The organism is Bacillus sp. FSL K6-1005, from assembly GCF_038000225.1.
Taxonomy (GTDB): domain Bacteria; phylum Bacillota; class Bacilli; order Bacillales; family Bacillaceae; genus Bacillus; species Bacillus mojavensis.
The window spans coordinates 3,783,358-3,841,028 of the sequence record NZ_JBBOBP010000001.1; the positions used below are offsets into that span (position 1 = coordinate 3,783,358).

57 protein-coding genes and 2 pseudogenes (2 of these 59 only partly in view) are annotated in these 57,671 nt (G+C 45.5%); 45 read left to right on the forward strand and 14 right to left on the reverse strand.

Features of this window, described 5'->3' with window-relative positions:
• The 3 genes from NST16_RS19540 to NST16_RS19550 all read right to left on the reverse strand — a co-directional run.
• Positions 1 to 820, reverse strand: partial view of an MFS transporter gene (locus NST16_RS19540; RefSeq protein WP_340888145.1) — the 5' portion only. 383 nt of this gene lie to the left of the window's left edge; the window shows 820 of its 1,203 coding nt (coding positions 1-820); the start codon lies at positions 818 to 820; its stop codon lies beyond the left edge, outside the window.
• A gap of 105 nt (positions 821 to 925) precedes the next feature.
• Positions 926 to 1,603: a CidB/LrgB family autolysis modulator gene (locus NST16_RS19545; protein WP_010332371.1), complete on the reverse strand. Its 678-nt coding sequence runs from the start codon at positions 1,601 to 1,603 to the stop codon at positions 926 to 928.
• The gene (locus NST16_RS19550; protein ID WP_003227375.1) at positions 1,585 to 1,971 is read right to left on the reverse strand and encodes a CidA/LrgA family holin-like protein; all 387 of its coding nucleotides are present in this window, start codon (positions 1,969 to 1,971) and stop codon (positions 1,585 to 1,587) included. The genes NST16_RS19545 and NST16_RS19550 overlap by 19 nt, the downstream gene beginning before the upstream one ends.
• Positions 1,972 to 2,076: 105 nt before the next feature.
• On the opposite strand from NST16_RS19550, the gene cidR reads away from it, so the two are divergent.
• The 7 genes from cidR (at position 2,077) to NST16_RS19585 (ending at position 9,191) form a co-directional block, all read left to right on the forward strand.
• Entirely contained in the window at positions 2,077 to 2,985 is a 909-nt protein-coding gene (gene cidR / locus NST16_RS19555; RefSeq protein WP_340888147.1) for a cidABC operon transcriptional activator CidR, read from the forward strand.
• 7 nt (positions 2,986 to 2,992) lie between these two features.
• Complete coding sequence (thiM, locus tag NST16_RS19560; protein ID WP_168749061.1) at positions 2,993 to 3,811, forward strand: hydroxyethylthiazole kinase; 819 nt, start codon at positions 2,993 to 2,995, stop codon at positions 3,809 to 3,811.
• On the forward strand, positions 3,808 to 4,476 hold the full coding sequence (gene thiE, locus NST16_RS19565) for a thiamine phosphate synthase (RefSeq protein ID WP_168749060.1): 669 nt from the start codon (positions 3,808 to 3,810) through the stop codon (positions 4,474 to 4,476). Before thiM ends, thiE begins: the two co-directional genes overlap by 4 nt.
• Positions 4,477 to 4,631: 155 nt before the next feature.
• A complete protein-coding gene (locus NST16_RS19570; protein ID WP_340888149.1) occupies positions 4,632 to 6,077 on the forward strand; it encodes an FTR1 family protein in 1,446 nt (481 codons plus the stop codon).
• On the forward strand, positions 6,074 to 7,231 hold the full coding sequence (gene efeO, locus NST16_RS19575; RefSeq protein ID WP_326191443.1) for an iron uptake system protein EfeO: 1,158 nt from the start codon (positions 6,074 to 6,076) through the stop codon (positions 7,229 to 7,231). Before NST16_RS19570 ends, efeO begins: the two co-directional genes overlap by 4 nt.
• Positions 7,232 to 7,249: 18 nt before the next feature.
• Positions 7,250 to 8,500: an iron uptake transporter deferrochelatase/peroxidase subunit gene (gene efeB, locus NST16_RS19580; protein WP_340888153.1), complete on the forward strand. Its 1,251-nt coding sequence runs from the start codon at positions 7,250 to 7,252 to the stop codon at positions 8,498 to 8,500.
• Positions 8,501 to 8,588: 88 nt separating this feature from the next.
• A complete protein-coding gene (locus NST16_RS19585; protein ID WP_340888155.1) occupies positions 8,589 to 9,191 on the forward strand; it encodes a DsbA family oxidoreductase in 603 nt (200 codons plus the stop codon).
• A gap of 44 nt (positions 9,192 to 9,235) precedes the next feature.
• Here NST16_RS19585 and NST16_RS19590 read toward each other — a convergent pair whose 3' ends face one another.
• The 3 genes from NST16_RS19590 to slrA form a co-directional block, all read right to left on the reverse strand.
• Entirely contained in the window at positions 9,236 to 10,777 is a 1,542-nt protein-coding gene (locus tag NST16_RS19590; RefSeq protein WP_059335200.1) for a solute symporter family protein, read from the reverse strand.
• Positions 10,774 to 11,088, reverse strand: a complete 315-nt coding sequence (locus NST16_RS19595; RefSeq protein ID WP_268444667.1) for a DUF485 domain-containing protein — start codon at positions 11,086 to 11,088, stop codon at positions 10,774 to 10,776. The genes NST16_RS19590 and NST16_RS19595 overlap by 4 nt, the downstream gene beginning before the upstream one ends.
• Positions 11,089 to 11,509: 421 nt before the next feature.
• Positions 11,510 to 11,668, reverse strand: a complete 159-nt coding sequence (slrA, locus tag NST16_RS19600; protein WP_010332361.1) for a transcriptional regulator SlrA — start codon at positions 11,666 to 11,668, stop codon at positions 11,510 to 11,512.
• Positions 11,669 to 12,020: 352 nt separating this feature from the next.
• On the opposite strand from slrA, the gene NST16_RS19605 reads away from it, so the two are divergent.
• The 4 genes from NST16_RS19605 (at position 12,021) to galT (ending at position 15,893) form a co-directional block, all read left to right on the forward strand.
• Positions 12,021 to 12,692: a TetR/AcrR family transcriptional regulator gene (locus NST16_RS19605; protein WP_340888162.1), complete on the forward strand. Its 672-nt coding sequence runs from the start codon at positions 12,021 to 12,023 to the stop codon at positions 12,690 to 12,692.
• A gap of 17 nt (positions 12,693 to 12,709) precedes the next feature.
• Positions 12,710 to 13,093 (forward strand): GtrA family protein, encoded by a 384-nt coding sequence (locus tag NST16_RS19610; protein ID WP_340888438.1) that lies wholly within the window; start codon positions 12,710 to 12,712, stop codon positions 13,091 to 13,093.
• Between the two features lie 82 nt (positions 13,094 to 13,175).
• Positions 13,176 to 14,348 carry a galactokinase gene (locus NST16_RS19615; RefSeq protein WP_268504342.1) on the forward strand — a complete coding sequence of 391 codons (1,173 nt, stop codon included), beginning with the start codon at positions 13,176 to 13,178 and terminating at the stop codon, positions 14,346 to 14,348.
• 3 nt (positions 14,349 to 14,351) lie between these two features.
• Positions 14,352 to 15,893, forward strand: a complete 1,542-nt coding sequence (galT, locus tag NST16_RS19620) for a UDP-glucose--hexose-1-phosphate uridylyltransferase (RefSeq protein WP_340888165.1) — start codon at positions 14,352 to 14,354, stop codon at positions 15,891 to 15,893.
• A 62-nt stretch (positions 15,894 to 15,955) separates the two neighbouring features.
• On the opposite strand, the gene NST16_RS19625 is transcribed toward galT, so the two are convergent.
• Positions 15,956 to 16,201, reverse strand: coding sequence for a GlsB/YeaQ/YmgE family stress response membrane protein (locus NST16_RS19625; RefSeq protein ID WP_010332356.1), 246 nt, complete (start codon positions 16,199 to 16,201; stop codon positions 15,956 to 15,958).
• A gap of 514 nt (positions 16,202 to 16,715) precedes the next feature.
• On the opposite strand from NST16_RS19625, the gene qoxA reads away from it, so the two are divergent.
• The 4 genes from qoxA to qoxD are packed head-to-tail and all read left to right on the forward strand — an operon-like array spanning position 16,716 to position 20,662.
• The gene (gene qoxA / locus NST16_RS19630; RefSeq protein WP_081720819.1) at positions 16,716 to 17,681 is read left to right on the forward strand and encodes a cytochrome aa3 quinol oxidase subunit II; all 966 of its coding nucleotides are present in this window, start codon (positions 16,716 to 16,718) and stop codon (positions 17,679 to 17,681) included.
• Positions 17,682 to 17,708: 27 nt separating this feature from the next.
• On the forward strand, positions 17,709 to 19,658 hold the full coding sequence (qoxB, locus tag NST16_RS19635; RefSeq protein ID WP_010332354.1) for a cytochrome aa3 quinol oxidase subunit I: 1,950 nt from the start codon (positions 17,709 to 17,711) through the stop codon (positions 19,656 to 19,658).
• 13 nt (positions 19,659 to 19,671) lie between these two features.
• The gene (gene qoxC, locus NST16_RS19640) at positions 19,672 to 20,286 is read left to right on the forward strand and encodes a cytochrome aa3 quinol oxidase subunit III (RefSeq protein WP_010332353.1); all 615 of its coding nucleotides are present in this window, start codon (positions 19,672 to 19,674) and stop codon (positions 20,284 to 20,286) included.
• Between the two features lies 1 nt (position 20,287).
• Complete coding sequence (gene qoxD / locus NST16_RS19645; RefSeq protein ID WP_003222169.1) at positions 20,288 to 20,662, forward strand: cytochrome aa3 quinol oxidase subunit IV; 375 nt, start codon at positions 20,288 to 20,290, stop codon at positions 20,660 to 20,662.
• Between the two features lie 42 nt (positions 20,663 to 20,704).
• Here qoxD and ywcE read toward each other — a convergent pair whose 3' ends face one another.
• The gene (gene ywcE / locus NST16_RS19650) at positions 20,705 to 20,971 is read right to left on the reverse strand and encodes a spore morphogenesis/germination protein YwcE (RefSeq protein ID WP_081638379.1); all 267 of its coding nucleotides are present in this window, start codon (positions 20,969 to 20,971) and stop codon (positions 20,705 to 20,707) included.
• Positions 20,972 to 21,490: 519 nt separating this feature from the next.
• Between ywcE and NST16_RS19655 the strand changes: the two genes are divergently transcribed.
• The 3 genes from NST16_RS19655 (at position 21,491) to NST16_RS19665 (ending at position 24,711) form a co-directional block, all read left to right on the forward strand.
• Positions 21,491 to 22,675: an FtsW/RodA/SpoVE family cell cycle protein gene (locus NST16_RS19655; protein WP_010332351.1), complete on the forward strand. Its 1,185-nt coding sequence runs from the start codon at positions 21,491 to 21,493 to the stop codon at positions 22,673 to 22,675.
• Between the two features lie 103 nt (positions 22,676 to 22,778).
• Positions 22,779 to 23,528, forward strand: coding sequence for an oxygen-insensitive NADPH nitroreductase (gene nfsA / locus NST16_RS19660; protein ID WP_340888169.1), 750 nt, complete (start codon positions 22,779 to 22,781; stop codon positions 23,526 to 23,528).
• A 178-nt stretch (positions 23,529 to 23,706) separates the two neighbouring features.
• Entirely contained in the window at positions 23,707 to 24,711 is a 1,005-nt protein-coding gene (locus tag NST16_RS19665; protein WP_010332349.1) for an LLM class flavin-dependent oxidoreductase, read from the forward strand.
• Positions 24,712 to 24,768: 57 nt separating this feature from the next.
• On the opposite strand, the gene vpr is transcribed toward NST16_RS19665, so the two are convergent.
• Entirely contained in the window at positions 24,769 to 27,189 is a 2,421-nt protein-coding gene (gene vpr, locus NST16_RS19670; protein ID WP_340888171.1) for a serine protease Vpr, read from the reverse strand.
• A 529-nt stretch (positions 27,190 to 27,718) separates the two neighbouring features.
• Between vpr and NST16_RS19675 the strand changes: the two genes are divergently transcribed.
• Both NST16_RS19675 and sacT read left to right on the forward strand, forming a co-directional pair.
• Positions 27,719 to 28,021: a hypothetical protein gene (locus NST16_RS19675; RefSeq protein WP_010332348.1), complete on the forward strand. Its 303-nt coding sequence runs from the start codon at positions 27,719 to 27,721 to the stop codon at positions 28,019 to 28,021.
• A gap of 41 nt (positions 28,022 to 28,062) precedes the next feature.
• Positions 28,063 to 28,893 (forward strand): sac operon transcriptional antiterminator SacT, encoded by an 831-nt coding sequence (sacT, locus tag NST16_RS19680; RefSeq protein ID WP_340888174.1) that lies wholly within the window; start codon positions 28,063 to 28,065, stop codon positions 28,891 to 28,893.
• A gap of 38 nt (positions 28,894 to 28,931) precedes the next feature.
• Here sacT and NST16_RS19685 read toward each other — a convergent pair whose 3' ends face one another.
• Positions 28,932 to 29,699, reverse strand: coding sequence for a formate/nitrite transporter family protein (locus NST16_RS19685; protein ID WP_340888176.1), 768 nt, complete (start codon positions 29,697 to 29,699; stop codon positions 28,932 to 28,934).
• Positions 29,700 to 29,997: 298 nt separating this feature from the next.
• Between NST16_RS19685 and scrA the strand changes: the two genes are divergently transcribed.
• The 3 genes from scrA (at position 29,998) to NST16_RS19700 (ending at position 33,160) form a co-directional block, all read left to right on the forward strand.
• Positions 29,998 to 31,383, forward strand: coding sequence for a PTS system sucrose transporter subunit IIBC (gene scrA, locus NST16_RS19690; RefSeq protein WP_326330029.1), 1,386 nt, complete (start codon positions 29,998 to 30,000; stop codon positions 31,381 to 31,383).
• On the forward strand, positions 31,380 to 32,819 hold the full coding sequence (gene sacA / locus NST16_RS19695; RefSeq protein ID WP_340888178.1) for a sucrose-6-phosphate hydrolase: 1,440 nt from the start codon (positions 31,380 to 31,382) through the stop codon (positions 32,817 to 32,819). Before scrA ends, sacA begins: the two co-directional genes overlap by 4 nt.
• Positions 32,820 to 32,911: 92 nt before the next feature.
• Positions 32,912 to 33,160 carry a hypothetical protein gene (locus NST16_RS19700; RefSeq protein WP_010332343.1) on the forward strand — a complete coding sequence of 83 codons (249 nt, stop codon included), beginning with the start codon at positions 32,912 to 32,914 and terminating at the stop codon, positions 33,158 to 33,160.
• 91 nt (positions 33,161 to 33,251) lie between these two features.
• On the opposite strand, the gene NST16_RS19705 is transcribed toward NST16_RS19700, so the two are convergent.
• The gene (locus NST16_RS19705) at positions 33,252 to 34,067 is read right to left on the reverse strand and encodes a bifunctional hydroxymethylpyrimidine kinase/phosphomethylpyrimidine kinase (RefSeq protein WP_010332342.1); all 816 of its coding nucleotides are present in this window, start codon (positions 34,065 to 34,067) and stop codon (positions 33,252 to 33,254) included.
• Between the two features lie 144 nt (positions 34,068 to 34,211).
• Here NST16_RS19705 and NST16_RS19710 point away from each other — a divergent pair, with 144 nt between their 5' ends.
• The 5 genes from NST16_RS19710 (at position 34,212) to NST16_RS19730 (ending at position 37,347) form a co-directional block, all read left to right on the forward strand.
• Positions 34,212 to 34,550 (forward strand): PadR family transcriptional regulator, encoded by a 339-nt coding sequence (locus NST16_RS19710; protein ID WP_010332341.1) that lies wholly within the window; start codon positions 34,212 to 34,214, stop codon positions 34,548 to 34,550.
• Entirely contained in the window at positions 34,543 to 35,178 is a 636-nt protein-coding gene (locus tag NST16_RS19715; RefSeq protein WP_229148558.1) for a permease prefix domain 1-containing protein, read from the forward strand. The genes NST16_RS19710 and NST16_RS19715 overlap by 8 nt, the downstream gene beginning before the upstream one ends.
• A 48-nt stretch (positions 35,179 to 35,226) precedes the next feature.
• Positions 35,227 to 35,754, forward strand: coding sequence for a hypothetical protein (locus NST16_RS19720; RefSeq protein ID WP_268448045.1), 528 nt, complete (start codon positions 35,227 to 35,229; stop codon positions 35,752 to 35,754).
• Between the two features lie 95 nt (positions 35,755 to 35,849).
• The gene (locus tag NST16_RS19725) at positions 35,850 to 36,656 is read left to right on the forward strand and encodes a glycosyltransferase family 2 protein (protein WP_326334177.1); all 807 of its coding nucleotides are present in this window, start codon (positions 35,850 to 35,852) and stop codon (positions 36,654 to 36,656) included.
• 13 nt (positions 36,657 to 36,669) lie between these two features.
• The gene (locus NST16_RS19730; RefSeq protein WP_340888183.1) at positions 36,670 to 37,347 is read left to right on the forward strand and encodes a uracil-DNA glycosylase; all 678 of its coding nucleotides are present in this window, start codon (positions 36,670 to 36,672) and stop codon (positions 37,345 to 37,347) included.
• 24 nt (positions 37,348 to 37,371) lie between these two features.
• Here the strand turns inward: NST16_RS19730 and NST16_RS19735 are convergent, their stop codons facing one another.
• Positions 37,372 to 38,742 carry an aldehyde dehydrogenase gene (locus NST16_RS19735; protein ID WP_268471589.1) on the reverse strand — a complete coding sequence of 457 codons (1,371 nt, stop codon included), beginning with the start codon at positions 38,740 to 38,742 and terminating at the stop codon, positions 37,372 to 37,374.
• A 166-nt stretch (positions 38,743 to 38,908) separates the two neighbouring features.
• Here NST16_RS19735 and NST16_RS19740 point away from each other — a divergent pair, with 166 nt between their 5' ends.
• The 3 genes from NST16_RS19740 (at position 38,909) to NST16_RS19750 (ending at position 41,002) form a co-directional block, all read left to right on the forward strand.
• Positions 38,909 to 39,226 carry a YwdI family protein gene (locus NST16_RS19740; RefSeq protein ID WP_340888184.1) on the forward strand — a complete coding sequence of 106 codons (318 nt, stop codon included), beginning with the start codon at positions 38,909 to 38,911 and terminating at the stop codon, positions 39,224 to 39,226.
• A gap of 19 nt (positions 39,227 to 39,245) precedes the next feature.
• Positions 39,246 to 40,568 (forward strand): purine/pyrimidine permease, encoded by a 1,323-nt coding sequence (locus NST16_RS19745; protein ID WP_340888186.1) that lies wholly within the window; start codon positions 39,246 to 39,248, stop codon positions 40,566 to 40,568.
• 62 nt (positions 40,569 to 40,630) lie between these two features.
• Positions 40,631 to 41,002 (forward strand): DUF423 domain-containing protein, encoded by a 372-nt coding sequence (locus NST16_RS19750; protein ID WP_168749038.1) that lies wholly within the window; start codon positions 40,631 to 40,633, stop codon positions 41,000 to 41,002.
• Between the two features lie 46 nt (positions 41,003 to 41,048).
• Here the strand turns inward: NST16_RS19750 and gerQ are convergent, their stop codons facing one another.
• A complete protein-coding gene (gerQ, locus tag NST16_RS19755; RefSeq protein WP_010332331.1) occupies positions 41,049 to 41,606 on the reverse strand; it encodes a spore coat protein GerQ in 558 nt (185 codons plus the stop codon).
• Between the two features lie 320 nt (positions 41,607 to 41,926).
• Between gerQ and spsA the strand changes: the two genes are divergently transcribed.
• The 13 genes and pseudogenes from spsA (at position 41,927) to NST16_RS19825 (ending at position 55,889) form a co-directional block, all read left to right on the forward strand.
• A complete protein-coding gene (gene spsA / locus NST16_RS19760) occupies positions 41,927 to 42,697 on the forward strand; it encodes a spore coat dTDP-glycosyltransferase SpsA (RefSeq protein WP_010332330.1) in 771 nt (256 codons plus the stop codon).
• A 4-nt stretch (positions 42,698 to 42,701) separates the two neighbouring features.
• The gene (locus NST16_RS19765; protein WP_340888187.1) at positions 42,702 to 44,126 is read left to right on the forward strand and encodes a CDP-glycerol glycerophosphotransferase family protein; all 1,425 of its coding nucleotides are present in this window, start codon (positions 42,702 to 42,704) and stop codon (positions 44,124 to 44,126) included.
• Positions 44,127 to 44,146: 20 nt separating this feature from the next.
• Positions 44,147 to 44,474: pseudogene (locus NST16_RS19770) on the forward strand (DegT/DnrJ/EryC1/StrS family aminotransferase); the annotation flags it as partial.
• Entirely contained in the window at positions 44,475 to 45,344 is an 870-nt protein-coding gene (locus tag NST16_RS19775) for a GNAT family N-acetyltransferase (RefSeq protein WP_168749035.1), read from the forward strand.
• Between the two features lie 371 nt (positions 45,345 to 45,715).
• Positions 45,716 to 46,453 carry a sugar phosphate nucleotidyltransferase gene (locus NST16_RS19785; RefSeq protein ID WP_340888189.1) on the forward strand — a complete coding sequence of 246 codons (738 nt, stop codon included), beginning with the start codon at positions 45,716 to 45,718 and terminating at the stop codon, positions 46,451 to 46,453.
• A gap of 2 nt (positions 46,454 to 46,455) precedes the next feature.
• Positions 46,456 to 47,403, forward strand: a complete 948-nt coding sequence (rfbB, locus tag NST16_RS19790; RefSeq protein ID WP_326191464.1) for a dTDP-glucose 4,6-dehydratase — start codon at positions 46,456 to 46,458, stop codon at positions 47,401 to 47,403.
• 13 nt (positions 47,404 to 47,416) lie between these two features.
• Positions 47,417 to 48,268 carry a dTDP-4-dehydrorhamnose reductase gene (gene rfbD, locus NST16_RS19795; RefSeq protein ID WP_340888192.1) on the forward strand — a complete coding sequence of 284 codons (852 nt, stop codon included), beginning with the start codon at positions 47,417 to 47,419 and terminating at the stop codon, positions 48,266 to 48,268.
• On the forward strand, positions 48,261 to 48,716 hold the full coding sequence (locus tag NST16_RS19800; RefSeq protein WP_010332322.1) for a dTDP-4-dehydrorhamnose 3,5-epimerase family protein: 456 nt from the start codon (positions 48,261 to 48,263) through the stop codon (positions 48,714 to 48,716). Before rfbD ends, NST16_RS19800 begins: the two co-directional genes overlap by 8 nt.
• A 292-nt stretch (positions 48,717 to 49,008) precedes the next feature.
• A complete protein-coding gene (bslB, locus tag NST16_RS19805; RefSeq protein ID WP_010332321.1) occupies positions 49,009 to 49,473 on the forward strand; it encodes a biofilm surface layer hydrophobin BslB in 465 nt (154 codons plus the stop codon).
• A gap of 180 nt (positions 49,474 to 49,653) precedes the next feature.
• Entirely contained in the window at positions 49,654 to 50,928 is a 1,275-nt protein-coding gene (gene rocG, locus NST16_RS19810) for a glutamate dehydrogenase (protein ID WP_340888194.1), read from the forward strand.
• Between the two features lie 229 nt (positions 50,929 to 51,157).
• Positions 51,158 to 52,705: an L-glutamate gamma-semialdehyde dehydrogenase gene (gene pruA / locus NST16_RS19815; RefSeq protein ID WP_340888196.1), complete on the forward strand. Its 1,548-nt coding sequence runs from the start codon at positions 51,158 to 51,160 to the stop codon at positions 52,703 to 52,705.
• 71 nt (positions 52,706 to 52,776) lie between these two features.
• Entirely contained in the window at positions 52,777 to 54,477 is a 1,701-nt protein-coding gene (locus NST16_RS19820; protein ID WP_340888198.1) for a M20 family metallopeptidase, read from the forward strand.
• Positions 54,477 to 55,889, forward strand: a pseudogene (locus tag NST16_RS19825) (amino acid permease). The gene NST16_RS19820 and the pseudogene NST16_RS19825 overlap by 1 nt, the downstream one beginning before the upstream one ends.
• Positions 55,890 to 55,919: 30 nt before the next feature.
• Here NST16_RS19825 and NST16_RS19830 read toward each other — a convergent pair.
• Positions 55,920 to 57,119 carry a multidrug effflux MFS transporter gene (locus NST16_RS19830; RefSeq protein WP_268448063.1) on the reverse strand — a complete coding sequence of 400 codons (1,200 nt, stop codon included), beginning with the start codon at positions 57,117 to 57,119 and terminating at the stop codon, positions 55,920 to 55,922.
• A 219-nt stretch (positions 57,120 to 57,338) separates the two neighbouring features.
• Here NST16_RS19830 and NST16_RS19835 point away from each other — a divergent pair, with 219 nt between their 5' ends.
• Positions 57,339 to 57,671, forward strand: the start of a protein-coding gene (locus NST16_RS19835) for an MFS transporter (protein WP_340888203.1). 906 nt of this gene lie beyond the right edge of the window; 333 of the gene's 1,239 nt are visible here — the first part of the coding sequence; the start codon lies at positions 57,339 to 57,341; its stop codon lies off the right edge, out of view.

The window sequence follows — 57,671 nt, forward strand, 5'->3', positions numbered from 1 at the left end:
TGACAGTGAGCAATCCCATTTTATCTATGAATTTCTGCGCAAACCTCATAAACGGAATCTCTGAGATCACTCCGATAAAAAATAAAAGGCCAATGGCGGAAAGAGACGCGCCGCTTTTGTCGAGAAACAGACTGAAGTATGTATTGTTTGCTAAATTTGGTGCAAATGACGTAAAGGTGATGATCATAAAGATGAGGAAAGGTTTGTTGCTGATCAGCTCCCGGAACCCTTTGCGGATATTGATCTTTGTTTTGGCTTTCTGCTGTCCCGGCATTTGTGAGGCCAATATGGCTGCCATGCACAGAAAGGCACAGCCAAAGATAAAAATGACGTGAATGGGGTACAGCTGATTCGTCACCTGTCCCATGACAAACACCGCAATGCCGAAGCCGAGAGAACCAAACAGGCGGATTCCGCCGTAGTTTCCGTTTGTTTGTTGTGTGTAGCGTAAAGAAATGCTGTCTGACAATGGAATGATAGTGCTCTGAAAGGCTGCAAAACAGGCTGCAACCAGAATAAACAGCGGAAAGCTTTCAAATAAGATATAGCCGAGCCCGATTACACCCGTTACTGAGGTGCAAACCGCAAGCAGGCTTTTTGTTTTTTGCGTATAATCGCTCAGCATACCCCAAAACGGCTGGAAAAAGATCATCACAATCGGGCCGAGTGACATAATCAAGCCGACTTGTGAGCCGCTTACATGCTGTTCCTTTGTTAAATACATGCTGAGCAGCGGAATGATACTGCCTGTGCCCAGGAAAGCAAACAAATAAAATCCTTTTAACGCTGCGTAGTGCCGTTTCACCTGCAAGTTGTGCATGGGGGTGCCTCCTTTGGTATCCACAAATTACATTATATTGTAATTTCTCAGCTTTTCAATGGAAGGAGACATAAAAAAAACTGCCCTTGCCAGGACAGTTTTTTCTTACATAAATGAAAGTAAAAACGGCGCCGCGCAAAGCGTCATAATCGCAGCTAAGATCATCGACACACTGGAAATCGTGCCGGACACAGAGCTGAGCTCAAATGCTTTAGACGTTCCCGCTCCATGTGCGCTTGTGCCGAGAAGCACGCCTCGCGCAATTTCGTTATCAATGCGGAAATAGCGGATGACTATCGGGCCGATGACGGTGCCGAACAAAGCGGTCAAAATGACAAATATGGCTGTGACCGCAGGCATTCCGCCAATCATTTCAGATACGTTCATGGCGATCGGCGTTGTCACTGATCTTGGAACGAGGCTGTCAATCAAGCCAGTTCCGAGGTGAAGCCATTTCGCAATAAGAGCTGTAGAAATAATCGCGATGCATGAGCCGAAGGCGACGTTCAAAATAATTTCCACTGCGTATTTCTTTAAAACAGGGAAATATTTATAAAGCGGGATCGCAAATGCCACGGTAGCCGGCTGAAGCATATCGGTCAGCACTTCACCGCCGAGATTATATGTCTCGTACGGGACATTCACCAGCAGCAGCAGACCGACTAACACAGCGGGCGTCACCAATAGCGGCGACGTATAGACTCGCGGAAAACGCGAATATACTTTTTTTGCTCCTAAATACACCAAAACCGTTAATAACAAACTTACAATTCCGATGAACACGTATGTTTTTTCTCCTTTCTTTTTGCAATAAGTTGTGTAAGCGTTCCTGTGGACACCATCACGACAAACGTGCTGATGATGACAACAAGCAAAATGCTGACACCGAATTTTGACATAATGTCTCCGTATTCAATCACTCCGACGGCAGACGGAATAAAAAATAAAAGCAGCTCCCCAAGAAGCCACGCCGCGCCAAGCTCTATCCATTCAAGCTTGATGATGTTAAAGTGTAATAATGTGAAAAGAATCACAATCCCAATTATACTGCCGGGAATATTTATATGAAGAAGGGCTGTCACCCAATTGATCAGCCGAGCGAATATAAATAACAGAGCGATTTGAATAACGGTAAGCAACAGTTTTTTCATTTTGATGCCTCCCTTATATTCATATTGTACATGAGGTTACGCTATAGGTAAAATATATATTAAGCATAATAAGTATTCCTTTTGTCTATAGAAAGGGTGAAACAAATGGACATTCGCCATTTAACATATTTTCTGGAGGTCGCCCGACTGAAAAGTTTTACGAAGGCATCTCAATCACTTTATGTTTCTCAGCCGACGATATCGAAAATGATCAAAAATTTAGAAGCTGAGCTTGGGATCGAGCTTTTTTACCGAAATGGCAGGCAGGTGGAGCTGACGGACGCCGGCCATAGCATGTATGTGCAGGCGCAGGAAATTATTAAATCATTTCAAAACCTGACATCCGAGTTAAATGATATTATGGAGGTCAAGAAAGGCCATGTGCGAATCGGGCTGCCGCCGATGATCGGATCAGGATTTTTCCCGCGAGTGCTCGGCGATTTTCGGGAAAATTATCCGAATGTGACCTTTCAGCTCGTTGAGGACGGCTCTATCAAAGTCCAAGAAGGCGTTGGAGACGGTTCTCTTGACATTGGCGTTGTTGTTCTTCCCGCAAACGAAGACATTTTTCATTCATTTACGATCGTAAAAGAAACATTAATGCTGGTCGTACACCCTTCCCACCGGCTGGCGGATGAGAAAGAGAGCCGATTGCAGGATTTGAAGGAAGAACCTTTTATTTTCTTCAGGGAGGATTTTGTTCTCCACAATCGAATTATGATGGAATGTATCAAGGCCGGGTTCAGACCTCACATCATTTACGAAACCTCACAATGGGATTTTATCAGTGAGATGGTGTCAGCCAACCTGGGGATCGGACTTTTGCCGGAACGCATATGTCTCGGCCTTGACCCGGAAAAGGTCAAAGTCATTCCGCTTGTCGATCCGGTCATCCCTTGGCATCTTGCGATTATATGGAGAAAGGACCGCTATTTGTCCTTTGCGGCAAGAGCCTGGCTTGAACATACGAAATCGTATTTATGGAATCCGAAAAAAAGAGAGAGTAAAGGATGATGCTAACATGGATGCACAATCAGCAGCAAAACGACTAACAGCCGTCCGGAAGCATAGCCCTCTGGTGCACAGCATTACAAACAATGTGGTGACGAATTTTACAGCGAACGGTCTGCTCGCCCTCGGTGCATCACCCGTAATGGCTTATGCGAAAGAAGAGGTCGCCGACATGGCGAAAATCGCGGGCGCGCTCGTTTTAAATATTGGAACGCTAAGCAAGGAAACCGTCGAAGCTATGATCATTGCGGGTAAATCAGCGAATGAACATGGCGTACCCGTCATTCTTGATCCCGTGGGGGCTGGTGCCACACCGTTCCGCACTGAATCGGCACGTGAGATTATACGTGAGGTGCGCCTCTCTGCAATCAGAGGAAATGCCGCTGAAATTGCACATACCGTGGGTGTTGCGGATTGGATGATTAAAGGAGTCGATGCCGGTGAAGGCGGAGGCGACACTGTCCGTCTGGCTCAACAGGCGGCGCAAAAACTGAACACGGTCATTGCGATTACTGGGGAAGTCGACGTAATTGCCGACGCATCTAACGTATACACTCTTCATAACGGCCACAAGCTGCTGACGAAGGTGACAGGCGCCGGATGTCTTCTGACTTCAGTAGTCGGTGCGTTTTGTGCAGTGGAAAAAAATCCGTTATTCGCTGCCATCGCTGCGATTTCCTCATATGGTGTTGCGGCTCAGCTTGCCGCGCAGCAGACAGCTGACAAAGGTCCGGGGAGCTTTCAGATTGAATTGCTGAACAAGCTGTCTTCTGTCTCTGAACAAGATGTATCAGAGTTAGCGACAATAGAAAGGGTGACAGTCTCATGACACGTATTTCTCGGGAAATGATGAAAGAGCTATTATCTGTTTACTTTATTATGGGTTCAAACAATACAAAAGCCGATCCTCTGGCAGTTGTACAAAACGCATTAAAAGGCGGTGCCACTCTGTACCAGTTTCGCGAAAAGGGCGAAGGCGCACTGACAGGGGAGGAACGGATTGACTTCGCCGCAAAGGTTCAGGCGGCATGCCGTGAAGCCGGAGTCCCTTTCATTGTCAATGATGATGTGGAGCTGGCACTGAAGCTGAAGGCAGACGGTGTGCACATCGGCCAAGAGGATGCGAAAGCAAAAGAAGTACGTGACGCCATTGGCGATATGATCCTTGGCGTGTCCGCCCATACGATGTCTGAGGTAAAGCAAGCCGAGGAAGATGGGGCAGATTATGTCGGTCTCGGGCCGATCTACCCGACGGAAACGAAAAAGGATACAAGAGCTGTGCAGGGTGTGTCTCTCATTGAAGCGGTGAGACGTCAAGGCATCAGCATCCCGATTGTCGGCATCGGCGGTATCACAATAGAAAATGCCGGTCCTGTAATTGAAGCGGGGGCTGACGGTGTCAGTATGATCAGCGCTATCAGTCTGACGGAAGATCCGGAAGAAGCCGCACGCAAATTTTACGATGTTATTCACACATATAAGACCGGCCGATAACCCGATTTTGCTTTCAAGAGGCTGTCCTGTAAAGGGCAGCCTTTTTGCTGTTTTGCCAAGGTTTTCAGACCTTCAAATTTTCATTGACAAAGGGCGGGAACTGGCTATGATTATGATATATAATGATAATCATTTTCAATTATAGGAGGAACATGATGGCTCGGGGGCTGGCACTTATATTACTCAGCTTGTTGATATTTTTCGGTTCAGCGGTGCATGCGGAAAATGATCCAATTGCTTCCCTGCTTGAATTAAACAAGCAAATGATCAAATCAGTACAGGATGGAGATATAGATTCCGCACAGCAAACATTTGAGACCTTCAAATCGGCGTGGAAAAAGGAAGAACCATCTATTAAGAAGGAGAATCTTTCTTCCCACAGCAAAATGGACTCGAATATCGCTATGATTTCTCTTTCTTTCATTAATCAAGACGCGAACAAACTCGAAACACAGCTAGAAGAGCTTTCTTCTCACTTAGAAACCTACCAGCAGGCTGTTGTGCTGAAAAAGACATCCTCGGGTCAATCAAGGACGTCCTTAACAGCCTATATTCAAAGCTTAAAAGAAACAAAACAATTGATAGAAAAAGACCAGCTGGATGAGGCGTCAGCCGCTATCGACAACTTAATCACATCTTGGCTGGCCGTAGAAGGAGACGTCGTATCCCAATCCAAAGAAGCCTATACCACATCGGAGGAAAATCTGGCACTCATAAAGGCTGAAATCGACAGCCATCCCGATCAGGTATTAAAGCAAATTGACGAAATGATTCAATTGCTTGAGCCGATTGCTTCGAGCAGCTACAGCTGGTGGGACGCGGCATTGATCCCAATTCGAGAAGGAATGGAGGCGCTGCTTGTCATCGGGGCGCTTTTGACCATGACAAAAAAAGCCCGTGTCACCCGTTCTTCTGCTTGGATCTGGGGCGGCGCGTCAGCCGGCATGTTTGTTTCCTTAGCAGCCGGAATCGGCGTCACCCTCCTGTTCTCCTCGAAGGTATTCGGAGAAAACAATTTCTTGCTAGGCGGAATCACCGGTGTGCTGTCCGCTGTCATGCTTTTGTATGTCGGGGTGTGGCTGCATAGGAACGCCTCGATGGACAAGTGGAGAGAAAAAATCAATATCCAGAAATCACAGGCGCTGAAAAAACGAAGCCTGCTTTCCTTTGCGCTCATTGCATTTCTGGCAGTCGTGAGGGAGGGGCTCGAAACAGTCATCTTTTTCATCGGCCTTGTTGGAAAGCTCTCTCTCCCTGAGCTGATCGGCGGGACAGCCGCGGGCCTTGTCGTTCTCATCATTGTCGGTATTCTTATGATAAAGCTCGGAATGCGTATTCCATTGAAGCCGTTTTTTCTGCTGTCAATGGCGGTTGTCCTGTATATGTGCGTGAAATTTCTTGGAACAGGCGTTCACAGCCTGCAACTCGCGGGGATTCTTCCGTCTGACGCAGAAAGCTGGCTTCCGTCTGTATCCGTTCTCGGAATCTACCCGTCCGTGTACAGTACGATTCCGCAATTGCTAATTTTACTATTTTTACTGATTGCGCTTGTCTCAGAAGCGGCAAAACATTTTACAAATGGAAAGGAACTGACAAAATGAATATCACAAAGATTGCTGTAACAGCCGGATGCATCCTTGCACTGTGTGCAGGATGCGGAGCCAATGACACTTCGTCAACTAAAGAAAAAGCTTCATCTGAAAAAAGCGGAGTAAGCAAAGAGATCACGGCTTCGGTCAATAAAATGGAGAACATGATTTCCGAGCTGAATGAATCAGCAGAAAAAGCCGATCAAAAAGAGATTCAAAAGAAGGGGAAAGAATTAAACAGCTACTGGCTTTCTTTTGAAAATGATATTCGCAGCGACTATCCGTTCGAATACACAGAAATCGAAAAGCACCTTCAGCCTATCTATACAGAAGCGCAAAAAGCCAAACCGAATACAGACAAAATCAAGACAGAATCCGAGTCACTGAAAGCGTCCTTAGAAGACCTGACAGAAGCGAAGAAGAGCAGCAAAAAGGCAAGCGATCAGCTGGCAAAAGCGGCAGATGAATATAAAGAATACGTCAAAGAGCAGAGTGATGAGCTTGTGAAGGCGACTGAAGCATTTACAGCTGCCGTGAAGGCCGGCGATATTGAAAAATCAAAGACGTTATATGCGAAAGCGCGTGTCTATTACGAGAGAATTGAACCGATTGCGGAAAGCCTCGGAGATCTTGACCCGAAAATTGATGCCCGTGAAAACGATGTAGAAGAAGGGGACAAGTGGACAGGGTTCCACAAGCTTGAGAAAGCCATTTGGAAGGATAAACATATTTCCGGGGAAAAGGCGACGGCTGACCAGCTTGTCAAGGATGTAAAAGAGCTTGATGGTTCGATTGAATCATTGACATTAACGCCAGAACAAATTGTGGCGGGTGCGATGGAGCTTCTGAACGAAGCAGGTATTTCTAAAATTACGGGTGAAGAGGAGCGCTACTCACGAATCGATTTAGTCGATCTTATGGCAAATGTTGAAGGCTCTGAGGCCGTGTATCAAACTGTGAAAAGCGCGCTCGTAAAAGACCACTCTGACCTGACGGAAAAGCTGGATACCGAATTCAGTGAATTTGAAGTTTTAATGGCAAAATACAAAACAAATGATCAGGCCTATACGTCTTATGATAAATTAAGTGAAGATCAAATCAGAGAGCTGAGCACAAAGCTGACGACTCTTTCTGAAACCATGTCGAAGATTGCGAATGTGCTATAAAAGGAGTTTTGTAACAGCATGAGCGATGAACAAAAAAAGCCAGAACAAATTCACAGACGGGACATTTTAAAATGGGGAGCGATGGCTGGGGCGGCCGTGGCGATTGGCGCCAGCGGCCTCGGCGGTCTTGCTCCGCTTGTTCAGACCGCGGCTAAGTCATCGAAGAAGGACGAAAAAGAGGATGACCAGATTGTGCCATTTTACGGAAAGCATCAGGCCGGAATCACCACTGCCCATCAGACGTACGTGTATTTTGCCGCGCTTGATGTGACGGCGAAGGAGAAAAGCGATATCATCACGTTATTCAGAAACTGGACCAGCCTGACACACATGCTGACGTCAGGCAAAAAAATGTCGAGCGAACAGAAGAATCAATACCTGCCGCCGCAGGATACGGGTGAATCGGCTGATTTACCGCCTTCCAACTTAACGGTTACATTTGGCTTCGGGCCTGACTTTTTCGAAAAAGATGGGAAGGATCGCTTCGGACTGAAAAGCAAGAAACCGAAACACCTTGCTGCCCTTCCGGCTATACCGAATGACAATCTCGATGCGAAGCAGGGAGGCGGAGACATCTGCATCCAAGTATGCGCAGATGATGAACAGGTGGCGTTTCACGCACTGCGAAACCTATTGAATCAAGCGGTGGGCACCTGTGAAGTCCGCCTGATAAACAAAGGCTTTTTAAGCGGAGGCAAAAATGGAGAAACGCCTCGCAATCTATTTGGGTTTAAAGATGGAACAGGAAACCAAAGCACCAAGGATGACACCTTGATGAACTCGATCGTGTGGATTCAGTCCGGCGAGCCTGACTGGATGACCGGCGGAACTTATATGGCTTTTCGGAAAATCAAAATGTTCCTTGAAATTTGGGACCGCTCTTCCCTGAAGGATCAAGAGGATACTTTCGGCCGCAGAAAAAGCTCAGGGGCACCTTTTGGCCAAAAAAAAGAAACAGACCCTGTCAAGCTGAATCAAATCCCGTCAAATTCACACGTCAGCCTTGCGAAATCTACGGGGAAACAAATTTTGCGAAGAGCCTTTTCTTACACAGAAGGCATTGACTCGAAAACCGGCTATATGGATGCGGGTCTCCTGTTTATCAGCTTTCAAAAAAATCCCGACAATCAGTTCATCCCCATGCTGAAGGCACTTTCGGCAAAGGATGCGTTAAATGAATATACGCAAACGATTGGTTCTGCTTTATATGCAATCCCCGGCGGGTGCAAAAAAGGAGAATATATTGCTCAGCGGTTGCTTGAATCGTAAAAAGAAGCCATGCAGGCTTCTTTTTTAAAAAACAGTTGTAACTTTTGTTGTTACAGTTTAAAATCAACCTATACGAAAGGAGACAATCATGACCGTACAGATTAAAGTTTATTCAGATTACGTGTGCCCATTTTGTTTCATTGGAAAAGCCGCTTTTGAAGAGGCGATAAAAGGAAAGGATGTTGAAGTCGAGTGGATGCCGTTTGAATTGCGTCCAAGTCCTTCACCGCAGCTTGATCCTGTAAACGATCCTTCCAAGAAATATATGTGGCAAACCTCGATCAGACCGATGGCGGAGAAATTGGGAGTCGACATCAAATTTCCAAACGTCTCGCCTCACCCTTATACAGACTTGGCTTTTGAAGGCTTTCACTTTGCCAAAGAATACAACAAAGGACATGAGTATAATACCCGTGTATTAACAGCGTTTTTCCAAGAGGGCCAAAACATCGGAGAGATTGATATCTTGACGAAGCTGGCCGAGGAAGTCGGCTTAGACGGAGCATTGTTCAAAGCTGCACTGGAAGCAAGAACATATCAGGACGTGCAGCAGCAAGCTCTGAAGCACGCCTATGAAGAAGCTGACATTACAGCCGTACCAACCTTTGTCATCGGCGACACCGTGATTCCAGGAGCAGCCTGCAAGGAAGTATTTGAAAACGCGATTTCTCAAGAACAACAAAAAACGTAACCTAAGAAAGCTCTCTAAACAAAAATCTGTTTAGAGAGCCTTTTTTAATCCTGATCCATATGAATCCCGGTATGTGCCTTCACCTGTATTTCCGCAAATGTATCTTCATGAGCAGTTTTATCGGAAGACAGAAGCGTTCCAAGCCACGCACCGAGGAAACCTAGCGGAATCGAAATGATGCCCGGATTAGAAAGCGGGATGAGCGGCTCGCCTACAAAAATAGCACCTCCGGCCGGGTCCCACACACTCGGGCTCATCGACACGAGGACAAGAGCACTGATCAGCCCAGTCAGGCTGCCCCATAATGCGCCTGAGGCATTAAATCTTTTCCAAAACACAGTAAACACAATCAGCGGAAGGTTTGCGCTGGCGGCAACGGCAAATGCCAATGCGACAAGAAATGCGACATTTAAGGATTGTGCAAAAATCGCAAGAATGATAGACAGCACTGACACGGCTACAGATGCCCATCTAGCCGCTTTCATCTGTTCTTTCTCAGTTGCTTCTCCTTTTCTGATAATCTGGCTGTAGATATCATGGGCAAACGCTGAAGCGGCAGAAAGCACCAAGCCTGTCACCACTGCCAAAATCGTGGCAAAGGCGATGGCTGATACAAACGCGAACAGGAAATCCCCTCCGAGTGCTTTTGCCAGAAGCGGCGCCGCCATGTTTCCCGCTGGATCGGCCGCTGTAATCGCGTCAAAACCGACAAACGCGGCCGCGCCAAATCCGAGAAATACCGTCATAATGTAAAACACACCGATGATCCACGTTGCTGAAACAACCGATGCCCGGGCAGTTTTGGCATCCTTAACTGTATAAAAGCGAATTAAGATGTGCGGAAGGCCGGCGGTCCCCAGCACAAGTGCCAAATTCAACGACAGGGTTTCAAGCGGGACCTTGTATTTGTTGCCTGGATTTAAAAAATCAGCGCCAAGCGGAGTAGCCGTTTTCATGTGCTCAAACATTGTATTGAGGTTAAAACCAAATTTAGAAAAAACAATGATTGAGATGACGAGGGTGCCGGCCATCAGCAAAACGGCTTTAATAATCTGAACCCAGCTCGTCGCGATCATTCCGCCGAACACGACATAAATGGTCATGAGCACTCCGACAATCAGAACGGCCGCGGTATAATCGAGCCCAAGCAGCAGTTTAATCAGCGCCCCTGCTCCCACGAGCTGAGCGATCATATAAAAGGTAGAGATGGCGATGGTATTGAGAGCGGCGACACCGCGGATCTTCTTTTCTTTAAAACGCGCCGCAATCATGTCCGCCATCGTATACTTTCCGAGATTCCGAAGCGGCTCCGCCACGATATAGAGGACAACGAGATAAGCGACAAGAAAACCGATGCTGTAAAAAAATCCATCGAAACCATATAATGCAATCATTCCGGCAATGCCGAGGAACGACGCGGCAGACATATAGTCGCCGGCAATTGCCAGTCCATTCTGAACACCGGTGAGCCCGCCGCCGGCCGTATAAAACTCACTCGTCGTTTTCGTCTGTTTCGCGGCAAAATACGTAATCACAAGCGTTAGTCCGACAATCGCTACAAATAACAGAAACGCTGTCAGGTTCATGTCTGTTCACCCTTTAGCTCTTCTTTTAAAGCGTTTACAAATTGGTCGTAACGAGCTGCCTTTCGGGAATACACCGTACTGAGTGTCCAGGTCATAGCAAATTGTGCGATGGCAAACAGCCAAGCCCATGAAACAGCACCGACTGCCGGAGTATTCAAAAAGGTGAAATAAGATGTTAAAACAGGGAGTGAAAAATAAAAGACAAAAAAGAAAATCGCAGTTGGAACAATAAAGGCCTGTTTCTGCTTCAAAAAGGCTTGAAAAGACGGAGATCCAGCAATCTTTTGGTAATCAGCTTGCGATCTGTACATGGCTTTCCTCCTTATTATCCTGCTGAAAAATAAGCATAAAGGTACACCAATAGGTATGTACAGAAAGTCCGATTTATTCTTCAGGATCATAAAGGGGATGAAAAAAGCAGGAAACGTGAAGATTAGACGCGGGGGTATAAAACGGGCGAAGGTTTTCCAGCTGTTTGCTATCAAAACCTCACCAAATGCAGCTTATGCAAAGCTGCCCTTTTTTCTAAAGTCCGGTTTTATGCTCGCATCACCTCTTTATGACAATGCGTGTGCCAAGAGGTGACCGCATCACCAGCTGTCTGTCATATTTTAGGCTGAAACACCGTTTGTCCTCAAAATCCCACAGTATATAAGCTATCGAATAGAGGAAATGGTGAAAACTCAGATCAGATGATAGAAAAGCCAGAGGTAAAAGATCCGCCTGTCCGGATTAGTCTTGGCGGACGGCCTTTTTGTGATTGGTTTTTCTCATCGCTGTTTCAGATTCTAAAAACTGCCTCACATCATGAATGCCCAATCCAATGGATCTAGCTTCTTGAATCAACATATGCCAATCTTTGTCCAAATCTTTTTTAACTTGAGTTTTCATAGTAACCTCCAATTGTATAAAATGTTTTCCTGCAACATCCAGGCAATAAAAGGCAAGCCGGTGTGATGATGAGGCGAGTACAACAAATTTCACACATAGTTGCTCGGTGTTCACAAACTGAAGGAAGAATCACCTACCTATTCCCTAAAAAAATGACTAATATAACCAATGGGCCTTATTTATAATAATAAACAATTAAATACTGACTGGATAGTATGTAAATGAAAATAAATCGTATTGCCTATTAAATATGACCCCTCCACAACCGAATAGCATACCTTTGGAAAGAAATAAATACCGCAAAAGATTGATCCGGTGTAAGATAAGGGTAATCATACGGCTGGAGAAAAATATGAAAAAAAACAAATTTCAAATTAAAAGAGAGCAAACATTTGAAAGGTTTATAGAGGCTGGCCTGAATTTATTGATTGACCGAGCATATGACCCTGTGTCTGTGGAAGAAATCAGCAGAGCTGCCGGGTACAGTAAAGGCGCATTTTATGTTCATTTTGACAACATGGAAGACTTCCTGCAGCATATCTTCAAAAATCATCAAATGAAAAAACAGATTATCATCGGCTACCTGGATGAAATCGAGCGGACATCTGCCAAACCGCTGACTCTTCATGACGCTGCAAAACATGCCGCAGAGCTGCTGTATTCTTACTACAAAAATAAACCATCGTGGGACATCACCTCGTTTGCAATGAATATGCCGACCTTTAAAGTTGTACAAAAATGCAAGGCTTATGTGGGGCTGTACGAATTGTGGGTGGAAGAAAATACGTCATATATTAATTGGCTGAAGGAGAGAAAGCTGGTTGACGACAGTATTGATCCGGAATATACGGCTAAAATAATATGTGCGGTGCTTGACGGAATCATCAAACAATCGCGTGTATTGGGCCATCCGGCCACATTCCGCAGCTTTTTTGACGCGCTTTCCGTTTTTGTTTCTTTTAACCGCGAATACGCAAAGCTAAGAAATTTGAAAAGTTTTTCAGAAAGCGAGGAACATCAGTGAAGTATAGAGAATTGATTATGTATATCATTATGGGGGTTTTCACGACAATCGTGAATATCGCCAGCTTTTATATATTGGTAGAGATCATGAATGTGGATTATAAAGCTGCAACAGTAGCTGCTTGGATTTTGTCTGTGCTGTTTGCTTACATAACAAATAAAATATATGTGTTTCAGCAGAAAACAGATGACCTGCAAAGCCTGCTGAAAGAGCTCACTGCCTTTTTCAGCGTCCGGCTGCTGTCCCTCGGCATAGACCTTGGCATGATGATCCTCCTTGTGGGACAGTTCCATACCAATGAAACGCTGGCCAAAATACTCGATAATGCGGTGATTGTTGTCGTCAACTATGTCGCAAGCAAATGGCTCGTTTTTAAAAAGACAAAAGAAGAAGGGGTATGACAGGGGCGGCAGCATATGATCTTCCGTTTTCGTTACAGAAAGACCGGGAAACAAAAAATAAAAACCATGAAAGGTGATGCACATGCGGGAAGAATTGAAGGGGATATTTGCAAGTGTATTCGGAGAAAAAGAGGGATTGCGTTTTTTTTTCGCACCGGGAAGAGTGAATCTGATTGGAGAACATACGGATTATAACGGCGGGCACGTGTTTCCGTGCGCGCTGACAATGGGTACATATGCTGCTGTTGCAGAAAGAAATGACGGGCTGGTCAGGATGTATTCGGACAACTTTCAGGAAGCCGGCATAAAGGAATGCAGTCTTGACGGCATCCGTTATCAAAAAGAAGACGACTGGGCCAATTATCCGAAAGGCGTCATATATGAATTTCAACAAAGGGGCTATTCGATTCCGAATGGCTTTGACATCGTGTTTTCAGGGAATATTCCAAACGGGGCAGGGCTCTCGTCTTCCGCTTCCATTGAGCTGCTGATGGCGGTCGTGCTCCAAAGCTATTTTCATCCTCAACTCGATGCGCTGGAGCTTGTCAAAATGGCACAGCATGCGGAAAACACATTTATCGGGGTCAATTGCGGAATTATGGATCAATTCGCAATTGGGATGGGGAAAGAACATCATGCGATGCTTCTGAACTGCGATACGCTGGACTATGAATATAGTAAACTCGATGTCTCCGGGCTTGCGCTGGTTATTGCGAACACGAACAAAAAAAGGACATTGGCGGACTCAAGCTATAATGCGAGACGCCAAGAGTGCAGCGACGCATTGCTGGATCTGCAAAAGGAGCTCGACATTACATCACTTGGCGACATCAAGCCTTCTGATTTCGACGCATGCTCTGACCTGATCCGAAATGAAACGAACAGACGCCGCGCAAAGCACGCCGTATATGAAAACCACCGCGCCATCAAGACAGCCGACATGTTTAAAGAAAACAACATTCGCGAAATCGGGCGGTTAATGAAGGAATCCCACCTTTCATTAAAGGATGATTATGAGGTGACATGTCCGGAACTTGATGAGCTCGTATTTGCGGCGTGGGAGCAAGAAGGAGTGATCGGCTCAAGAATGACGGGAGCGGGATTCGGCGGCTGCACAATCAGTATTGTAAAGGATGAATTTGTTGATGACTTTATCCAAAAGGTTGGAGACAGGTATCAAGAAAAAACAGGCCTCAAAGCTGATTTTTATGTCGCTGATATTGGTGAAGGAGCGAGAGAACTAAAGGGGGAGTGACACATGAGCATTTTTGAACATCTGGAACAGCTGATCGAGTATGGGCTGGAACGAAAACTGATATCGATCTGGGATCAGGAATATACGAGAAACCGACTTTATGAAGCGCTGGATATCAAACATCCCCAGCCGGTCTCAAGCACACCTATTAAGCAGAGCCAGCGTCTTCCTGACTTGCTTTCTCCTATTTACGAGTGGGCAGCAGAAACCGGCCGCATAGAAGCAAATACAGACACCTATCGAGATTTGCTCAGTGCGAAGCTGATGGGCTGTTTTGTCCCGCCTCCCTCTGAGGTCATCCGCAAGTTTGAAGAGACAAAGGCGTTATACGGACCGAAACAGGCGACAAAAGAGTTTTATCAATATGCAGAGGATGTCTATTATATTAGGTCTGACAGAATTGCCAAAAACGTTCATTGGACGGTGCCTACCGAATATGGCGAGCTGGAAATAACAATCAACCTGTCAAAGCCCGAAAAGGATCCGAAAGCGATTGCGGCTGCCAAAGAACAGACGCAGACGAATTATCCGCCTTGTGTGCTTTGTAAGGAAAATGTCGGCTTTGAGGGAAGTGTGAACCATCCGGCCCGGCAGAATCACAGAATCATTCCTGTTATTCTCAGAGACGAGCAATGGTATTTGCAATTCTCGCCATACGTGTATTATCCGGAGCATTGCATCGTTTTAAAGGGTGAGCATGAACCGATGGAGATCAGCAAAAAAACGTTTGAAAGACTGCTCTCATTCCTCGGGCAATATCCGCATTATTTTATCGGATCAAACGCAGACCTGCCGATTGTCGGGGGCAGCATCCTAAGCCACGACCATTTTCAAGGCGGGGCGCACGATTTTCCGATGGCGCGTGCCGAAATGGAGGAAAGATATGAATTGATGGGTCATCCCGGTGTGTCGCTGGGCTTAGTGAAATGGCCAATGTCTGTGCTCAGGCTCCAGGGAGAAGATCCAGATAGAGTCGCTGACGCAGCGAACCATATATTCCGTACATGGCAGCAATATTCTGATGAAAAAGCCGGCATAGCCGCCTTCACAGGGGATACGCCGCACAATACGGTCACGCCGATTGCAAGACGCAGGGGAGGCTCATATGAACTCGACATCGTGCTGAGAAACAATCGGACGGATGAGGAGCATCCATTAGGAATCTTTCATCCTCATCAAGAGGTTCATCATATCAAAAAAGAAAATATCGGCCTGATTGAGGTCATGGGCTTAGCAATATTGCCGGGCCGTTTACAGGAAGAAATGAAAGCAACGGAAGCGGCAATGTGCTCTGCTGATCCGAAAACAGCATTGGAAGATAATGAGCTGACCGCTAAACATAAAGATTGGGCTCTTCGTCTGATGGAAAGAAGAACCATAACAAAAGGGAATGCGGAACAGGTCATAAAAGAAGAGCTTGGTCATGTATTCGCACGCATTCTTGAACATGCCGGCGTATTTAAACAGACACCCGAAGGAAAACAGGCCTTCAACAGGTTTATCCATTCTTTAGGCGTCAAACAAGGAAAAAGCCTCAACCGTTAAGGAAGAGGCTTTTTCCTATTAAAAAAGAGCCCAAAACGCTCACGCTTTGGGCTCTGTTGTTTCTATCCTCTTTTTCTTGCTAAGAGGCTTACGAGAAAGACAACAATTGCTGAACCGATAATTGCCGGGATAATGGCAAATCCGGCAAGATGCGGTCCCCATGTTCCAAGCAGCCCGTGCCCGATCCAGGCACCAATAAGACCTGCGATCATCGACCCGATAATTCCTCCGGGCATATCTCCTTTTACAAACAGGCTACCAACCCATCCGATAATAATAGCTACGATAAGTGAAATTATGAAACTCATCATGCAACACATCCTATTTTAGATTTATTTGCTTATATCATTCCTCCTTTTTGTATAGGATAAACAATTGAATGTGCTAATCAAAAAGAGGGAACAGTTCAGAGCATATCGCCGCTCTATTGAGCCTTTTCTTTCAATATGCATTGCGTTAAAATGGTAATCGTGTGAAAAGATGCTAGCCAAGGAAAAATTAATTCCCTTGTAGAAAGTTTAACAAAATGAAATTTTTGATTGACCTAGGTTTTTTATTGTGGTAAACCTTTATTTGTCAGAAATAGTTCTTCATCTTCTTTCTTTACTTATATGCGGAAATAACTAGAAACTTTTCATATTAAGCGATAGATGTGAATAAAGTTGGAGCAAATTTTGTCGATTTTATGACATTTAAGCGAAAATGGGATGAAGTTTATAAAAAAATAAAGCTAATAAGTGAAGTTTTTGATAGCATAACAAAGTAGAGAAAAGATTTTGAGGAAGTATGCACTTCAGATTTATTACATCAATAGGAAGGATGGTGATCTTCTTGTTCAGAGCATTAAAACCGTTACTTGTATTAGCGCTGTTAACTGTGGTTTTTGTCCTTGGGGGATGCAGCAATGCTTCAGTACTAGATCCGAAAGGGCCTGTGGCTGATCAGCAAAGTGATTTAATCCTGTTATCTATCGGATTTATGCTGTTTATCGTCGGGGTCGTCTTTGTTCTTTTTACCATTATTTTAGTAAAATACCGCGACCGTAAAGGCAAAGATAATGGATCTTATAACCCAGAAATTCACGGTAACACGTTCTTAGAAGTAGTCTGGACAGTGATCCCAATTTTAATCGTCATCGCACTTTCTGTGCCAACCGTACAGACGATATATTCGTTAGAAAAAGCTCCTGAAGCAACAAAGGATAAAGAGCCTCTTGTTGTTTACGCTACTTCGGTAGACTGGAAATGGGTATTCAGCTACCCTGAACAGGATATTGAAACGGTCAACTACTTAAACATTCCTGTCGACCGCCCGATCTTGTTTAAAATCTCATCTGCAGATTCAATGGCTTCGCTATGGATTCCTCAGCTTGGAGGACAAAAATACGCGATGGCTGGAATGCTGATGGATCAATACTTACAGGCTGATGAAGTGGGAACTTATGAAGGCCGCAACGCGAACTTCACAGGTGAACATTTTGCCGACCAAGAGTTTGATGTGAATGCTGTAACAGAAAAAGACTTTAACAGCTGGGTGAAAAAGACTCAAAATGAGGCTCCTAAGCTGACAAAAGAGAAGTATGATCAATTGATGCTTCCTGAAAATGTGGACGAATTAACGTTCTCTTCTACTCACTTAAAATACGTTGATCACGGACAAGACGCAGAATACGCGATGGAGGCCCGCAAACGCCTTGGCTACCAAGCCGTTTCACCGCACTCTAAAACAGATCCGTTTGAAAACGTAAAGGAAAATGAATTTAAGAAGTCTGATGATACAGAAGAATGATATTGATCAGGAAAGGAGGAAGCCCGCATGAAATTTAAATGGGATGAATTTTTTGTAACAGGTGACCCATTAATTCTGGGCGCACAAGTTTCCATTGCACTATCTACCATCGCCATCATTGTTGTACTGACGTACTTCAAGAAATGGAAATGGCTCTGGTCTGAATGGATAACAACTGTTGACCACAAAAAACTCGGAATCATGTATATTATATCTGCTGTAATTATGTTATTCCGCGGCGGTGTCGACGGTTTGATGATGCGTGCCCAGCTAGCGCTTCCGAATAACAGTTTTTTAGACTCAAACCACTATAATGAAATTTTTACGACTCACGGTACGATCATGATTATCTTCATGGCGATGCCGTTTTTAATCGGTCTTATTAACGTTGTTGTACCTCTTCAAATCGGTGCTCGCGACGTTGCATTTCCTTACTTGAACAACCTGAGTTTCTGGACGTTCTTCGTAGGGGCTATGCTTTTTAATATTTCTTTCGTTATCGGAGGTTCTCCGAACGCAGGCTGGACAAGTTACATGCCGCTTGCAAGTAACGACATGAGCCCTGGACCGGGTGAGAACTACTACCTCCTCGGACTTCAGATTGCCGGTATCGGTACCCTGATGACAGGGATCAACTTTATGGTCACAATCTTAAAAATGAGAACAAAAGGCATGACACTGATGCGTATGCCAATGTTCACATGGACAACACTGATCACAATGGTTATTATCGTGTTTGCTTTCCCTGTGCTTACAGTAGCTTTAGCACTCTTATCATTTGATCGTTTGTTCGGCGCTCACTTTTTCACACTGGAAGCAGGCGGTATGCCGATGCTTTGGGCCAACCTGTTCTGGATTTGGGGACATCCTGAAGTATATATCGTTATTCTTCCGGCGTTCGGTATTTTCTCAGAAATTATCTCAAGCTTTGCAAGAAAACAATTGTTTGGTTACAAAGCGATGGTTGGTTCGATTATCGCCATCTCCGTATTGAGTTTCTTAGTTTGGACTCACCACTTCTTCACAATGGGGAACAGTGCGTCCGTTAACTCATTCTTCTCAATTACGACAATGGCAATCTCGATTCCGACTGGGGTTAAAATCTTTAACTGGCTCTTTACCATGTATAAAGGCCGAATCAGCTTTACAACGCCTATGCTGTGGGCGCTTGCGTTCATTCCTAACTTCGTTATCGGCGGGGTTACAGGGGTTATGCTTGCGATGGCAGCAGCGGATTATCAATACCATAATACGTACTTCCTGGTATCTCACTTCCACTACGTGCTGATCGCGGGTACTGTATTTGCTTGTTTCGCAGGATTTATTTTCTGGTATCCAAAAATGTTCGGCCACAAACTGAACGAAAAAATTGGAAAATGGTTCTTCTGGATCTTTATGATCGGGTTCAATATTTGTTTCTTCCCGCAATATTTCTTGGGGCTTCAAGGTATGCCTCGCCGTATTTACACATACGGACCGAATGATGGCTGGACAACATTGAACTTTATTTCAACAGTCGGAGCTTTCATGATGGGTGTAGGATTCTTAATCCTTTGCTATAACATCTACTACAGCTTCCGTTACTCTACTCGTGAAATCAGCGGAGATTCATGGGGTGTGGGACGTACGCTTGATTGGGCGACTTCATCTGCGATTCCGCCGCACTACAACTTTGCGGTGCTTCCTGAAGTCAAATCCCAAGATGCATTCCTGCACATGAAAGAAGAAAAAACTGAATTATACCCTGAAAGCAAATTCAAGAAAATCCATATGCCAAGCAACTCAGGCAGACCGTTCTTTATGTCTGTTGCCTTCGGTATCGCCGGCTTTGGACTTGTCTTTGAATGGTACTGGATGGGCGTAGTCGGATTAATCGGAGTCCTGCTCTGCATGGTGCTGCGTTCATTCGAATACGACAATGGCTACTACGTAAGTGTTGATGAAATAAAAGAGACGGAAAGAAAGATTTCCGAATAAGGAGGCGTGAGTTATGGAACATGCAGAACACGGCAATTCTAACGCGCCTATGGAATATCAATCTGAAACCGGCAGACTTAATATTCTCGGGTTTTGGATCTTTTTAGGGGCAGAAATTGTGTTGTTCTCAACACTATTTGCAACCTTCTTCGTTCTTCAAAACAGAACAGCAGGAGGTGTCTTACCGGACGAACTGTTTGAAGTGAATCTGGTAATGATTATGACGTTCTTGCTGCTTATCAGCAGCTTTACCTGCGGGATCGCTGTTCATGAAATGCGCCGCGGAAGTTTAAAAGGCGTCGTCATTTGGACAATTATCACTCTTCTTCTCGGCGCCGGCTTCGTCGGTTGTGAGATCAACGAGTTTGTCCACTATGTACATGAAGGAGCATCTCTCGGTACAAGTGCGTTCTGGTCTGGATTCTTTGTTTTACTTGGAACTCACGGAACTCACGTAACAATCGGTATTTTCTGGATTGCAGGCATTCTGATTCAGTTGAAGAAACGCGGCTTAACTCCGCAAACTTCATCTAAAATCTTTATCTCAAGCTTGTACTGGCACTTCTTAGATGTTGTATGGATTTTCATCTTTACAGGTGTCTATCTCATGGGATTGGGGGGTCTGTAAAATGGCAAACAAATCTGCTGAACACAGTCACTTTCCATGGAAGCACATTGTAGGTTTTGCACTTTCTATTGTTTTGACCCTGCTGGCTCTATGGGTTGCAGTGTATACTGACCTGAGCTCATCAGCAAAACTTTGGATCATTTTCGGCTTCGCCTTCATTCAGGCGGCGCTCCAGCTCCTCATGTTCATGCACATGACAGAGAGCGAAAACGGCGGTATCCAAGTCGGAAACACGCTGTTCGGATTCTTCGGCGCGATCGTTATCGTGCTTGGATCCATCTGGATTTTCGCGGCTCACTATCATCACGGTGACCACATGGATGGAAATCCTCCTGGAGGCGCTGAACACTCAGAGCACTCAGGCCACAACGAATAAGCAAAAAACCCTCTTCGTCCAGAAGAGGGTTTTTTTACTGTTTCAGCTGCTGCTTCGCTTTCTGCGAAGATAAGGAAGGCCATAGATGATAAAGGCCGCAATATGAGCGACAATGACGTTGACGGCAAACAGGATAATCATGAGAGTGTGTCCGAGTGGAGAAAGGCTTTCTGTTGCGTAAAAGAAGAAGAATACCCACATTAAAATAATTGGCGGAATAGCAGAGAGTGCGACTTTTTTGTTATCGAGCCAAATAAAGAGGGGAGTAGCACTGGCAACCAATAAATAAGCAAAAAACATGTCCATCATACCCGTCTCCTTTCATTTTGTGACAGCGTTTACAAAAATGAAGTAGAGGAAATGAATTGTGTCTGTTTTGTGGTTGTTTTGTGAACGTTTTGTTACAATTATTATACCATGTTTTCCAGAAATTGATACAGGTAATTATGGAAATGGTCTGGCACTATTGCCTTATTTTTTATCGCCTATCCGCTAGGAGAATGTATGGAAACCGAGAGAATGGAGCAGTTTGTTTACTTCTGCCTTGGTTTTCTAGCAACTTGCTGTACGAAAGGAACCTTCAATAAATACATATTTAATAAGAGACTGCATGCATGACCCTTTAGAAATAGGGGTTTTTTCATTTGAAAAGTTTTGTGTCAATCGAAACATTTCGGTTTATGATACGTCATATTTCGTGTAGCTGAAAAAGCGCCACAACTGCGCGCAAAAAACAAAAAAGGAAACGAGCTTCACGTGTCATCTTGAACGTGGTTCATGTATAATAAACATTAGTGATTTTCCGATGAAAATGTAAGGCGGGATAGAATGAGTCGATATAAGAAACAGCAAAGCCCCTTTTATCAGGGAGATTTGATTTTTATATTTTGTGTGTTTTTTATCATAAGTGTAGTATCAATTTATGCTGCCGGTCAGTTTGGGCAGTATGGAGACGGTGCTTGGAAGAAACAAATCGTTTATTATGTATTGGGCATTGTTGCAATAACGGCACTACTTTATTTCGATTTAGAGCAACTAGAAAAACTCAGTTTATATGTGTTTATATTTGGAATCTTATTGTTATTGATATTAAGGATTAGCCCTGAGTCTATCGCCCCTGTAAAAAATGGTGCAAAAAGCTGGTTCCAATTTGGACCTGTTACGTTGCAGCCTTCTGAATTTATGAAGATAGGGCTCATGATGATGGTGGCCTCGGTTATATCTAAGGCGAATCCTAAAAAAGTTCGTTCACTTAGAGATGATGTCTATCTTTTGTTGAAGATAGCAGGCGTTGCAGTAGTGCCAATCGGACTTATCCTTCTGCAGGATGCTGGTACAGCAGGAATATGTATGTTTATTGTGATTGTCATGGTCTTTATGTCAGGAGTAAACTGGAAGCTGATCGCGATCATTGGCGGTTCAGGTATCTTACTTATTACTCTTGCCTTGTTAGTTATGATTAATTTTCCTGATGTTGCTAAGTCAGTGGGTATTCAAGAGTATCAAATTAACAGGGTTACATCTTGGGTTTCTGATTCAAATGGAACAACTCAGGAAGATGCAAATAGCGGCTGGCAGGTTGATCAGGCCGTCATGGCTATCGGCTCAGGCGGGATTATCGGAAATGGTGTTCATAACTTGAAGGTTTATGTACCAGAGGGACAGACTGACTTTATTTTTGCTATTTTAGGTGAAAGCTTCGGATTTTTAGGCTGTGCCATTGTGGTTATCATGTTCTTCTTCTTAATCTATAGACTTGTCGTTTTGATTGACAAGATCCATCCATTCAACCGTTTTGCTTCATTCTTTTGCGTAGGTTATACGGCGTTAATTGTGATCCACACATTCCAGAATATCGGGATGAATATCGGTATTATGCCTGTTACCGGGATTCCGCTGCTGTTTGTCAGCTATGGGGGAAGCTCGACGCTTGCCACGTTAATTGGTTTCGGTATTGTGTATAATGCGAGTGTTCAGCTGACGAGATACAGAAGTTATTTGTTTAATTCATAAAATGCAGACAGCCTTTAAGGGCTGTCTCTTTTTTTGTAGAGCATTTCACTTTTGAGTTCGCTTTTTTTCGGATATGATAAAAACAGATAAGGAGGTTCTTGTGATGAACAACACAATTGAAACCATTTTAAACCATCGGTCGATCCGATCATTTACTGATCAGCTTTTGACAGCTGAGGAAATTGATACATTAGTGAAAAGCGCGCAGGCTGCGCCTACGTCCAGCTATGTGCAGGCTTATTCGATTATCGGTGTTTCCGATCCGGAGAAAAAACGTGAGCTGTCTGTGCTTGCGGGGAATCAGCCTTATGTTGAACATAACGGTCACTTTTTTGTGTTTTGCGCGGACTTGTACCGTCATCAAAAACTGGCTGAAGAAAAAGGCGAACATATCTCTGAGCTGCTGGAAAATACGGAAATGTTTATGGTCAGTTTAATTGATGCTGCGCTTGCGGCTCAAAATATGAGCATCGCCGCAGAATCAATGGGGCTTGGCATATGTTATATTGGAGGCATTCGGAATGAACTGGATAAGGTGACAGAGGTGCTGCAAACGCCTGACCATGTACTCCCGCTTTTTGGTCTGGCTGTAGGACATCCTGCCAACCCATCCGGCAAAAAACCGAGATTGCCGAAGCAGGCTGTCTATCATGAAAATACGTATAATGTGAATGACGATGATTTTCGTGAACATATGAGTGCATATGACAAAACCATTTCTGATTATTATAGAGAAAGAACAAACGGTCAGCGGGTGGAAACGTGGTCTGATCAAATTCTGAACTTTATGAAGCAGAAACCGCGTACGTACTTAAATGAATATGTGAAAGAAAAAGGCTTTAATAAGAACTAAATGTGAAACCTCTCCGCTGGCGGAGAGGTTTTTATGTTTCACGTGTAACATATTCCGACAAATAGAGACAAGCTGACACAAATAAATGACGATTGATCGGGAGACACTGATGAACAGTGTGAGCGGCTTAGAAGAAAAAATAATGGATCAGTGATACGATGAGGACGAGGTGGTAGGGATGTTATCATTAAGTATATTAGATCAATCTCCGGTGTCCGAGGGAAGCTCGGCAGAAACGGCATTACGGGAAACCGTTGAGCTTGCCCAGGCGGCTGAGGGTCTTGGATATAAGAGATTTTGGGTTTCAGAGCATCACTTTTCAAAGCGTCTGGCAGGGTCCAGTCCAGAGGTGCTGATCAGCCATATTGCGGCGAAAACGAACCGGATCAGGGTGGGATCAGGCGGTGTAATGCTGCCGCACTACAGTGCCTATAAAGTAGCTGAGAATTTTCGTGTGCTGGAAGGTTTGACGCCGGGAAGAATTGATCTCGGCCTAGGCAGAGCGCCGGGAGGAATGCCGATTGCATCTTGGGCGCTCAATGACGGCGGAAAGCGCAATGCTGATCAGTACCCGCAGCAAATTAAGGAACTGACGATGTATTTGCATGATTTGGCGGATGACAAACACCGTTTTCCGAATCTGACGGCTGCGCCTCATATATCCAGCGCGCCGGATGTGTGGCTGCTCGGTTCATCCGGAGAAAGTGCCTTGCTTGCCGCTGAATCGGGTGCCGGCTATATGTTTGCCCACTTTATTAATGGCGAGGGCGGGGAGGATACGGTCAGACAATATAAGAGACGATTTAAGCCAACTGTGTTAGGAGAAACGCCTCGTGCGGCAGTTGCTGTTTTTGTTCTATGTGCGGATACAGAGGAGAAAGCGGAACAGCTTGCGGCAGTGCTTGATTTTACTCTCTTGGCGGGGGAGCAGGGCATTCCTTTAGAAGGTGTTCCTGATTATGAAGCTGTCCGGAACAATACGTACTCTCCTTATGAACAAAGACGAATTGCTGATAACAGAAACCGAATGATTGTCGGTACGAAAAAACAGGTCAAGGAACAGCTGATGTCCTTGAGTAAGGCTTATGATACAGAGGAAATCATGGCGGTAACCATTACGAATCGATTTGAGGATAAACTTCATTCTTATCGCCTTTTACAGGAGGCGTTTGCCGAGGCATGAAGCCGTTAAAGCCTGTATGGAAAAAGCCCCGCCGATGTTTCTCGGCAGGGCTGCTTTTTATTCAACAGTAAATGGCTCTTCGGTCAGAACTTGACTTGATTTTCCTTTGTTGGCTGCATAGGCGAGCATATAATATTCACCGGCTGGAAGTGTTGTACCCCCATTGATCGTGCCGTCCCAGTCAAAGTACTGGTAGCCTTTATCTTGATGTTTATAAATACCTGCTTGGCCTGCAAAGTCAAGGTTGCTGTCATAGACAAGGAAAGCCAGCTCTTCCGCTCCCGCAGGAAGGTAGGTTTCGATTTCATAGGTGCCTTGCTCAGAGCCCTCATTAACTGATACAGACGTTACCCTCGGATAATCCGGCTCTTTAACGATCAGCAATGTAGGTACCTTGGCGACGGTTTTTCCGCCTTCTCTTACGATGACTGTTCCTTCATAGGTGCCTGCTTTTGTTTTCTTTGTATTGACCTTTACTGTTGCAGTGGCTTTTCCGGTTTTATGAGCCGGAATCACAACACGGCTTGTGCCGGTTGTGGAAATACCGCTTCCGTTGAATGAGTATTCCAGCGTGTATGACTTCCTAATGGAAGATTGATTTTCAATTGTAAAGGTTTTTTTCTTCGTTTCGTTTCCATTTTCCTTCAAAAATGTGCCGTACGAGTAGCTTCCCGGTGAGACGAATGAGTCGGCTTTGATCGCGTTCATAATTCTTGCGCTGCCTGCGCCCTGGGCATTATGCGGATATACTTCTCCATCGCCATCCTTTAATGTGACAGCTGTATTCATGATGGCAGCTTTGATCTGTTCTACGCTCCATTTCGGTTTAGCTTGTTTGATGACGGCAACCGCTCCGGCGATATGAGGTGATGCCATGCTCGTTCCTTGTTTTGACCCGTAGCCATATGGGCTGTCAGGATCATGTGTTGGAATGGTGCTGACAATATTGACGCCTGGGGCGGAAATATCCGGCTTAATCATCCACGTATCCATCACAGGGCCGCGGGATGAGAAATCGGCAACCTGTTCACCGAGCGCTTTTGAGACCGTCAACTTGAATGTTGCTTTTGTCTCGCCAGCTTTCATGGCGCTGATGAGCTTTTCACCGTCTTCTAATGAAAGCTTAATCGTTGGCACAGACATGCCAGGCACATTGGCTTCAATTTCCCCAGATAAATTGTTATACACAACCATGCCGATGGCGCCTGCTTTTTTGGCGTTGTCTGCTTTATCCACAAAAGCAATGCTGCCCCGTTTGACGAGTGCCACTTTGCCTTTCAGATCTTTTCCTTCAAAGTCCTTTTCTTCGCCGAGACCAGCGTCGACAAGCTCGACCTCTTTATTGTGAAGCCCCTTAACGTCATCTTCTTTGTCATAGCCCATGACTTTTGCTGAAGAGTAAGAGCCGAATGAGACAGCGTATTCATTGAGCGGAAGCTGCGTTGCACCGACAGAAATCGCTTCTCTGGATGTGCCAGGCGATCCGACGGTCCAGCCGTTCGGTCCGCTGTTGCCATTTGATGTAACGGCGACAACGCCCTCTGACATGGCCCAATCAAGCGCTGTGCTCGTCGCCCAGTCCGGGTTGTTTAATGAGTTTCCGAGAGACAGGTTCATCACATCTGCTCCGTCCTGTACAGCACGTTCCACGCCTGCAATGACGTTTTCTGTTGTGCCGCTTCCTCCCGGTCCGAGAACGCGGTAAGCGAGAAGTGTTGCATCAGGTGCTACGCCTTTAATCGTACCGTTCGCAGCGACAGTTCCGGCCACGTGTGTTCCGTGGTCAGTGGCTTCGCCTCTCGGATCGCCCGTTGGTGTTTCTTTCGGATCGTAATCATTGTCTACAAAATCGTATCCTTTATATTGTCCGAAGTTTTTCTTCAGATCAGGGTGATTGTACTCAACCCCTGTATCAATAACAGCGACTTTGACGCCTTTCCCAGTGTAGCCTAAATCCCAAGCGTCGTTTGCTCCGATATATGGCGCGCTGTCATCCATTTGCGGAGATACAGCGTCCTCGGAGATGGTGACATCTTTCTCCTTTATATTGTCTGTTTTGTAAGTGACGTTCGGGTACACAGCTTTAACGTCATCTACTGCTAGGAGTTTTGGAATTTCATTAGCTGGGAGCTTCATAGAAAATCCGGAGAAAACCTGTTCATATTCTCGTTTTACTTTTCCGTTTTTCACCGCTTTCACGGCTTTGTTTTTTGCTTTTGAGCGGGCGTTTTTGAGCTTGCTTTTCGTTTGGTTTACTCCCGCTTCCTTCGCCTCTGCCAAGGATTTTTCTTTTAATTCCACAATTACCGTTGTTTGTTTGCTTGTTGTCATGTCAATATCACCGAATACCTCGGCTTTTTCCAGGTCTGCCGATCCTTTTGAAGAAACCGGTGCTGCCTGTACCCCTGTCATGCCTGTGGATAACGTAAAGAATAAAACAAGACCTAGAAGCAGAAAGCGAATAATCCCGTTTTTCAATGTGTTTCCCCCTTTGAGTTAAGAAAAAATGTTGAAGATCTAGTATATATTTCTTGAAAATTCAAAAAAATCCTTGTGTCATTTGGACCATTTATTGGATTTTGATTGTGTATAAGGAAGGAGTTATACACAGAACCCTGTGTATAAGTGAATAAAGCTGTGTATATATATAGTTGGGAATATATGTTCCTATACAAAATATAGATAGAGTTTGTGGACATGTGGATATCTCTTGTGATTAAGTTGTTCTTATCTTTGGGATAACTTGTGTATAAACTTTTTAAAGCGGTTCTCCAATTTTCATTTCATTTCTTTCAGCTTTCAACAAAACTTCTAAAAACTAGTTGGTTTTTTCACTCATATTGTGACAAAGAATTCTCTTTCCACGGTCTATCATAGAGTCATGAGTTTTGCTAGAGCTGCTAGTTTGCGAGAAAAGAAATCGGCCGTCTTTTCCTGTGAGCTGCGGCTGAAAAAACGGGCTGCTAAAAAGGCTGCCTGCCAAAAAGAAGCGGAGGGATGTTTTTCTATGAAACGTTTGCTTGTATCTTTACGGGTGTGGATGGTCTTTTTGATGAACTGGGTGGCGCCGGACCGAAAACATGCGGCTGCCGCTATTTATTCGGCTCAGCGTACATATCAAAGAAAAGCGGCGGTGCAAGCCGCAGGACTGGTTTCGTTTTATGAATGGCGGATGGCTGTGAATGACGAAGAAAAACAGAAAGCGAAAGCCGCCGCTCTCTATAAAAGAAGATGTCTGCAAGCCTTCAAGGAATCGCCAAAGCAGGAGAGGGCCGGCCCGCATCTTTACATGGCGGTCAAAAGGAGGTAAAATCCCAGTCATAAAAGCTAATTGGCGGGAGAGAGAGCCTCTTGAAAATCTATAAAGTATTAAACAACAATGCGGCTTTAATTAAAGAGGATGATCACGAAAAAATTGTGATGGGACCGGGAATCGCTTTTCAAAAAAAGAAAAATGATCTTATCCCTATGAATAAAGTAGAAAAGATATTTGTCGTGCACGACGAGAATGAAAAGTTTAAACAAATCCTGCAAACGCTGCCGGAGGAGCATATTGATATAGCTGAGGATATCATCAGCTATGCGGAAGGGGAGCTCGCGGCGCCGCTGAGCGACCATATTCATATCGCGCTTTCTGACCATTTGTCCTTTGCGATCGAAAGGATTCAAAATGGGCTGCTTGTGCAAAATAAATTATTGCATGAGATAAAGGCGCTCTATAAAAAAGAATACGAGATCGGCCTGTGGGCGATCGGTCATGTAAAAGAGACATTGGGCGTGTCTCTGCCTGAAGATGAAGCGGGTTATATTGCCCTTCACATCCATACGGCAAAGATGGATGCGGAGAGTATGTATTCAGCGCTGAAGCATACGACGATGATAAAAGAAATGATAGAGAAAATAGAAAACTATTTTAATCGAAAGGTGGATGAGAATAGCATTTCCTATCAACGCCTTGTCACGCATTTGCGATACGCGGTCAGCCGGTTGGAAACAAATGAAGCGTTTCATGTCATGGACGAAGAGATGCTTTATTTCATCCAAAAAAAGTATTCATTTGCCTATCAATGTGCGCTGGAGCTGGCGGAGTTTCTGAAAAATGAATATCAATTACATTTGCCGGAGTCCGAGGCCGGCTATATCACGCTGCATGTCCAGCGTCTTCAAGATCTCTCGGAATAACCGCTTTGACTTGCAGGGAGTGATCTCTGGAAGTTTTTTTATTTATCGGCATTCAGCGTGTGATACATCCAGCCCATCATCACAATTCCTGCGGCCAGATTGCCGAGCGTAACAGGAATTAAGTTTCTGACTGCTCCCGCGAGTGTGACTGTATCAGGGTGATCAATCATAAGTGAGATCGCAAATGTGCACATATTGGCAATGCTGTGTTCGAAACCGGAAATGAAAAAGCAGAAAACGAAAAGCATCATGGCAAACAGCTTTGCTCCTTCTCCTTTGAGAGACATCGGAATGAAAAAAGCGAAACATACAAGCCAATTGCACAGCATTCCTCGGAAAAACAGCTCTGACGCCGGCGGCTCCATCTTATGCTCTGCCAATTGAATCAAAAAGGAATGGGATGCCCCCTCGAAAAGCCCGGTTGCGCTGATAAGAATCGCAAATAAAACGGCTCCGACCAAATTGCCGGTATAGCTGAAAGCCCACAGATACAGGGTATCGCGCCAGCGGATTCTTTTCCGGAGTGCGGTATAAGTGAAATAAAAGGTGTTGCCGGTAAATAAATCCCCGCCTCCGTATGCAATTAATACAATAGCAGCTCCAAATGTCACAGCGGCAGCCGGTAAGGCAAACGGTGAGTCGGCAATAGAGAAATAGCTGCCTGTTTTGCTTGCGGCTGTAATGCCAAAACCAATAAACATGCTGGCCAAAATGGATCTGAGCAAATAACGGATTTTGCTTGAAACGAATATGTCTTGTTTTCTTAAAGCATACTGTTCAACCTTTTGCAATGCTTGCGTTTCCATTGTCTTTTCCTGCTTTCTTTGATAGATGAGCATAGTATAGCATAATATTGTGAAACGTTTCACAAATAATTTTTACGAATTTTTGTCTACATGTTCTATCAAACTTTTTAACTAAAAAACAGTTGACGAAAACGCTGTCATGTTTTATGATGAAAGCGTATTCTCAATCTGAATAAGCGGGATTGTGACTGGTAAAGCAGGCAAGACCTAAAATTTGCGTAAATGAAAAAGGATCGCTGTGTCCTTTATTCGTTGGCGAATTTTAGGTCTTTTTTGTTTATAAAAGGGGGAGAAGAAGATGGATTACAAAGAGACTGCAAAACGCCTAATTGAGCTTCTCGGGGGAAAAGAAAACATTATCAGCGCGGCTCATTGTGCGACAAGACTGCGTTTAGTGATTAAGGATGAATCAAAGATAGATCAAGCACAAGTAGAAGAGCTTGAAGGCGTCAAAGGCGCTTTCAGCAGTTCAGGCCAATACCAGATTATTTTTGGAACAGGCCTTGTCAATAAAGTGTATGATGCTTTTTCTAAGGAAGCCGATGTAGAACGTGAAGAACATGTGAATCACCAGGATGCTGCTAAAGAGAAACTGAATCCTGCGGCGAGATTTGCGAAAACGCTTTCGAATATTTTTGTTCCGATCATTCCAGCCATCGTAGCCAGCGGCCTGTTAATGGGGTTATTGGGAATGATCAATGCCTTTCATTGGATGAGTAAGGACTCTGCGCTGCTGCAGCTCCTTGATATGTTTTCAAGCGCGGCATTCATCTTCCTGCCGATTTTGATCGGGGTCAGCGCTTCAAAAGAGTTTGGAAGCAATCCGTATTTAGGAGCGGTCATCGGGGGAATCATGATACACCCGACGCTTTTGAATCCATGGGGTTTGGCGGAAGCGTCACCTGATTATATGCATCTTTTCGGGGTTGATATCGCGCTTCTCGGTTATCAGGGAACCGTCATCCCTGTCCTGCTGGCAGTTTACGTCATGAGCAAGGTAGAGAAATGGACAAGAAAAGTGGTTCCGCATGCGGTCGATTTGCTGGTTACACCTTTTGTTACTGTCATTGTCACCGGGTTTGTCGCATTTATTGCCATAGGCCCTTTAGGAAGAGCGCTTGGCTCCGGTATTACTGTTGCTTTAACATATGTGTATGATCATGCCGGTTTTGTCGCAGGCCTTCTTTTTGGAGGCACCTATTCACTGATCGTCCTCACAGGTGTTCATCACAGCTTCCATGCGATTGAGGCGGGGCTTATTTCAGATCTTGGCAGGAACTATTTATTGCCGATTTGGTCTATGGCAAATGTCGCCCAAGGCGGGGCCGGCCTTGCCGTCTTCTTTTTAGCGAAAAAGGCAAAAACGAAGGAAATCGCTCTTCCGGCGGCATTTTCTGCTTTTCTTGGCATTACTGAGCCCGTCATTTTCGGGGTAAACCTTCGCTACCGGAAGCCGTTTATCGCCGCGATGATTGGAGGCGCGTTGGGCGGCGCGTATGTCGTCTTTACACATGTTGCTGCAAACGCTTACGGGTTAACAGGCATTCCGATGATCGCCATTGCAGCACCGTTTGGATTTGGAAATCTAGTGAACTATATGATTGGAATGGTTATTGCGGCCGTATCAGCGTTCATTGCGGCGTTTGTCATGAAGATTAACGAAGATGAGGAGAGAAAAAAATGACAGCACATGATCAGGAGCTGCGTCGCCGGGCTTATGAAGAAGTTGAGAAAAAAGAACATATTGCTGACAGCGATCCGCACCGCCAGCACTTTCACATCATGCCCCCGGTTGGTTTGCTGAATGATCCAAATGGCGTGGTGTATTGGAAGGGAGTCTATCATTTGTTTTTTCAGTGGCAGCCGTTTCAGACAGGGCACGGGGCAAAGTTTTGGGGGCATTATACGACATGCGATTTTGTGAGCTGGAAGCGGGAAGAGATTGCGCTGGCTCCGAGTGATTGGTTTGATAAAAACGGCTGCTACTCGGGCAGCGCTGTTGTCAAGGATGACCGGCTCTATCTGTTTTACACAGGAAATGTCAGGGACCAGGATGGGAATCGAGAAACGTATCAGTGCGTTGCTGTATCGGACGATGGGCTGACCTTTGTGAAAAAAGGTGTGGTGGCCCGTCTTCCTGAAGGCTATACAGCTCATTTTCGTGATCCGAAGGTGTGGGAGCATGAAGGAAAATGGTATATGGTGATCGGTGCGCAAACCGAGAACATGAAGGGTCAAGCTGTTTTGTTTACTTCTAATAACTTGACAGAGTGGACGTTTCTCGGCCCGATAACAGGTGCCGGCCTCAACGGACTGAATGATTTCGGATATATGTGGGAGTGCCCTGACCTGTTTTCTCTTCAAGGCTCCGACGTGCTGATTGTCTCGCCCCAAGGACTTGAAGCTGACGGCTATCGTTATCAAAATGTGTATCAATCTGGATATTTTGTAGGCCAGCTCGATTATGAAAAAACGGGGCTGATGCATGCTGCGTTTACGGAGCTTGATCAAGGCTTTGATTTTTACGCACCGCAGACACTTGAAGACGATCAGGGGCGCCGGATACTGTTTGCGTGGATGGCTGTACCTGATCAGGATGAGAAGTGTCATCCGACGAAAGATTATCACTGGATTCACTGTATGACGCTGCCGAGACAGCTGACGCTATCAGGGGAGAAGCTGATACAGCAGCCGCTTCCCGAGCTGAAAGCGATGCGGAAAAATGGGCAGGAAGTTCAAATCAACATGTATGGATCGTCTGGTACGCTGCCAGTTGAAAATCCTGAAAGTGCTGAAATTTTGATTGAAGACATTGATACGGAGTCTGGTTTTGAAATCAATATCCGCGCCACTGCCACATTCTCTTACCGGAAGGAAGAGGGGCTTATCACACTAGAGCGCACAAGCTTTGACGGTACAAAAACAGAAGCGAGACATTGCCGCATCAGCAATCTGCACACAGTGCACATGTTTATCGACGCGTCATCAGTGGAGGTCTTTGTCAATCATGGGGAAGAGGTATTCAGCGCAAGATATTTTCCTTTCCCGGGAAATGATGAAGTGACTGCGAGATCAAACGGAAGATCTGAAATGAAAGTCGGAATTTGGACACTTATGTAGAAAATCCTTCTTTTTTCTTATGTGAAATCTGTGCCATCTGTGCTATTCTTCAACGATAACCTACATTTTTTTCTGTAAAAGGAGTTGTTTTCTTGAATATACATGAACAGAAGATAACACCGGAATGTTTAGAAAAGGCTGCGGACCAAGTTGAGGATAAGCGGGAAGAATATAAGGATGTGCTGCTTCAGCTGAAAAAAATGCTACGGGGAACAACACCGCATAGTGAAGCGGCAGAAACCCTTTCACGGGCATATGAACAAATGAAGGAATATGCACTTTTTGTTCAATCGATAGAGACATTTTTGAGGTCATCTGCGAACAATTTAAAGACCAAATAAACAGGCTGCCGATGTAATCGGCAGTTTTTTCTGTGAAAAGACTCCGAGAATATAAAAAAAGGCTGCCTCTCTGGAAGGCAGCCGATTTTGTTTATGATTGCTTATTCAGGCGCAAAGCAGAATGCTTCGTAGGTCCGACATACTGATTCAGCGGGAAGGACTCTTGAATCGCAGCAGTAATAAATTCTTTCGCCGCGTAAATTGCTTCTTTGACTTCCGCGCCTTTCGCAAGTTCTGCCGTCACCGCTGCGGAGAACGTACAGCCGGCGCCATGTGTATAAGGCGTATCAATCATTTCGCTTTCAAGGACTTCCGCTGTTTCTCCGTCATATAGAACGTCTACAGCTTTTTCGTGCTTCAGCTTGCCTCCGCCTGTAATCACAACATATTGAGCGCCGAGGGCGTGGATTTTTTTCGCGGCTTCTTTCATGTCTTCAATCGTTTTTAATTCGCCCATGCCGCTGAGCTGGCTGGCTTCGAACAGGTTTGGCGTAATCACGGTAGCGAGCGGTGCCAATTGTTCACGCAGGGCTTGTGCGTGCTCCGGATAAAGAACCTCATTTGCCCCTTTGCACACCATAACCGGATCAATCACGACGTTTTGCAGTTGTTTTTCTTTGATCGTTTTCGCCGCAAGCTCGATAATTTCAACGGTTGGCAGCATTCCCGTTTTCATGGCGTCCACACCAATGCCGTCTACAATCGTTGCGAGCTGTGCGCGAATCGTGTCTGGATCGATCGGAAAGACTTGATGATCCCAGCTGTTGTTCGGGTCCATTGCAACGATCACCGTTAAGGCTGTCATCCCATATACGTTTTTTTCTTGAAATGTTTTTAAATCAGCTTGAATTCCCGCGCCGCCGCTGGAATCGGAGCCGGCAATCGTGAGTGCTTTATGCATAGACATGTGTTGAACCTCCATCAATGTTTTATATCTCATTATAGTTAGATTTTCTGCTTATCACAATACGAAAGGTTTATAGGAATCAATTGACAGTTTCAGGGTGATTTCGTACAATGCTACATAAGAAAACTAGGTAGGGGTTTTGTCATGTTAAATCGTGAGCTGATTAAAGGCAGCACTGTGATATTGGTATTAACGCTCCTGAATGAGAGGCCGATGTATGGCTATGAGCTTGTAAAAGAGATGGGAAGCCGCAGCGATAATGAACTGCAGATGAAAGAGGGAACATTGTATCCTTCCCTTCATAAACTTGAACGGCAAGGATATATTTCTTCATATTGGGAGAAGCAGGAGAAAGGCCCGGATCGTAAGTATTATCGGATTACAGAAGACGGCAGAGAGATCCTGGCAGAGCGCACAAAGGAATGGAGCGTGTTTTCAGCTATGATGGACCGAATGCTGAAGCGGGGCGGACAGAATGGATAAAGAGACTTATATATATAAAGTGAAAAACGGGCTTAAAGGGGTTTCTGATAGTGAAGCGATGATCGAAGAGATCGAAAACCATATTGAACACCACTTGTTTCACTCCATTCAAGAGGGGAAGAGTGAGGCAGAAGCCATGGAATGTTTGCTTCGGGAATTTGGCACACCGGATGAGATTGTATCATCCTTTCAGAAAGAACAGCCTGTATCCGCCCGTACGTTTTTATTATTCCATCTATTCTGCAATAGTGCTTTATTTGCAGCAGGTATTACCATTACAGTATTGCATGCATGGTTAGAATCTCCCTTTGTTCATGCAGTGTGGAAAGGCATTTCTGTTTCTGTGTGGCTGATTTTAGCTGCTTATATTCTCTATTGGGTGCTGATTGGGTACCAAGGCGTTAGGGAGTTCGGGCAACGCGGTGAACGGCTTGTTTTACATACGATTCTTATTTCTATGGTGCCGAACGTTATTTTTATGTTTGTTTTTCTGTTTGATCTAGTTCCTGCTGCGCTGTTTCAATCCTTGCTGACACCTTGGTTTATAGGGGCGTGTGCTTGTGCTACGCTGTTATTTCCGGCGTGCGGGCGAATAGGCTGTTATTTTGGCAGGCGCCAGCTTGCCTGATTTTTTAGGTGTGTACATAGAATTTCTATGTAAGGAAGGGGGATTGTCATGAGAATCGGCTCTTGTTTATATGGTTTTGTTATTCATGTGGCTGTATTTTTGTTTGTGGGTGCCTCCATGCTTTTGGTTATGGCCGTGTCCGTACCGCTTGTTTTTTTGCTCGATAGGATGCCAGATGTTGTTTTTACTGCTGGTGCAATCGTTTTTCTATTATTATTCTATTCTATTGGCTGGTTTTGGGCACTCTGGATTGCTTGCCACCAACGCATGCGTCTGTTTGATGTTCAATTGGGATCCTTTGTTTTGCTGGCCTTGTTGATTGTTTTGTTCTTGTCAGATGGAACGAGTGTTTCTGAAATTGTGAGAGATTGGGACGATGCAGGCTGTGCTTTTGTTCCGCCGGCATTCACTTTTTTGTGCCTTTCTTACGCATTGGTGCTGCTGCCGGTTTATCAATCTAAGCTATGGCATCTCGTCCTGCCGAATGGCGTCCGCCTGAAAGATGTCGTTCGTGTATGTGGAGAGCTGATGCTGATTATGGTGCTTCTGGTAGGCGTCACTTTGCTGTTTCTGTAGTTTCCATTTCACAGTTCGGTAGGATATTCCCACTGATCTCCCGTCCAATATATGTTTTAATGGTACATGACTATGAAAATGAGAAGGAGAGCATCATGAAGATTTCTATCGTAATTGTGACCTATAATCGGATTCCGGCTTTGTGCGAGTTGCTGGAGTCGATTTCACAGCAGACTATGAAGCCGTATGAAGTCATTATTGTCAATGATGCCGGGGAGTCGGTTGAGCAGGCCAAAGCACTGTATCCGGAGCTGCCGATTGCTGTGATTGATTTAGAGAAGAACTCAGGCCATGTGGAAGCGCGAAATGCGGGTGTCAAAGAGGTATCAGGCGACTGTATCATGCTTTGTGATGATGATGATTTCTTCACGCCGGGCCATCTGGAAAGAATGGCAAAGGAGATGGAAACGGCAGATTTCGTTCATTCTGATGCCGAAATTGTGTCGTTTGAAGAGAGAGAAGGGACAAGATATCCGGTTTCGCGAAAGTTATTTGCGTATACCGCTGATTATGAGGATATGAGAGTGTTCTCGACCTACGTGCCATCGGGCAGCATGTACAAACGTTTCCTGCACGATGAGATCGGGTATTTCGATGCTGATGTGCACAATTATTGGGACTGGGATTTTTACTTGCGTGCAGCGAAGGATTACCGGGTTAAGCGTGTGCCTTGTGCCAGTGTAATATATGCCTTCAGTGACGCGGGAGACAATCAGTCCGCAGACCTTGGCGCCAAGCGGAAGCAATATTTGGATCGTTTAAGTGAGAAGCACGGACTAGGGGAACTGCCGACGAAAAACTTTGCCGTCCTGCTTGAAGAGCCTGACATGAAGAGGCGGGAAGCACAAAGTGAGATTGTTTGGGATGGCAAACCTGTCTATTCCAGACTTCATCGTTCGTAAGGAGGTTTGCATCTTGAAACAGCTTTTGCAGGACAGCTGGTGGGAACAGCTGAAGGAAGAGTTTGAAAAACCGTATTATCTAGAGCTGAGAGAAATGCTGAAGCGGGAATACATGGAGGAGACGATCTATCCGGACAGCCGCGATATCTTTAATGCGCTGCACTACACGCCGTACGATGATGTCAAGGTGGTTATTCTCGGTCAAGATCCGTATCATGGACCTGGACAGGCTCAAGGCTTAAGCTTCTCCGTAAAGCCGGGTGTGAAGCAGCCGCCTTCATTGAAAAATATTTTTCTTGAGCTTCAGGATGATATCGGCTGCAGCATACCGAATCACGGGTCGCTCGTCAGCTGGTCGGAGCAGGGGGTTCTTTTGCTGAATACCGTGCTCACAGTGCGGCGCGGACAGGCGAATTCCCATAAGGGAAAAGGTTGGGAGCAGCTGACTGACCGGATAATTGATGTGCTGAATGAAAGAGAGCGGCCGATTATTTTTATACTGTGGGGCCGGCATGCCCAAATGAAAAAAGAACGGATCGACACGTCCAAGCATTTTATTATTGAATCGACGCATCCCAGCCCGTTTTCAGCAAGAAACGGATTTTTTGGCAGCAAGCCATTTTCGCGGGCAAATGCCTACTTGGAGAAAATCGGGGAAACTCCGATTGATTGGTGTATAAAGGATTTATAAAAAGCGCAGATGACCTGCGCTTTTTTATTTGAGTATTTTCCGTATCAAACGCAGGCCGTTTTTGGATGATGGATAACGGAAAGCGAAGTCGAAGCGGTTCGTTTGCTTGACGACGCTTTTTTTGTGCGTAAATGTGTTAAAGCTGTCAAATCCGTGATAGCTGCCGATTCCGCTTTCTCCCACGCCGCCGAATGGCAAATACGGTGTCGCGACATGCATCAACGTATCGTTGACACAGCCGCCGCCAAACGACAGGTTTTCTATTATCTCTCGTTCAATTGTTTGGTTTGTTGTAAACACATACAGGGCAAGCGGCTTGGGACGCGACTTGACTTTCTCAATGACTTCATCGATGCCGCGATATGCAAACAGCGGAAGAATGGGTCCGAAAATTTCCTCTTGCATCACTGGGGAATCATCTGTGACCTGATCGAGAATGGTCGGCGCTATTTTGTGGTGCCTGTGGTCTGCTTGGCCGCCGATTAGCGCGACGCCGTCTTTCAGAAAGCTCAGCAGCCGCTGATAATGGCGTTCACTGACGATTTTGCCATAAGACGGATTCAGTTCGGGCTGCAGTCCGTAAAACTCACCAATGACACGCTTCATTTCTTCCGTAAGCTCTGTTTTGATGTCTTCGTGAACGAGCAAGTAATCCGGTGCGATGCAGGTTTGGCCCGCATTCGTAAATTTCCCGAAAACGATGCGTTTGGCGGCAAGCTTGATGTCAGCATCTTTATGGACGATGCAGGGACTTTTTCCTCCGAGCTCTAAGGTGACGGGAATTAATTGTTTGGCCGCCGCTTCCATGACAACTTTTCCTACGGCGACGCTTCCAGTAAAAAATATGTAGTCAAACGGCTGCTGTAATAAAGCTGTGCTGATGTCCGGCCCGCCTTCCGCCAGAGCGACATAATCACCCGGAAAAACGTCACGGATGAGAGCGGAAAGAACAGCCGAAACAGCTGGCGTATATTCTGAGGGTTTGAGAACGACCGTGTTTCCGGCCGCAATGGCTCCGATCAGCGGAGAAAGCGCCAGCTGCAGGGGATAATTCCATGGCGCAATCACCAAGACGGTGCCATACGGCTCGGGGAAAATAACACTTTTGGAACCGATATGGGTCAAAGGCGTTTTGACTCTTTTCGGCTTGGCCCATTTTTTCAGCCGTTTCATCACAAAGCTGATTTCCTCAAGAACAATGCCGATTTCCGTTGTGTACGCTTCTTGTTCAGATTTGTGAAGATCCTGATAGAGAGCGGCTGTGATGTCCGCTTCATACGCTTTGATGGTGTGTTTCAGCTTCTTTAAGACGTCCAGTCTTGAGTCAATTGATTTCGTATGCCCTGCCGCGAAAAATGCTTGATGGCTGCTGACAATCGAGGGGATGCTGTTCATAATCTCTCTCCTTCCTGCAGGTCATGGTGATTCATTATGTGAAAATTGGCTCCTGCTTGTCAAATGCGAGATTCTTGTCAGAAAAAATAACAAACTCATATCTGCGTTTGCGGCAGGAATTTGATAAAATGCAGGGAGACTACATTTTATTTTTGGAGGATTTTTTATGAACATTCATATATCCGCTTTGATTCAGAAGATGGAAGAGGAATTGAAGAAAGCAAAGGCGGCCGAACATGATGAGGAGCTGAAGCGCCACGTGGCCGTCGTCCGTTCTTTGTGCGACGTCGTGCTGGATCAGCCGGAGACGGGGAGCACGCCGCGCATTCAGCCGAGTGTTACGGCAAGTCCGTCGGCGCCGCCTTCTACAGACCAGCTGCTGATGGAAAAAATGATGGGCAGCGCTGGATTAAACAAGTATCGGAAGCAGGAAAAAGATAAGCAGGAAGAGGATGGAAACGGAGAGTCTTTATTTGATTTTTAATCAGAAAGGTTGAGCTTACGTGAAATTGGTTCTTGGCGCTCTGCAATGGGCAGCGTTTATGATTGCCGCGGCGATTGTTGTTCCGGTGGCGGTTGCCCAGTCGTTTCATCTGGATCATTCAGATTCTGCACGGCTGATTCAAAGCACTTTTTTTGTATTGGGAATTGCCGCAGTTATTCAGTGTTTGAAAGGACACCGGCTGCCTATAAATGAAAGCCCTGCCGGCTTGTGGTGGGGAGTGTACACAATCTACGGCGGCCTGACCGGAACGGTGTTTGCGACATATGGCGAAACACTGCGCGGCTTGCAGGGGGCGCTTCTTGTAAGCGCTGTATGTTTCTTTTTGTTAAGTGTCTTCAAGGTCATTGATCGGCTTGCTGCCTTGTTTTCTCCGGTTGTGACAGGGGTCTATTTGCTGCTGCTCGTCATGCAGCTGAGCCAGCCGATTATAAAAGGGCTTCTTGGCATTGGCTATTTAAAAGACAGCGTGGATGGTCTTGTATTTGGCCTGGCGCTGGTTGTCGTCGCCGCGGCTTTTATCATGTCAAATTCTAATATCGTTTTTTTAAAGCAATATTCTATTTTATTGGCTCTTTTCGGCGGATGGGTGCTGTTTGCGGCTGCGGGCGTTGCAAAACCGATCGAATGGCCGGATCGGCTGTTTCAGCTGCCATCTCTGTTGCCGTTCGGTGCCCCATTATTTAACAGCGGCCTAGCCATCACATCGGTTTTTATTACGATTCTGCTGATCGTTAACATGCTGGCAAGTATGAAGGTTGTGGACATTGCGGTGAAAAAATTCGGGAAACAGACGGATGGGAAGCGTCATGAGCGCCATGCCGGATTTGCGGCTTCATTCAGTCATTTGCTGAGCGGTTTGTCTGGAGCCATTGCACCGGTTCCGATTTCGGGAGCGGCGGGTTTTATTGAAACAACCAAGATGTCTTCTAAAAAGCCGTTTGTTCTCGGCAGTATGCTGGTCGTTTTCATCAGCGTGATTCCGTTTTTTATGAATGCGTTTGCGAGCCTGCCGTCACCCGTTGGATTCGCGGTAAACTTTGTTGTGTTCTCGGCAATGGTGGGTTTGGCGTTTGCTGAATTTGATTCCTATGAGACATCAGAGCTGAAAAGAGTGCGGGCTGTGATCGGCATTTCACTGCTTACAGGTGTCGGCATTATGTTTGTGCCAGGAAGTGCATTAAAGGATATGCATCCGGTGTTTATTTCTCTGTTAAGCAATGGGCTTGTCTTAGGGACACTTGCTGCAATAGCGATGGATCAGTTTCAGCTATGGCGCATGAGAAAATCCGACAATCTCGTGTCATCGGAGAACAAACATTGAATTTTCATACAGGTGCGATATGATAATTGATAGGAGTTTAACGAAAAGGCGGGAGAGAATAGATGAAAGTATTTATCATATTAGGCGCTATTAATGCCATGCTTGCCGTGGGACTCGGGGCATTTGGCGCACACGGATTAGAAGGGAAAATTCCTGATAAATATCTTCAGGTTTGGCACACAGGCGTGCAGTATCACATGTATCACGCGCTGGGGCTTTTTGTTGTCGCGTTTCTCGCTGATAAAATATCCGGCATTGGCAGTGTCACAACAGCCGGCTGGCTGATGTTTGCGGGGATTGTGCTGTTTTCCGGAAGCTTATACATCCTCAGTGTGACGCAAATTTCCATTCTCGGCGCAATCACGCCGCTTGGCGGTGTGGCGTTCATTATTTCTTGGATCATGATCGTTGTCGCAGCTGTCAAATATCTATAAAGAAAAAAGCCAATCTCTCATATCATGAGGATTGGCTTTTTTTTCTTTATCTTGGTGAATAGGATGACATCGAGTATGGGTACGTGTATGCAATTTCTTCATCAAAGGTGACGTAATCAAGATAGATCGTCAGCAGAAGGTAGCGGGTTCCTGTTTTCGGATCGCTGATAATAATGTGATCCCGGCCCGCCGCCTCGATGACGCCGCGGAAAATCTTTGATCCCCACTCCTTGCTGTTTTCAAATGTCATATAGATGGTAGCCGTTTTTCCCCTGTTCAGGCGCAGTATATTCTCGATGTATGATTCCTCGACAGGCAGCATGCCGGGAATGTTTTGGCCGCCCGATGGTGTCTGCCCCGATGGAATTTGAAACCCGCCGCCCTGGCCTTGCTGCTGAGTAGGGAATCCGAAGCCTTGCTGTCCCTGCTGCATGGGCATTTGCTGCATTTGTCCCATCGTCTGCATTTGTGGGCCTTGCATTGGGCCTTGCATTTGCGGACCCTGCCCTTGAGGCTGCGGATACGGATTTGCGCCAAATTGAGGAGAATACCCCTGCATATCATATCCCTGCATTTGCTGATATTGGTTTTTTTTCGGTTTCATATCGTTCCTCCTTTTTATGAAAACCATTCAGAACATGTTCCGGATGTATAAATAAACGCTCCGAGATGACTCACCCCCGATGACAAACGATCTTAGTCGCTAGTGCGATTTTTATCTCTTTCACCTTATGAGGCCAAAGCTTGGAATATGCTGAAAAAAAGAACAGTGAGCGTGCCGATTTCTCTGGCCGATCACTGTTTTTTCAATCGATGTACACAATCTTTTCGCATATTAGTCTGTCTTCCTAGCGCAACTTGCGCTTAAGCAACATAAGATAACGTTAGTTTCAGATGTGAAAATTCAAGGAGGAGGTGTAGGATTTGCCGAAAGTCTCAGTGATAATGACGAGCTATAACAAAAGCGATTATGTGGCAAAGTCCATTTCAAGCATACTCTCACAAACTTTTTCTGATTTTGAATTGTTTATTATGGATGACAATTCAAATGAAGAGACGCTGAATGAAATACGTCCCTTTTTGAATGATAACCGTGTGCATTTCTATCAAAGCGATGTATCTGGAGTGAAGGAAAGAACGGAAAAAACGAGATACGCGGCGCTGATCAATCAAGCGATTGAGATGGCGGAGGGTGAGTATATCACCTATGCGACGGATGACAACATCTATATGCCGGATCGGCTGTTAAAGATGGTGCGTGAACTCGATGATCACCCGGAAAAGGCTGTGATCTACTCAAGTTCGAAAACCTATCATTTAAACGAGAATCAAGACATTGTAAAAGAAACCGTCAGGCCCGCCAGTCAAGTAACGTGGAACGCCCCGTGCGCAATTGACCATTGCTCGGTGATGCACAGGTATACGGTGCTTGAGAAGGTGAAGGAGGCGTTTGGCTCTTATTGGGATGAAAGCCCGGCGTTTTATCGGATCGGTGATGCCCGGTTCTTTTGGAGAGTCAATCATTTTTATCCGTTTTACCCGCTGGCCGAGGAGCTTGATCTGAACTATATTACAGACCAATCCATTCATTTTCAGCTGTTTGAGTCAGAAAAAAACGAGTTCGTACGGAATCTTCCTCCGCAACGCAACTGCCGCGAACTGCGTGAATCATTAAGAAAGCTTGGAATGGGGTGAGAGTTTGTCGGCCTATTTAAGCAATTATTGGGTGCTGTACCGGAAGTATGCGGAGCTTTTTGACAGGCTTCGCTACAAGGGGATTCCGCTCGGGCTTATCAGTAATTTTTACCAATACATCAGCCCTGAGCTGAGAGTGATGATGGAAGAAGAACCGGAATTATTCGGGCCTGCGGAGCAGCATATCGATGTAGGTCAGATTCAGACGTTCTTTGAAGAGAAAAAACAGAGCATTGCCAAAACAAATGACGCGCCCGTGAAGGGAAAAGTGATCTTGCATTTTGATCACCTTCGTTTTGTAAACGATAATTACTACCAATTTGATCCTGAGAAAACAGCTGTTTTGGCTAGATGGAGTAAGCCAAATTATTGCGATTTGCCTGTGATCAGCAAGCCTGAAGTGGCCGCTTCTTGTGAAAAAGGCGATCCGAAGCCGTATCTTGAAAAGGCTTTTTCAATTCTTTCGGCTTATGATGACCACCCGGCATTCGGTGATCAAGCATTTCGAGAACGGCTTTTCAAGGATATTCCTTTGTTCATGGAGGCCATTGACACAGTAGATGCTTTATTCACGAAAGAGAACATTTCTGCCGTTGTTGTTGGAACGACAGAAGACATTTACAGCAGGGTGCTCGCTCTGACATGTGAAAGGAGAGGGGCCGTGAGTTTCTGCCTTCAGCATGGAGCGCTGATGGGAGATGAAGCCTTCTTGCCCGTTTTTACAACCTATCAGGCTGTTTTTGGCGCGTATGAAGCTGGCTGGTATCAACAAAGAGGCTGCAAACCAGAACAGATTCTCATAACGGGACATCCCCGCTTTGACGACATTTTTAACAGGACACCTATGGACATGTCAGTATTTTATCGAAAGCTGGCCTTTCACCCGTCTAAAAAAATCGTTTTGATCGCGACACAGCCCTTCTCGGAAGAATTTTATTCAAGTGTGTTAGATGAGCTTTCCACGCAAAAACAGCTGCAAATTATCATTAAACCTCACCCTTGGGAAATCGGAAAAAACAAGCTGGATATATATCATGCGGCGGCAAAAAAACATAAAGCATGCAGAATCATCAAAAAAGAGATGGATTTGTACGATATCCTGGCGTATGCAGACGCCGCTGTAACGCAAACCTCAACGGTGGGTCTTGAGGCCATGCTGTTTCAAAAACCCGCACTAATCGGAAAATCGACCGGAAACCGCACGTACCCGTATTACGAGTCTCTTGGCGATTTTATATTTGAAAAGCCGGAGGAATTAGCGCATACCCTGATTGAGGTTCTTCGAAATCCCGCCATGTATCAGAGGGCAGAAGCGGCGCGTCAGTCATTTACGGCTTCCAATTACCCGGTTACTGAGTCGACATTCGCCTTGTTTTCGGCACTGGAAGCGAAAACAGGGGTTGATTACAGGCGGAATCATTCTGAATAACATGGCCGCGTTTGTCAGAGCTGATCACGCCGTCTGTTCATAATGAAGGCCGGCATGCCTGGCATGTATATGTCCTGCAAGCCAATGGAAAGCAGGCCGGTGTCACTCGGAATGAGATGTTTACGGCTTTAAAGGATGAATACAATATCGGCACACAGTGTTCATGTTATCCCAGTGCATATTCATCCGTATGATCAAAAGCAATTTGGGTTTAAGGAAACAGACTACCCGCGCGCCATGAATAATTACAAACGCACCCTGTCACTCCCGCTGTATCCATCAATGTCTGACGAAGATGTCAACGGCGTGATTGAGGCCGTGCGGGACACCGCAAAAGGGGCTGGTTAGGTGTATACGATAAAAGAGAATGTTTCCCAAGAGGCAATCATGGAATTTCTCCAAAGCAAACAGATGACGCTTGACGGATCGTATCAATTTTCGCTCGGGCTGTTTGAAAACAGTCAGCTTCAAGGCGTGATGCTGTATGAAGACGCCCTTTGGGAAAGCAAAATGCTTCAGAAAAAAGTCATGAACGTAAAGCTTCTCGCGGCCAACAGCACAGGGCAGCTAAAACAGCTGTTTCAGGCCCTGTATTCTGTTCGGCAAATGGATGAAACAGATTTTGTGTTTGTGCGTGTACCGGCAGAGGATATTGGAGCAGTACATGTCATTCAGCAGCAGCCGTCCTCTTATTTTGTCGGCAGTTTGCTTAAACTGGTGAACACTCCGTCTCCATATGAAAAAACGCCGCCATTTTTTGAACTGGTTCAGCCTGAACCTGGAGACACCGAAGAGATTTGCCAGTTAGCCAGCGACGCATTTGCGAAAAGCAGATATTTTCACGATCCTTTTCTTAGCCGTGAGGCGGCGAACAAAATCTTTCAAGAGTGGACACGAAACAATCTGTCGGGGAGAGCAGATATCAATATTGCTGCTAAATATAATGGAGAGATGATCGGCTACCTGCAAGGTTTATCAAAAGGTGATGAGTATGTGCTTGATTTGATGGCTGTGAAGCCGGGGTATGAAGGCAAGCGTGTCGCGTTTCATTTATTGGCGCATCTCATAGAACAACCGGAGACATTGAAGCATAAAACGGTAACAGCGGGGACGCAGCTTCATAACGTAAGAGCGATCCGCCTATATGAAAGAATGGGATTTACCGCTGTTCAATCGTATTATAATTACCACATTTGGCCGGGCAAGAAGGCGAAATAATGGCGGGTTTTCAGATCGCGAACAAAACTGTCGGCAAGCACGCTCCCGTTTTTAATAGTTTCGAGACGACAGGTATTAATCATGACGGTAAAAGGGATTAGGCCTTTGCACGGGATTGATGCCGCGTCGGAAGCGGGTGCAATATCATTAAATTCGTTAAATTTCAAATTTTCAAGCCGACAAAACGGCGGCCGGAAGACTATCACTTGGTCTCAGTCCTCTATCAAAAAGCAGGCGAGCGCCCTGATGTCTCAGCTGCAGAGTGAATCGGCCTGCCGCTCGTAAATGGAAAAGGAATGAACCGGGTATCACCCATCCATTATGATTTGCTTGATGATAAGATATAAAAATGCATGTAAGGAAGTGTTAATGTGAAAGGTGTCATTTTAGCCGGAGGAAACGGCTCACGCCTTAGGCCCTTAACCAAAGCCGTCAACAAGCATTTGCTTCCTGTAGGCCCTTATCCGATGATTTACTGGTCGATAATGAAGCTCGAGGAAGCCGGAATTAAAGAGATTTTACTTATCAGCCAAAAAGAGCACATGCCTCAGTTTTATAAGCTACTTGGAAGCGGGGAGGAGCTAGGCGTCTCCGTCACTTATCAAGTGCAGCCCGCCGCATCTGGAATTTCAGATGGGTTATCGTATGCAAAACGCTTTACCGGAAAGAAGCCTTTCATTTTATTATTAGGTGATAATATTTTTGAAGATTCATTAAAGCCTTATACGGAGCGATTTCAACAGCAGGGAAAAGGGGCGAAGGTGCTTCTGAAAGAAGTGGATGATCCAGAACGTTTTGGGATTGCTGAGATAGATGAGAAAAACAAACAAATTCGATCCATTATTGAAAAGCCTGCAAATCCGCCGACCAACCTTTGTGTAACTGGCATTTACATGTATGATGCAGAAGTGTTTTCGTATATTGAACAAATATCACCATCAAAGCGCGGCGAGCTGGAAATCACTGATGTAAATAATTTATACATTGAAAACAGCAAGCTGACGTATGATGTGTTATCGGGCTGGTGGGTCGATGCAGGAACACACGAATCGCTTTATCTCGCCTCCCGCCTGGTACATCAGGCTTTACAGAAAGGACAGGACGAATAGTTATGGCAAAATCATATCTCATTACAGGCGGGGCCGGATTCATAGGGCTCACGTTTACAAAGCTCATGCTGAAGGAAACGGATGCGCGCATTACCGTTTTAGATAAATTAACGTATGCCAGCCACCCGCAGGAAATCGAAAAACTAAAGGGAAACAGCCGGTTTCGGTTTGTAAAAGGGGATATCAGCATTCAGGAGGATATTGACCGGGCGTTTGACGAGACCTATGACGCCGTGATTCATTTCGCCGCGGAATCGCATGTAGACAGAAGCATCTCCCAAGCGGAGCCGTTTATCACAACGAATGTCATGGGCACATACCGTCTGGCGGAGGCAGTCTTACAAGGAAAAGCCAAAAAGCTGATTCATATTTCAACAGACGAGGTGTACGGGGATTTAGAAGCGAATGATCCCGCATTTACGGAAACAACGCCGCTTTCTCCCAACAACCCTTATTCCGCGAGCAAAGCGAGCTCTGACCTACTTGTGCTATCGTATGTGAAAACACACAAGCTGCCGGCTATTATAACACGCTGCAGCAACAATTACGGCCCATATCAGCATAGTGAAAAAATGATTCCAACGATTATCCGCCATGCAAAACAAGGTCTGCCGGTTCCGCTTTACGGCGACGGGCTTCAGATCAGAGACTGGCTTTTTGCAGAGGACCATTGCCGCGCCATCAAGCTGATTTTAGAAAAAGGAACAAACGGTGAGGTGTATAATATCGGTGGCGGAAATGAACGCACGAATAAAGAGCTGGCGAGTATCATCATGAAACATTTGGGCTGTGAGGAATTGTTTGCTCACGTGGAAGACCGAAAAGGGCATGACCGGCGCTACGCGATCAATGCGTCAAAGCTGAAAAATGAGCTTGGCTGGCGGCAGGAAGTGCCGTTTGAAGAAGGCATTGCGCGCACGATTCGCTGGTATACAGACAATGACCGATGAGAAGGTGATCCGATTGACAAAGGTATTGGTGACCGGTGCGAGCGGACAGCTTGGCTTGGAGCTGTGCCGGCAGCTGAAGCAAGCCGGATATGAGGTCATTGCGTTAACAAAGCAGATGATGAACATCGCCGATCAGCGTTCTGTACGGCATTCGTTCGGGCATTATCAGCCGGATATCGTGGTCAATACCGCCGCGTTTACGTCCGTTGACAAATGCGAGACGGAGCTGGATAAAGCATACTTGATCAACGGTATTGGCGCTTACTACACAGCGCTGGAGTCATCCCGCATCGGAGCGCAATATGTTCATATCAGCACGGATTATGTGTTTGACGGGAAGGGGAACCAGCCATACAGGGAAGACGACCACCTCGACCCGAACACCATCTACGGCAAAAGTAAAAAACTCGGAGAAGAGCTGATCCAGTTAGCAAGAACAGACAGCACGATCATCAGAACATCGTGGGTGTACGGACAAAGCGGCAGCAATTTTGTTCATACGATGCTGAAGCTCGCTGAAACAAAACAAGAGCTGCGGGTTGTGAACGATCAAATCGGCTCGCCGACCTATACGAAGGATTTGGCGGAAGCGGTCATCAAGCTGTTCAGCCATCCGCCGGGCATCTACCATGTCAGCAATTCAGGCATATGCAGCTGGTATGAGTTTGCAAAGGCTATTATGGAAGAAAGCGGGCTGAACACAACGATTACACCTGTAACGACAGAAGAATATGGGAATTCGACACCCCGGCCGGCTTACTCTGTGCTGAGCCACAGGGCTATTGAAGAAGCCGGCATACGACCGCGTCATTGGCGGGATGCTTTACGGGAATATTTGCAGGAAAGGAGCAGTGCTTGTGATTGAAGGAGTCAAGGTTAAGAAACTGACAAAGCATTGTGATGACAGAGGTTTTTTTGCTGAACTGGTTCGCGATGATGAGAACCTCCTTGAGCATTTTGGGCAGGCGTCTTGGTCCAAAAGCTATCCGGGTGTGATTAAAGCGTTTCATTATCACGAGAAGCAGGACGATCTCTGGTTCTTCCCGACCGGCCACGCTCAGGTTGTCCTTTACGACCTGCGGGAGGATTCAGAAACAAAAGGAGAAACCGATGTCTATTATATGGGAGAAGACAACCCGATGCTGTTGTTGATTCCAAAAGGCGTCGCTCACGGATACAGAGTGCTGGGCGAGACGCCGCTAACAATTATCTATTTTACAACAACCTCGTATAACCCTGATCAGCCCGATGAAAAAAGAATCCCATGGAATGATGAGACAATCGGTTTTAACTGGAATACCGAATTTAAATAGATCATAGAGCAGCTATCCATCGAAGATCATCAGGCATCTTCGACTTTTTTTGTCCTGTTTTGTTATCGGGACAAAAGATAAAAACAGTCTATTAGAATCTTGTGAAAATGGGATGAATTTATTATTTTCATTTAAGTGTTAATATTCCTAAAAAAGCATTTACTTCCATGGAAATTGGTGATAGATTAATTTTTAAGAAAAAGAATTGGTAATTCGCGAATTACGGGTTAAATGCTTTTTCTGCAGAGGACGCTCTGGCCAAATTCAACAGTGATTTGAGGGGGAAATTGTCATGTTAAAAAGAACTTCATTCGTATCTTCATTTTTCATCAGTTCAGCTGTCTTGCTATCAATCTTGCTTCCTTCAGGCCAAGCTCATGCGCAGTCTGCAACAATTGAGGCAAAAACGATAAACAGTACAAAAGAATGGACAACTTCAGATATTGAAGTGACTTATAAACCAAACGCAGTGCTTTCTCTGGGAGCAGTAGAGTTTCAATTTCCTGACGGATTCCACGCGACAACAAGAGATTCTGTAAATGGAAGAACACTGAAAGAAACACAGATTTTAAACGATGGAAAAACGGTCAGACTCCCGCTTACGCTTGATTTGTTAGGCGCAACCGAATTTGACCTCGTGATGGTGCGCAAAACGCTTCCGCGCGCAGGCACTTACACGATTAAAGGCGATGTAGTAAACGGTTTGGGAATCGGCAGTTTAAATGCTGAAACGCAGCTGGTGATTGACCCTCGTTAATAGGAATAGAAATGATCAGGGGCTGATGTGGTATCAGCCTCTTTTTTGTATGTTTTAAAAACTGGTACGAATCTTGCATGTAGATAAGGGTGAACCCAGTGAAGAAAGGAATTGATCTATTTCAGTTTTTTAAAAGCGCTTACATTTTCCTGAAGATAAAATAATGATGAGGTGAAAAACATGTCAGAAAAACAAATCACAAAGGATGAAGAAAAAGAAGCTCTCAATTTATTTCTGTCTACGCAAGCGATCATAAAGGAAGCCCTGCGGAAACTGGGCTATCCGAGCGGAATGTATGAATTAATGAAAGAGCCAATGAGAATGCTCACTGTACGAATTCCGGTGAAAATGGATAACGGCAGTGTGAAAGTGTTTACAGGCTATCGTTCACAGCACAATGACGCTGTCGGCCCGACAAAAGGGGGCGTGCGTTTTCATCCCGAAGTGAATGAAGAGGAAGTAAAGGCATTATCGATTTGGATGACGCTCAAATGCGGCATCACGAATTTGCCATACGGCGGCGGAAAGGGTGGCATTATTTGTGATCCGCGGACAATGTCATTTGGAGAATTGGAACGGCTGAGCCGGGGGTATGTCCGCGCCATCAGCCAGTTAGTCGGCCCCACAAAGGATATTCCCGCTCCCGATGTGTACACCAATTCGCAAATTATGGCGTGGATGATGGATGAATACAGCCGGCTTCGGGAATTCGATTCTCCGGGTTTTATCACAGGAAAACCGCTCGTTTTAGGCGGATCACAGGGCCGGGAAACAGCAACAGCACAAGGCGTAACCATTTGTATAGAAGAAGCCGTTAAGAAAAAAGGAATCAAGCTGCAAAACGCGCGCATCGTCATACAGGGCTTTGGGAACGCCGGCAGTTTTCTGGCTAAATTTATGCATGATGCCGGCGCCAAGGTTATCGGTATTTCGGATGCCCACGGCGGTCTTTACAACCCGGATGGCCTCGATATTCCTTATTTGCTCGATAAGCGGGACAGTTTCGGAATGGTCACCAATTTATTTACAGATGTCATTACAAATGAAGAACTGCTCGAACAAGACTGCGATATTTTAGTGCCTGCGGCTATTTCAAATCAAATCACAGCCAAAAATGCCCATAACATTAAGGCCTCAATTGTGGTCGAAGCGGCTAACGGGCCGACGACTATCGACGCGACAAAGATTTTGAATGAAAAAGGGGTACTCTTGGTGCCCGATATACTGGCGAGTGCAGGCGGCGTAACGGTTTCTTATTTTGAATGGGTTCAAAACAACCAAGGGTATTATTGGGCAGAAGAAGAGGTTGCGGAAAAGCTGAGAAACGTGATGGTCAATTCATTTGAAACGATTTATCAGACTGCGGCCACACACAAAGTCGATATGCGCTTGGCGGCTTACATGACGGGCATCAGAAAGTCTGCAGAGGCGTCTCAATTCCGCGGGTGGGTTTAGGGGGATAATCCCTCCTTTCTCCTGCAAAAACATTTTGCTTTTTTTGTTTGTGTATGGATGAAAATCGCAAAGTGATTTTGCACTTTCTATTCACAGAAGGCAATATGTTTAGATTTCTGACAAATTTCTCTGCGATTCTGCAAGTTTTTTTGTGAAAAGGCGAAGCACTGGTACGAATCTTGCTTTTATCTTTATGAGAAGACATATTACATAACGAGGGGGACTACATATGACCGTTTCATATGAGCATGAACCATTTACTGATTTTAAGGAAGTGAAGCATAAAACAGCCTTTCAAGAATCATTGGCCTTTGTAAATACTCAGCTCGGCAAGCATTATCCGCTTGTCATTAATGGAGAAAAGATCGAAACGGATCGCAAAATTATTTCGGTTAATCCGGCCAATAAAGAAGAAGTGATCGGCTACGCCTCAACGGCTAATCAAGAGCTTGCTGAAAAAGCGATGCAATCGGCGTTACAGGCATTTGAATCGTGGAAAAAACAAAGACCGGAGCATCGCGCGAATATCCTATTTAAAGCTGCGGCTATTTTACGCAAAAGAAAGCATGAATTTTCAAGCTATCTCGTAAAGGAAGCGGGAAAACCTTGGAAGGAAGCGGATGCTGACACAGCGGAAGCAATAGACTTTTTGGAATACTATGCGCGCCAAATCGTAAAGCTGAAGGACGGGGCTCCGGTAAAGAGCCGGGCAGGCGAGCATAATCAATATCATTATGAAGCGCTTGGCGTCGGCATTGTCATTTCGCCATTTAATTTCCCGCTCGCCATTATGGCAGGAACGGCTGCGGCTGCGATTGTTACGGGGAATACAATTCTGCTGAAACCGGCAGATGCTGCGCCAGTCGTGGCCGCTAAATTTGTCGAGGTGATGGAGGAAGCGGGTTTGCCAAACGGCGTTCTCAATTACATTCCGGGAGACGGAGCCGAAATTGGCGATTTCTTAGTTGAACACCCTAAAACAAGATTTGTATCATTTACAGGCTCCCGTGCAGTCGGCTGCCGGATTTATGAGCGTGCCGCAAAAGTGCAGCCGGGCCAAAAATGGCTGAAACGCGTGATTGCTGAAATGGGCGGAAAAGATACAGTGCTTGTCGACAAAGATGCTGATTTGGATCTTGCTGCCTCTTCTATCGTTTACTCCGCATTCGGGTACTCAGGGCAAAAATGTTCAGCGGGCTCCCGTGCAGTGATTCATCAGGATGTCTATGATGAAGTCGTAGAAAAAGCAGTTGCGCTGACCAAAACGCTGACAGTCGGAAGTCCGGAAGATCCTGATACGTATATGGGACCTGTCATTCATGAAGCATCCTATAATAAGGTCATGCGCTATATTGAAATCGGCAAGTCTGAAGGCAAGCTTTTGACCGGCGGAGAAGGTGATGATTCTAAAGGCTACTTTATCCAGCCGACGATCTTTGCAGATGTTGATGAACATGCACGCCTCATGCAGGAAGAAATCTTCGGGCCGGTTGCTGCCATCTGCAAAGCGCGTGATTTCGACCATATGCTTGAGATTGCAAATAACACAGACTACGGACTGACAGGCGCTCTGCTGACAAAAAACCGTACGCACATTGAGCGGGCTCGCGAGGATTTTCATGTCGGAAACTTATACTTTAACAGAGGCTGTACCGGAGCTATTGTCGGCTATCAGCCATTCGGCGGATTTAATATGTCTGGAACAGACTCAAAAGCAGGAGGTCCGGATTATTTAATTCTTCATATGCAGGCGAAAACAACATCCGAAGCGTATTAATTGAGAAAACGGAAATAGTGCGATTGTGTTTAGATCGCACTATTTACATTTTGGGATGAGGGGGATGATGTATGCTCTATACAAAAATCAGTCACATGATGCCGGCTGAACGGATCGAGGCACTGACAAAGTCTCTGGTCAGCCTCAGCAGTGTGAATGGCACCATCGGGGAAGGGACGAAAGCTGATTTTATCAAAGAAGTCATCATGAGCTATCCTTATTTTCAGGAACATCCTTGCCATGTTTGGGAGCAGGCTATTCCTAACGACCCGTACAACCGGAAAAATATGTTTGCGTTTGTGAAAGGCAGCGGGGAAAGCCGGAATACCGTCATTTATCACGCCCACTTGGATACAGTGGGAATTGAAGATTTTGGACCGCTAAAGGATATCGCTTTTGATTCTGAAAAATTGGCTGAGTATTTCTCCAGCTATGCTTTTGATGAAGACGTTCAGCGGGACGCCAAGTCGGGTGAGTGGATGTTCGGCAGAGGCTCTGTCGACATGCAAAGCGGCATCGCGGTGCATTTGTCCAATCTCCTGCACTTTTCAGAGAACCGCGAAGCATTGCCGGGAAATCTATTATTTATGGCAAATCCGGATGAAGAAAGTCAGCATGCCGGTATTCTCGCCAGTATTTCTGAGCTCAACCGATTAAAAAAGGAGAAACAGATTCAGTATCTGGCTGCTATTAATACCGATTTCATTACGCCGCTATACGATGGTGATTCAACAAGATATATTTACACCGGAGCCGCGGGAAAGCTGCTGCCTTGCTTTTATATATCAGGCCGGGAAGTGCATGTCGGAGATACGCTTGCTGGCATCGATCCAAATCTCATTTCTTCTGAAATCACAAGCCGCATCCACAACAATATTCATTTAGCAGAAAAGATTGAAGGCGAATTGGTTCTGCCCCCATCCTGCTTGTACCAGCGTGATAACAAGGAATCCTATAACGTCCAAACCGCCGTCAGCAGCTATTTGTATTTCAATTATTTTATATATGAAAAAACAGCAAAGGAAGTCATGGACCAGCTTACCCAAGTCGCTGAGGAGGCGTGCCGGATCACAAAACAAAAATTATCTGATTATTATGAAGAATATCTAAAGCGAACAAATCTTCCAAAGAGACATTTGTCTTGGGATATTCAAGTCTTCAGTCTGGATCAGTACATGGAAAAGCTAAGAAGCCGCGGTATCGATCCTGAGCAGTGTATAGAGCAAGCATTCAAAGCCAATGAGCATCTTGAACTGCGCATGAGATGTTTTCATGCAATTGAAGAACTCCAAAAACTTGATCCCGATCAGGGCGCAAAAGTCATTCTGTTTTATGCTCCTCCTTATTTACCGCATAACTATTTAAAAGAAGAAAGCACAAGAGACCAGCTATTGCAGCATGTGATCAAAGAAGCGGTGGACAAAACCGCCAAAACGACAGGTGAAACCTTTGTTTTCAAAAAGTTTTTCCCTTACTTGGCAGACGGCAGCTTTTTGTCGCTGCACGAAACCGATGACGAAATTGATTCCTTTATCAGAAACTTCCCGGGGTGGGAGATGATTGGAACCATTCCGTTCAAAGACATACGGAAACTGAACATTCCTTCCATTAACATGGGGGTATACGGCAAAGATGGACATAAATGGACTGAAAGAGTATACAAGCCGTACACATTTCATATATTGCCTGATCTGATACAGCAGACCACTGTTCACCTTTTGCAAAGCTATCGGATGAATATCAGCACAAAAGAGCCGAAGGGAGAAGGATGATGCAGGATCATAAAAATGAATTGCAGCGCAGTATGAAAAGCCGGCATTTGTTTATGATTGCCTTGGGCGGCGTCATCGGCACCGGGCTGTTTTTAGGTTCCGGCTTTACGATCAGCCAGGCGGGGCCGCTCGGAGCGATTGTTGCCTATATGATTGGCGGGTTTTTAATGTATCTAGTCATGCTTTGTTTAGGGGAGCTGGCTGTTGCCATGCCGGTCGCCGGATCGTTTCAAGCTTATGCTGCAAAGTTTTTGGGGCCGTCGACAGGTTTTATGATCGGCTGGCTGTATTGGTTCAGTTGGGCGAATACAGTCGGCTTGGAGCTAACGTCAGCGGGTATTTTGATGCAAAGATGGCTGCCCTCCGTGCCAATCTGGATATGGTGCCTCGTTTTCGGTATCATCATCTTTTTAATTAATGTACTGTCAGTCAGAAGCCTTGCGGAAATGGAATTTTGGTTTTCGAGCATCAAAGTGACAGCGATCATATTATTTATCGTGATCGGCGGGTGCGCTGTGTTTGGCTTGATTGATTTTAAAGGCGGCCAGGAAACGCCTTTTTTATCTCATTTCATGACCGATAAAGGACTGTTTCCAAATGGTGTGCTGGCTGTTATGTTTACGCTGGTTATGGTCAATTTCTCATTTCAGGGGACGGAGCTGGTCGGAATTGCGGCAGGGGAGAGTGAAAGTCCGGAAAAGACACTGCCGAAGTCCATTCGAAATGTCATCTGGCGAACGCTGTTTTTCTTTGTGCTGGCCATGTTCGTCTTGGTCGCCATTCTTCCGTACGAAACAGCGGGGGTGATTGAAAGTCCGTTTGTAGCGGTGCTTGATCAAATCGGCATCCCGTTTGCGGCTGATATGATGAACTTTGTCATATTAACGGCGATTTTATCTGTTGCCAATTCTGGTTTATATGCAGCCTCGCGCATGATGTGGTCGCTTTCAACAAACAAAATGGGTCCGGCTTTTTTAACCAGACTGACCAAAAAAGGGGTGCCGATTAATGCCCTGCTGATTACGATTGGGATTTCCGGCTGTTCGCTGCTGACTAGTGTCATGGCTGCAGAAACCGTGTATTTATGGTGTATATAAATCTCAGGGATGGTGACAGTTGTCGCGTGGATGTCCATTTGCGCCTCGCAATTTTTCTTTCGCAGGCGGTTCCTCGCTGAAGGCGGGAACGTGAACGATCTGGAATTCAGAACACCTCTTTATCCGTTGGTGCCGATTCTTGGGTTTGTATTATACGGATGCATATTGATAAGCCTTATTTTCATCCCAGATCAAAGAATCGGCTTGTACTGCGGTGTACCACTCATTATTTTCTGCTATGCGTACTATCATCTGAGCATCAAGAAACGTTTACAAAAAGAACCGCTGAAAAAAGAGCAAACAGAAGCGCAATAGAAAAAGCTCTCCGGGAGGCCGGAGAGCTTTTTATGCGTTACGTCTGACAAGAAACACATAGGACAATATCGCGAGCACATCAAAGCCAAATATACTCAGCGCCATCGGCCACGCGCTTTCTTCCCCGGCAACACCGACGAGCGGAGCGGCAATGGCCCCTCCGATAAAGGGCAGAAGCCCAAGGAGCGCCGCGGCGCTGCCCGCCCCTTTTTCCTGCTTTTGCATCGCCAGCGTAAAACCTGTCGTTGTGACGATACCGACACTGGAGACGATAATAAATAAAGATGCGCAGACAGCGAACAGCCCGAGGTCAAAAGTGAGCGACAAAAGAAGTGCGGCGCTTCCGATGATGGAGATCAATAGACCAGAGATGAACAGCTTGCGCTCATTAACATTTTTGGCCAGCCGCCCCGTCATCTGTGTAGCCGCAATAATGCCCGCCCCGTTGATGGCAAACAGCATGCTGAACATCTGGGCCGACACACCGTATATGTTTTGCAGGACAAATGGCGAACCGGAAATATAAGCAAACATGCCGGTCATGATAAAGGCCTGGCTGAAAGCAAAACCCATAAACGCCCGGTCGGCAAGCAAGTGCCGAAATGTGGTCAGCGTCTCCCGGAGTCCGCCCTTTGTCCGTTTTTCAGGAGGCAGTGATTCAGGCAATGCGGTAAGAACCGCGACAAAAATAAGACACCCGATCCCGGCCAGCACGATAAACACGGTTGACCAGTCAGTAAATTGAAGGATGAATCCTCCCGTAATCGGGGCTAAAATTGGCGCCGCTCCGTTTACGAGCATGAGCAATGAGAAAAAAGCGGTCAGGTCTTTGCCTGAGTACATATCGCGGGCAGTGGCGCGGGCGATGACAATCCCCGCCGCTCCGGTAAAGCCCTGGATAAACCTCATGATAATTAGAAACGCGACAGAAGGGCTGAACGCGCATAATAAGGAAGAGAGTGTATAAAGCACCATTGATATGATCAGCGGTTTCCGGCGCCCTTTCATATCACTGAGCGGTCCGACGATAATTTGTCCGAGCGCAAGCCCGAGCAGGCAGAACGTTAAGCTCAGCTGTGCGAGTGACGCGGTCGTATGCAGGTCGGCAGCGACTTGGGGAAGAGCAGGCAGATACATATCAAGCGACAGCGGCCCGAATGACGCCAGCGTGCCGAGAATGAATACCATGCCGAGCTTGAAACGCGCGACTGTTGAATAACCTTGATTCATCACATGACCCACCTTAACAAATGATCCTATTACTATAGCATATCCCAGGATATGTTTTGATTTTATTTTAAAATTGAAACAATAAATCCCTTATTCATATTCGAATGTAAATAATTAAAAGAAATTCATTTTCGTTTGAATTGTAAATTGTAAATAAAGGATGCTAAACTATAATTCAACTTTATATTTAAAAGATTCCGGAAGAGGTGTTAAGGGAGAATGAAGAGTAAACAAAACAATCACAGCAAATCAAAACATCATTTTCCGCTATTTCTTGCGTTGGCTTTAACAATGGCCGTATTTGCTGCTGGATCTGAAGAGCTTGTCATTTCACCGCTGCTGCCTGATTTAGCAGATGCCTTCAACTCAGATGTCAGCGTGCTTGCGCTATCTATCAGTATATATGGGATTATGATTTTTATCGGTGCCCCGCTGCTGGTTCCTTTAGGGGATAAATACTCGAGAGAACTGAGTTTAATGTTGGGACTTGTGATCTTTATTATAGGAACAGTGATATGCGCTTTGGCGCAAAATATCTTTTTCTTCTTTTTA

Excerpts from the sequence above, each read along its gene's own strand:
- NST16_RS19550 (WP_003227375.1), bottom strand. The coding sequence starts at position 1,971 with ATGAAAAAACTGTTGCTTACCGTTATTCAAATCGCTCTGTTATTTATA.
- cidR (WP_340888147.1), top strand. The coding sequence starts at position 2,077 with ATGGACATTCGCCATTTAACATATTTTCTGGAGGTCGCCCGACTGAAA.
- thiM (WP_168749061.1), top strand. The coding sequence starts at position 2,993 with ATGGATGCACAATCAGCAGCAAAACGACTAACAGCCGTCCGGAAGCAT.
- thiE (WP_168749060.1), top strand. The coding sequence starts at position 3,808 with ATGACACGTATTTCTCGGGAAATGATGAAAGAGCTATTATCTGTTTAC.
- NST16_RS19570 (WP_340888149.1), top strand. The coding sequence starts at position 4,632 with ATGGCTCGGGGGCTGGCACTTATATTACTCAGCTTGTTGATATTTTTC.
- efeO (WP_326191443.1), top strand. The coding sequence starts at position 6,074 with ATGAATATCACAAAGATTGCTGTAACAGCCGGATGCATCCTTGCACTG.
- efeB (WP_340888153.1), top strand. The coding sequence starts at position 7,250 with ATGAGCGATGAACAAAAAAAGCCAGAACAAATTCACAGACGGGACATT.
- NST16_RS19585 (WP_340888155.1), top strand. The coding sequence starts at position 8,589 with ATGACCGTACAGATTAAAGTTTATTCAGATTACGTGTGCCCATTTTGT.
- NST16_RS19590 (WP_059335200.1), bottom strand. The coding sequence starts at position 10,777 with ATGAACCTGACAGCGTTTCTGTTATTTGTAGCGATTGTCGGACTAACG.
- NST16_RS19595 (WP_268444667.1), bottom strand. The coding sequence starts at position 11,088 with ATGTACAGATCGCAAGCTGATTACCAAAAGATTGCTGGATCTCCGTCT.
- slrA (WP_010332361.1), bottom strand. The coding sequence starts at position 11,668 with ATGAAAACTCAAGTTAAAAAAGATTTGGACAAAGATTGGCATATGTTG.
- NST16_RS19605 (WP_340888162.1), top strand. The coding sequence starts at position 12,021 with ATGAAAAAAAACAAATTTCAAATTAAAAGAGAGCAAACATTTGAAAGG.
- NST16_RS19610 (WP_340888438.1), top strand. The coding sequence starts at position 12,710 with ATGTATATCATTATGGGGGTTTTCACGACAATCGTGAATATCGCCAGC.
- NST16_RS19615 (WP_268504342.1), top strand. The coding sequence starts at position 13,176 with ATGCGGGAAGAATTGAAGGGGATATTTGCAAGTGTATTCGGAGAAAAA.
- galT (WP_340888165.1), top strand. The coding sequence starts at position 14,352 with ATGAGCATTTTTGAACATCTGGAACAGCTGATCGAGTATGGGCTGGAA.
- NST16_RS19625 (WP_010332356.1), bottom strand. The coding sequence starts at position 16,201 with ATGAGTTTCATAATTTCACTTATCGTAGCTATTATTATCGGATGGGTT.
- qoxB (WP_010332354.1), top strand. The coding sequence starts at position 17,709 with ATGAAATTTAAATGGGATGAATTTTTTGTAACAGGTGACCCATTAATT.
- qoxC (WP_010332353.1), top strand. The coding sequence starts at position 19,672 with ATGGAACATGCAGAACACGGCAATTCTAACGCGCCTATGGAATATCAA.
- qoxD (WP_003222169.1), top strand. The coding sequence starts at position 20,288 with ATGGCAAACAAATCTGCTGAACACAGTCACTTTCCATGGAAGCACATT.
- ywcE (WP_081638379.1), bottom strand. The coding sequence starts at position 20,971 with ATGATGGACATGTTTTTTGCTTATTTATTGGTTGCCAGTGCTACTCCC.
- NST16_RS19655 (WP_010332351.1), top strand. The coding sequence starts at position 21,491 with ATGAGTCGATATAAGAAACAGCAAAGCCCCTTTTATCAGGGAGATTTG.
- nfsA (WP_340888169.1), top strand. The coding sequence starts at position 22,779 with ATGAACAACACAATTGAAACCATTTTAAACCATCGGTCGATCCGATCA.
- NST16_RS19665 (WP_010332349.1), top strand. The coding sequence starts at position 23,707 with ATGTTATCATTAAGTATATTAGATCAATCTCCGGTGTCCGAGGGAAGC.
- NST16_RS19675 (WP_010332348.1), top strand. The coding sequence starts at position 27,719 with ATGAAACGTTTGCTTGTATCTTTACGGGTGTGGATGGTCTTTTTGATG.
- NST16_RS19685 (WP_340888176.1), bottom strand. The coding sequence starts at position 29,699 with ATGGAAACGCAAGCATTGCAAAAGGTTGAACAGTATGCTTTAAGAAAA.
- scrA (WP_326330029.1), top strand. The coding sequence starts at position 29,998 with ATGGATTACAAAGAGACTGCAAAACGCCTAATTGAGCTTCTCGGGGGA.
- sacA (WP_340888178.1), top strand. The coding sequence starts at position 31,380 with ATGACAGCACATGATCAGGAGCTGCGTCGCCGGGCTTATGAAGAAGTT.
- NST16_RS19705 (WP_010332342.1), bottom strand. The coding sequence starts at position 34,067 with ATGTCTATGCATAAAGCACTCACGATTGCCGGCTCCGATTCCAGCGGC.
- NST16_RS19710 (WP_010332341.1), top strand. The coding sequence starts at position 34,212 with ATGTTAAATCGTGAGCTGATTAAAGGCAGCACTGTGATATTGGTATTA.
- NST16_RS19715 (WP_229148558.1), top strand. The coding sequence starts at position 34,543 with ATGGATAAAGAGACTTATATATATAAAGTGAAAAACGGGCTTAAAGGG.
- NST16_RS19720 (WP_268448045.1), top strand. The coding sequence starts at position 35,227 with ATGAGAATCGGCTCTTGTTTATATGGTTTTGTTATTCATGTGGCTGTA.
- NST16_RS19725 (WP_326334177.1), top strand. The coding sequence starts at position 35,850 with ATGAAGATTTCTATCGTAATTGTGACCTATAATCGGATTCCGGCTTTG.
- NST16_RS19735 (WP_268471589.1), bottom strand. The coding sequence starts at position 38,742 with ATGAACAGCATCCCCTCGATTGTCAGCAGCCATCAAGCATTTTTCGCG.
- NST16_RS19740 (WP_340888184.1), top strand. The coding sequence starts at position 38,909 with ATGAACATTCATATATCCGCTTTGATTCAGAAGATGGAAGAGGAATTG.
- NST16_RS19750 (WP_168749038.1), top strand. The coding sequence starts at position 40,631 with ATGAAAGTATTTATCATATTAGGCGCTATTAATGCCATGCTTGCCGTG.
- gerQ (WP_010332331.1), bottom strand. The coding sequence starts at position 41,606 with ATGAAACCGAAAAAAAACCAATATCAGCAAATGCAGGGATATGATATG.
- rfbB (WP_326191464.1), top strand. The coding sequence starts at position 46,456 with ATGGCAAAATCATATCTCATTACAGGCGGGGCCGGATTCATAGGGCTC.
- bslB (WP_010332321.1), top strand. The coding sequence starts at position 49,009 with ATGTTAAAAAGAACTTCATTCGTATCTTCATTTTTCATCAGTTCAGCT.
- rocG (WP_340888194.1), top strand. The coding sequence starts at position 49,654 with ATGTCAGAAAAACAAATCACAAAGGATGAAGAAAAAGAAGCTCTCAAT.
- pruA (WP_340888196.1), top strand. The coding sequence starts at position 51,158 with ATGACCGTTTCATATGAGCATGAACCATTTACTGATTTTAAGGAAGTG.
- NST16_RS19820 (WP_340888198.1), top strand. The coding sequence starts at position 52,777 with ATGCTCTATACAAAAATCAGTCACATGATGCCGGCTGAACGGATCGAG.
- NST16_RS19830 (WP_268448063.1), bottom strand. The coding sequence starts at position 57,119 with ATGAATCAAGGTTATTCAACAGTCGCGCGTTTCAAGCTCGGCATGGTA.